Source organism: Chroococcidiopsis sp. CCNUC1, from assembly GCF_023546805.1.
Lineage (GTDB): Bacteria > Cyanobacteriota > Cyanobacteriia > Cyanobacteriales > Chroococcidiopsidaceae > Chroococcidiopsis > Chroococcidiopsis thermalis.
Genome location: NZ_CP097481.1, coordinates 1 through 57,671 on the forward strand (window position 1 = coordinate 1; position 57,671 = coordinate 57,671).

At 45.9% G+C, this 57,671-nt stretch carries 55 protein-coding genes and 1 pseudogene (1 of these 56 running past the window's edge); 12 read left to right on the forward strand and 44 right to left on the reverse strand.

Features of this window, described 5'->3' with window-relative positions:
- Positions 1–166: 166 nt before the first annotated feature.
- The 10 genes from M5J74_RS29395 to M5J74_RS29440 all read right to left on the reverse strand — a co-directional run bounded on the left by M5J74_RS29395 (position 167) and on the right by M5J74_RS29440 (position 15,830).
- The gene (locus M5J74_RS29395) at positions 167–5,212 is read right to left on the reverse strand and encodes a DEAD/DEAH box helicase (RefSeq protein WP_250017419.1); all 5,046 of its coding nucleotides are present in this window, start codon (positions 5,210–5,212) and stop codon (positions 167–169) included.
- Positions 5,213–5,343: 131 nt separating this feature from the next.
- Positions 5,344–6,090, reverse strand: a complete 747-nt coding sequence (locus tag M5J74_RS29400; protein WP_250017421.1) for a hypothetical protein — start codon at positions 6,088–6,090, stop codon at positions 5,344–5,346.
- A complete protein-coding gene (locus M5J74_RS29405; RefSeq protein ID WP_250017422.1) occupies positions 6,087–6,983 on the reverse strand; it encodes a hypothetical protein in 897 nt (298 codons plus the stop codon). The genes M5J74_RS29400 and M5J74_RS29405 overlap by 4 nt, the downstream gene beginning before the upstream one ends.
- 247 nt (positions 6,984–7,230) lie before the next feature.
- Positions 7,231–7,413, reverse strand: coding sequence for a hypothetical protein (locus M5J74_RS29410; protein ID WP_250017424.1), 183 nt, complete (start codon positions 7,411–7,413; stop codon positions 7,231–7,233).
- A gap of 51 nt (positions 7,414–7,464) precedes the next feature.
- Positions 7,465–8,247 carry an Rpn family recombination-promoting nuclease/putative transposase gene (locus M5J74_RS29415; RefSeq protein WP_250017426.1) on the reverse strand — a complete coding sequence of 261 codons (783 nt, stop codon included), beginning with the start codon at positions 8,245–8,247 and terminating at the stop codon, positions 7,465–7,467.
- 61 nt (positions 8,248–8,308) lie between these two features.
- Positions 8,309–8,674, reverse strand: coding sequence for a DUF2513 domain-containing protein (locus M5J74_RS29420; protein ID WP_250017427.1), 366 nt, complete (start codon positions 8,672–8,674; stop codon positions 8,309–8,311).
- Positions 8,675–8,744: 70 nt separating this feature from the next.
- On the reverse strand, positions 8,745–12,593 hold the full coding sequence (locus M5J74_RS29425; RefSeq protein ID WP_250017429.1) for an Eco57I restriction-modification methylase domain-containing protein: 3,849 nt from the start codon (positions 12,591–12,593) through the stop codon (positions 8,745–8,747).
- On the reverse strand, positions 12,590–15,436 hold the full coding sequence (locus tag M5J74_RS29430) for a helicase-related protein (protein WP_250017431.1): 2,847 nt from the start codon (positions 15,434–15,436) through the stop codon (positions 12,590–12,592). The genes M5J74_RS29425 and M5J74_RS29430 overlap by 4 nt, the downstream gene beginning before the upstream one ends.
- A complete protein-coding gene (locus M5J74_RS29435; RefSeq protein ID WP_250017433.1) occupies positions 15,436–15,576 on the reverse strand; it encodes a hypothetical protein in 141 nt (46 codons plus the stop codon). The genes M5J74_RS29430 and M5J74_RS29435 overlap by 1 nt, the downstream gene beginning before the upstream one ends.
- Positions 15,577–15,605: 29 nt before the next feature.
- Entirely contained in the window at positions 15,606–15,830 is a 225-nt protein-coding gene (locus M5J74_RS29440) for a DNA-binding transcriptional regulator (RefSeq protein WP_250017435.1), read from the reverse strand.
- A 615-nt stretch (positions 15,831–16,445) separates the two neighbouring features.
- Between M5J74_RS29440 and M5J74_RS29445 the strand changes: the two genes are divergently transcribed.
- From M5J74_RS29445 to M5J74_RS29465, 5 genes are all read left to right on the forward strand, one after another.
- Entirely contained in the window at positions 16,446–17,198 is a 753-nt protein-coding gene (locus M5J74_RS29445; RefSeq protein ID WP_250017437.1) for a Mut7-C RNAse domain-containing protein, read from the forward strand.
- Between the two features lie 120 nt (positions 17,199–17,318).
- The gene (locus tag M5J74_RS29450) at positions 17,319–17,909 is read left to right on the forward strand and encodes a hypothetical protein (protein ID WP_250017438.1); all 591 of its coding nucleotides are present in this window, start codon (positions 17,319–17,321) and stop codon (positions 17,907–17,909) included.
- Positions 17,910–18,024: 115 nt separating this feature from the next.
- Entirely contained in the window at positions 18,025–19,245 is a 1,221-nt protein-coding gene (locus M5J74_RS29455) for a SprT-like family protein (RefSeq protein ID WP_106216131.1), read from the forward strand.
- Positions 19,246–19,467: 222 nt separating this feature from the next.
- On the forward strand, positions 19,468–19,791 hold the full coding sequence (locus M5J74_RS29460; protein WP_250017440.1) for a metalloregulator ArsR/SmtB family transcription factor: 324 nt from the start codon (positions 19,468–19,470) through the stop codon (positions 19,789–19,791).
- 19 nt (positions 19,792–19,810) lie between these two features.
- A complete protein-coding gene (locus tag M5J74_RS29465; protein ID WP_250017442.1) occupies positions 19,811–20,290 on the forward strand; it encodes an SRPBCC domain-containing protein in 480 nt (159 codons plus the stop codon).
- A 30-nt stretch (positions 20,291–20,320) separates the two neighbouring features.
- On the opposite strand, the gene M5J74_RS29470 is transcribed toward M5J74_RS29465, so the two are convergent.
- The gene (locus M5J74_RS29470) at positions 20,321–20,464 is read right to left on the reverse strand and encodes a hypothetical protein (protein WP_250017444.1); all 144 of its coding nucleotides are present in this window, start codon (positions 20,462–20,464) and stop codon (positions 20,321–20,323) included.
- 300 nt (positions 20,465–20,764) lie between these two features.
- Here M5J74_RS29470 and M5J74_RS29475 point away from each other — a divergent pair, with 300 nt between their 5' ends.
- Together M5J74_RS29475 and M5J74_RS29480 are read left to right on the forward strand one after the other, a co-directional pair.
- The gene (locus tag M5J74_RS29475; protein WP_250017446.1) at positions 20,765–20,887 is read left to right on the forward strand and encodes a DUF2949 domain-containing protein; all 123 of its coding nucleotides are present in this window, start codon (positions 20,765–20,767) and stop codon (positions 20,885–20,887) included.
- A 73-nt stretch (positions 20,888–20,960) separates the two neighbouring features.
- Positions 20,961–21,328, forward strand: a pseudogene (locus M5J74_RS29480) (PadR family transcriptional regulator).
- A gap of 77 nt (positions 21,329–21,405) precedes the next feature.
- On the opposite strand, the gene M5J74_RS29485 reads toward M5J74_RS29480, so the two are convergent.
- Entirely contained in the window at positions 21,406–21,543 is a 138-nt protein-coding gene (locus tag M5J74_RS29485) for a hypothetical protein (RefSeq protein WP_250017448.1), read from the reverse strand.
- A 201-nt stretch (positions 21,544–21,744) separates the two neighbouring features.
- Between M5J74_RS29485 and M5J74_RS29490 the strand changes: the two genes are divergently transcribed.
- Positions 21,745–22,290, forward strand: coding sequence for a site-specific integrase (locus M5J74_RS29490; protein ID WP_250017450.1), 546 nt, complete (start codon positions 21,745–21,747; stop codon positions 22,288–22,290).
- 1 nt (position 22,291) lies between these two features.
- Here the strand turns inward: M5J74_RS29490 and M5J74_RS29495 are convergent, their stop codons facing one another.
- Positions 22,292–23,137 (reverse strand): tyrosine-type recombinase/integrase, encoded by an 846-nt coding sequence (locus tag M5J74_RS29495; protein WP_250017452.1) that lies wholly within the window; start codon positions 23,135–23,137, stop codon positions 22,292–22,294.
- 556 nt (positions 23,138–23,693) lie between these two features.
- On the reverse strand, positions 23,694–24,404 hold the full coding sequence (locus M5J74_RS29500) for a Uma2 family endonuclease (protein ID WP_250017454.1): 711 nt from the start codon (positions 24,402–24,404) through the stop codon (positions 23,694–23,696).
- Positions 24,405–24,531: 127 nt separating this feature from the next.
- Here M5J74_RS29500 and M5J74_RS29505 point away from each other — a divergent pair, with 127 nt between their 5' ends.
- Positions 24,532–25,935 carry a hypothetical protein gene (locus M5J74_RS29505; RefSeq protein WP_250017456.1) on the forward strand — a complete coding sequence of 468 codons (1,404 nt, stop codon included), beginning with the start codon at positions 24,532–24,534 and terminating at the stop codon, positions 25,933–25,935.
- A 76-nt stretch (positions 25,936–26,011) separates the two neighbouring features.
- Positions 26,012–27,247: an AAA family ATPase gene (locus M5J74_RS29510; RefSeq protein WP_250017458.1), complete on the forward strand. Its 1,236-nt coding sequence runs from the start codon at positions 26,012–26,014 to the stop codon at positions 27,245–27,247.
- Positions 27,248–27,270: 23 nt separating this feature from the next.
- On the opposite strand, the gene M5J74_RS29515 is transcribed toward M5J74_RS29510, so the two are convergent.
- The 3 genes from M5J74_RS29515 to M5J74_RS29525 all read right to left on the reverse strand — a co-directional run bounded on the left by M5J74_RS29515 (position 27,271) and on the right by M5J74_RS29525 (position 28,278).
- Entirely contained in the window at positions 27,271–27,480 is a 210-nt protein-coding gene (locus M5J74_RS29515) for a hypothetical protein (RefSeq protein ID WP_250017460.1), read from the reverse strand.
- Positions 27,481–27,632: 152 nt separating this feature from the next.
- On the reverse strand, positions 27,633–27,950 hold the full coding sequence (locus M5J74_RS29520; RefSeq protein WP_250017462.1) for a HigA family addiction module antitoxin: 318 nt from the start codon (positions 27,948–27,950) through the stop codon (positions 27,633–27,635).
- A gap of 34 nt (positions 27,951–27,984) precedes the next feature.
- Positions 27,985–28,278: a type II toxin-antitoxin system RelE/ParE family toxin gene (locus M5J74_RS29525; protein WP_250017464.1), complete on the reverse strand. Its 294-nt coding sequence runs from the start codon at positions 28,276–28,278 to the stop codon at positions 27,985–27,987.
- Between the two features lie 125 nt (positions 28,279–28,403).
- Between M5J74_RS29525 and M5J74_RS29530 the strand changes: the two genes are divergently transcribed.
- On the forward strand, positions 28,404–29,981 hold the full coding sequence (locus M5J74_RS29530) for a VWA domain-containing protein (RefSeq protein WP_250017466.1): 1,578 nt from the start codon (positions 28,404–28,406) through the stop codon (positions 29,979–29,981).
- A 71-nt stretch (positions 29,982–30,052) separates the two neighbouring features.
- Here M5J74_RS29530 and M5J74_RS29535 read toward each other — a convergent pair whose 3' ends face one another.
- From M5J74_RS29535 to M5J74_RS29655, 26 genes are all read right to left on the reverse strand, one after another.
- A complete protein-coding gene (locus M5J74_RS29535) occupies positions 30,053–30,817 on the reverse strand; it encodes a hypothetical protein (protein ID WP_250017468.1) in 765 nt (254 codons plus the stop codon).
- A 321-nt stretch (positions 30,818–31,138) separates the two neighbouring features.
- Positions 31,139–31,852 (reverse strand): nucleotidyl transferase AbiEii/AbiGii toxin family protein, encoded by a 714-nt coding sequence (locus M5J74_RS29540; protein WP_250017470.1) that lies wholly within the window; start codon positions 31,850–31,852, stop codon positions 31,139–31,141.
- Between the two features lie 122 nt (positions 31,853–31,974).
- On the reverse strand, positions 31,975–33,066 hold the full coding sequence (locus M5J74_RS29545; protein ID WP_250017471.1) for a type IV toxin-antitoxin system AbiEi family antitoxin: 1,092 nt from the start codon (positions 33,064–33,066) through the stop codon (positions 31,975–31,977).
- An 83-nt stretch (positions 33,067–33,149) separates the two neighbouring features.
- Positions 33,150–33,284 (reverse strand): hypothetical protein, encoded by a 135-nt coding sequence (locus M5J74_RS32995; RefSeq protein ID WP_256498804.1) that lies wholly within the window; start codon positions 33,282–33,284, stop codon positions 33,150–33,152.
- 108 nt (positions 33,285–33,392) lie between these two features.
- Positions 33,393–33,545: a hypothetical protein gene (locus M5J74_RS29550; RefSeq protein ID WP_250017472.1), complete on the reverse strand. Its 153-nt coding sequence runs from the start codon at positions 33,543–33,545 to the stop codon at positions 33,393–33,395.
- On the reverse strand, positions 33,535–33,765 hold the full coding sequence (locus M5J74_RS29555; protein WP_250017473.1) for a hypothetical protein: 231 nt from the start codon (positions 33,763–33,765) through the stop codon (positions 33,535–33,537). Before M5J74_RS29555 ends, M5J74_RS29550 begins: the two co-directional genes overlap by 11 nt.
- A gap of 96 nt (positions 33,766–33,861) precedes the next feature.
- On the reverse strand, positions 33,862–34,662 hold the full coding sequence (locus M5J74_RS29560) for a prokaryotic E2 ligase family D protein (protein ID WP_250017474.1): 801 nt from the start codon (positions 34,660–34,662) through the stop codon (positions 33,862–33,864).
- A complete protein-coding gene (locus M5J74_RS29565; protein ID WP_250017475.1) occupies positions 34,659–35,423 on the reverse strand; it encodes a hypothetical protein in 765 nt (254 codons plus the stop codon). The genes M5J74_RS29560 and M5J74_RS29565 overlap by 4 nt, the downstream gene beginning before the upstream one ends.
- 44 nt (positions 35,424–35,467) lie before the next feature.
- On the reverse strand, positions 35,468–35,905 hold the full coding sequence (locus tag M5J74_RS29570; protein WP_250017476.1) for a hypothetical protein: 438 nt from the start codon (positions 35,903–35,905) through the stop codon (positions 35,468–35,470).
- Positions 35,906–35,912: 7 nt separating this feature from the next.
- A complete protein-coding gene (locus M5J74_RS29575; protein WP_250017477.1) occupies positions 35,913–36,455 on the reverse strand; it encodes a hypothetical protein in 543 nt (180 codons plus the stop codon).
- Positions 36,452–37,456, reverse strand: a complete 1,005-nt coding sequence (locus M5J74_RS29580) for a bifunctional DNA primase/polymerase (RefSeq protein ID WP_250017479.1) — start codon at positions 37,454–37,456, stop codon at positions 36,452–36,454. The genes M5J74_RS29575 and M5J74_RS29580 overlap by 4 nt, the downstream gene beginning before the upstream one ends.
- 150 nt (positions 37,457–37,606) lie before the next feature.
- Positions 37,607–37,780 (reverse strand): hypothetical protein, encoded by a 174-nt coding sequence (locus M5J74_RS29585; RefSeq protein ID WP_250017481.1) that lies wholly within the window; start codon positions 37,778–37,780, stop codon positions 37,607–37,609.
- Between the two features lie 191 nt (positions 37,781–37,971).
- Positions 37,972–40,269 carry a hypothetical protein gene (locus M5J74_RS29590; RefSeq protein ID WP_250017483.1) on the reverse strand — a complete coding sequence of 766 codons (2,298 nt, stop codon included), beginning with the start codon at positions 40,267–40,269 and terminating at the stop codon, positions 37,972–37,974.
- Positions 40,242–40,535 (reverse strand): hypothetical protein, encoded by a 294-nt coding sequence (locus M5J74_RS29595; protein ID WP_250017485.1) that lies wholly within the window; start codon positions 40,533–40,535, stop codon positions 40,242–40,244. The genes M5J74_RS29590 and M5J74_RS29595 overlap by 28 nt, the downstream gene beginning before the upstream one ends.
- 36 nt (positions 40,536–40,571) lie before the next feature.
- Positions 40,572–42,317: a type IV secretory system conjugative DNA transfer family protein gene (locus tag M5J74_RS29600; protein ID WP_250017486.1), complete on the reverse strand. Its 1,746-nt coding sequence runs from the start codon at positions 42,315–42,317 to the stop codon at positions 40,572–40,574.
- Positions 42,318–42,374: 57 nt separating this feature from the next.
- Positions 42,375–43,697, reverse strand: a complete 1,323-nt coding sequence (locus M5J74_RS29605; protein WP_250017488.1) for a hypothetical protein — start codon at positions 43,695–43,697, stop codon at positions 42,375–42,377.
- 3 nt (positions 43,698–43,700) lie between these two features.
- Entirely contained in the window at positions 43,701–44,591 is an 891-nt protein-coding gene (locus tag M5J74_RS29610; RefSeq protein WP_250017490.1) for a hypothetical protein, read from the reverse strand.
- A gap of 51 nt (positions 44,592–44,642) precedes the next feature.
- A complete protein-coding gene (locus tag M5J74_RS29615) occupies positions 44,643–46,247 on the reverse strand; it encodes a TrbI/VirB10 family protein (protein ID WP_250017492.1) in 1,605 nt (534 codons plus the stop codon).
- Positions 46,248–46,284: 37 nt separating this feature from the next.
- Entirely contained in the window at positions 46,285–47,085 is an 801-nt protein-coding gene (locus tag M5J74_RS29620) for a hypothetical protein (RefSeq protein ID WP_250017493.1), read from the reverse strand.
- A gap of 57 nt (positions 47,086–47,142) precedes the next feature.
- Complete coding sequence (locus tag M5J74_RS29625) at positions 47,143–48,312, reverse strand: hypothetical protein (protein ID WP_250017495.1); 1,170 nt, start codon at positions 48,310–48,312, stop codon at positions 47,143–47,145.
- Positions 48,313–48,407: 95 nt separating this feature from the next.
- On the reverse strand, positions 48,408–49,172 hold the full coding sequence (locus tag M5J74_RS29630) for a hypothetical protein (RefSeq protein ID WP_250017497.1): 765 nt from the start codon (positions 49,170–49,172) through the stop codon (positions 48,408–48,410).
- Positions 49,173–49,231: 59 nt separating this feature from the next.
- Entirely contained in the window at positions 49,232–52,111 is a 2,880-nt protein-coding gene (locus tag M5J74_RS29635) for a hypothetical protein (protein WP_250017498.1), read from the reverse strand.
- Positions 52,112–52,162: 51 nt separating this feature from the next.
- Positions 52,163–52,504: a hypothetical protein gene (locus M5J74_RS29640; protein WP_250017500.1), complete on the reverse strand. Its 342-nt coding sequence runs from the start codon at positions 52,502–52,504 to the stop codon at positions 52,163–52,165.
- A 223-nt stretch (positions 52,505–52,727) separates the two neighbouring features.
- Positions 52,728–53,354 carry a hypothetical protein gene (locus tag M5J74_RS29645; RefSeq protein WP_250017502.1) on the reverse strand — a complete coding sequence of 209 codons (627 nt, stop codon included), beginning with the start codon at positions 53,352–53,354 and terminating at the stop codon, positions 52,728–52,730.
- Positions 53,355–53,651: 297 nt separating this feature from the next.
- Complete coding sequence (locus M5J74_RS29650; protein ID WP_250017504.1) at positions 53,652–55,040, reverse strand: alpha-amylase family glycosyl hydrolase; 1,389 nt, start codon at positions 55,038–55,040, stop codon at positions 53,652–53,654.
- A gap of 162 nt (positions 55,041–55,202) precedes the next feature.
- Positions 55,203–55,475, reverse strand: coding sequence for a hypothetical protein (locus tag M5J74_RS29655; RefSeq protein ID WP_250017506.1), 273 nt, complete (start codon positions 55,473–55,475; stop codon positions 55,203–55,205).
- A gap of 247 nt (positions 55,476–55,722) precedes the next feature.
- Between M5J74_RS29655 and M5J74_RS29660 the strand changes: the two genes are divergently transcribed.
- Positions 55,723–56,649, forward strand: a complete 927-nt coding sequence (locus M5J74_RS29660; protein WP_250017507.1) for a S1/P1 nuclease — start codon at positions 55,723–55,725, stop codon at positions 56,647–56,649.
- Between the two features lie 148 nt (positions 56,650–56,797).
- On the opposite strand, the gene M5J74_RS29665 is transcribed toward M5J74_RS29660, so the two are convergent.
- On the reverse strand, positions 56,798–57,671 hold the 3' portion of the coding sequence (locus M5J74_RS29665; RefSeq protein WP_250017509.1) for a lipase family protein. The gene runs 11 nt beyond the window's last position; the window shows 874 of its 885 coding nt (coding positions 12–885); the start codon falls outside the window, past its right edge; its stop codon occupies positions 56,798–56,800.

Sequence of the window (57,671 nt, forward strand, 5' to 3'; positions counted from 1 at the left end):
ACTTTCATTTATTGATGCGATCTTGTAGGAATGAGCGTTTGTTACTCTCAACGACACAAGCTCAACCAGCTCAAGCTACTATACATCCGTCAAATTGGCAAAGAATTCTTTAAAACTAACAATAATTATTTAATGGACAAATCTAGGTTTAATTCAAAGCTTTAATTCAAAGCAAGGAAGCTAAACGCTCTAACTGAGATTGCCACGCTTCGTTGTAACGAAATGTGAGAACAAAGTAGCCGCATTCTTCGAGGCGATCGCGTTTGATTCGGTCTTGCTGTTGTTGCTGTGGATAGTCGTGGGCTGAACCATCGCAGAAAATTGCCACCATAGCTTCTCGATAGACAAAATCTGGTTTGGAATTGGCTTGAGAAATAAATTCTTGAGCGGCATCCGGTAGTTTTAGCCCTCTTCGATAAATTTCTGCCAGGACAATTCGCTCGAACTCGGAGTTAGGATCGGTCTGCTGTAGCAATTGCTGATATTGCACTTCACGAGAACTGCCTGCGGCGTGACGGCTAATAGTACTACCACTAAGCTGTTGAAGCCAACTACGAATTAAGTGACGGTCTAGTAGCGGATGGTCGAATTGGTTGCGGTAGGATAACAAGCATTGATAGCAGGCTTTGGTACAGCTTTGCTTCTCTTGTAGGAAGTGGCAAATATCTAACGCAGCATTGGCAAGTCGCTTGAAAGCATCAGGGTCTTCAAGAATTTGGGAAAGAACGCCTGCACCTCCTTCTGCTGCTTCCCAGAACAATAAATGCCGTCCTTGACCTAAGCGAACGGATGCCAGTTCATCTGCTTCGAGCTTATACACTGCCCCAATAGCTCTTTCTAAAGCAAACTGGAAGGTAGCGAGAAATGCTTCGGCGTTGCTAGCAGGAATGCTAACAGGCTCGACTACCAAGATGTTACAAGTATCGTCCACCATTAAGTTGACTTCTGTTTGCAGATTTTCTTGTGTCGTGTCATTACCGCGATCTCCCCATACTCCTGTTGCTGCGTCGAGCTTAAATCCCCGTTCTTGTCGCTCGCGCTTCAAGCCGCGATTGATTCGTCGGATTTTTGCGGTTTCACCATAGGTTAACCGCAATAACGGCGTTGAGTTGGCTGCCAATACTGTTGCCGTTTCTTGTTTTTGTGGCGCGTAGCGGAAGTAGGTGGTGACGTTGTAACCGTACTTGAGTCGTTCTTCTTCATCGCAGGTGATGCGCTCGCGCCTGCGGGCGATCGCGGTGTCTAAATCCAGTACGCGGTTGAGTTTAGCAGGGTTGCCTAAGCTATCGGCAACAATTTTGACACCGCAGTGTTCGCAAGTGTCGCGCAGCGAATCATCGCCTTCGTGGAAGTAGCCGCAGGCAGGACAAACGCTGACGCGGACGTATTTATCTTCAATGCCAGCAGCAGGGACTCGCATTTTGGCAATCTGGAATTTGGAGCCTTCGTAGTAAACGACATTACTGGGAGCAAACTCGCGGATGGCAACGACGCGAGGGCGAGAGATAAATCTGCCCCTGTCGCCAGCAGGAATATAAGCTCGGACTGGGAGGCGAGGAAAGTTGTATCCTGGCAGAAAACCTTCAGCCGCAAAGTAACGGTAAGGATAAAACTCTAATTCAGTTTGGCTCTTTCCAGAACCCACCTGCCCGACTAATAAATCGATTTGTCTGCGGGCTTCTCGTTCCTGTATCTCGGCTAGCTTTCGCTCGTCTTGAGTCACGCTACCTCTAGCAGCACGATCGATTGATTGCCGCGCCTCGTCGCGTTGCGCGATCGCATCGCTGTAGAGTCTGCGCCACCGTTCGCACTTGCGATCGAATGTAGATAGAGCATTTTCGATTGTTAAGCGCAACCATTCTTGGGAATACCAGGAAGCTTGCTCTAGATCCCCACGGCAGAAGGTATCGACCAGGATTTTTCCAGCAGCTTGGAGGCATCGTTCCCGAACGTCAACTGCTAGTGTCAGCTGCGAACGTACAGTATCTTTTAGCGGATATCCTGCTAAACCCAGATCGAGAATTTGATTCATCGATTCTCCCAAATCCTGTCCTGTATGGGCTAACCAAACAGAATAAATGTGGGATTGAATCAAATCTTGGTTGCCGAGTTCCAGTTTAGGGGGCGCTACTACTCCTGCCACCATTTGTTCTGGGCGTTGGAAGAAATACTGGTCGTGCCCGCTACCTACAGAAGCATAGGTCATCACCAGTGCTTCCTGTCCGCTGCGTCCTGCCCGACCGCTGCGCTGGGCGTAGTTGGCAGGAGTCGGCGGCACATTCCTGAGATGGACGGCATTGAGATCGGAGATATCGATGCCTAACTCCATTGTGGGAGAGCAAAACAAAGATGCTAATTGCCCAGTGCGAAACTTCTCTTCCCGCTCCTGACGGTCTTCGTTGCTGACCTGTCCCGTATGCTCGCGCCCTTCCAAGCTGTGAAGTTGCTGGGCGTTGCCCTGATAAAAATCTTGGAAAAACTGATTGACTTCAATTTGCGAGTCTTCGCTGCCCTGAAGCCGCTTCGATACCAGCGGGTCGGCAGGAATCTTGTCAACTGTTCGAGCTTGCCAGATCGTGCAGTCAATGCGTAGCTGCACCTGCGTCCCTTCAATTTTGAGATAGCCTGCCGTGCCTAAAGTATTGACTAATGCTTGGATTAGCAAATTATACTCTGGCTCGGATAATGGTTGTTGCAGGTGGGTCCAGGTGGCAGTCGAACGCAGGAAGCGACCGATTTTACTACGAGAGGTAAGTTTGACTTTGACTTGCTCCGAGCCACCGCTAGCCGTAGAAGCCCAGGTCGCTGTATGCAGGCGCTCGTCAGGATCGAACTTCCAGGGATCGGCGATCGCCTGTGCCACTTCCCGCTTCAGTTGGTCTAGGCGATCGCTTTGCAGTAATGCGGCATCGAGCGCCAGTTCTTTGCGGAGATGATCGAGTACGGCTTTAGTGACAGCTAATCTTTGTGCTGGCGTAGCTTGGAGTAAGATTGAGTGAGGATACATTTGCCACAGTTGCGGATCTTCGCAAGTTGCCTCCAGTTCCTCGTACTCGATTGTCAATAAACCGCATTGTTCCAGATTTGGTTGGACGATCCGCCATCCCCGTCGCAGATCTTCGTAAAGGCGGTATTCAACTAACTCGCAAAAAATTCGCTTGTTGCGCTTCTTGCCAGCGCCATACTCGGCAGGTTGGATAGCATAGCTGGACTGGTCTAAATTCATCTGCTTGACGACTTCGCTAGCCAGATTACTGTGCGTGAGCCTTTGATTGGTTTGGAGGGCTTTATTCAATGCTGCCCGCAGAAAGCTGGTCTGGACGAAATCGTTGAAATGTCCGGCTTGCAAAGAAGCATCCTGACGATTATCCGTAAAGCTGAGAATTTTGGCAGCTTCCGGTTTGATAGCGGGACTGGATTTTAAGCGATTTACTGTAGAAAGACAGATGAGAGTTGTGGCAGTGCTGCGACCTTCGCTACTGAGTCGAGAAAGCTTGGTAAATTCGTGCTTTTTCCTGTCATGTACCACACCGCAATTGGGACAGAAAAGAAAGGGCTTGGGGACAAACCAACAACTCGTGCCTGACAATAAAGAATTAGTCACTTTACCGTTGGCAAGGACTTGGAGTTTTTGGGGAATGTGCGTGACATATTCCTTTTTCGCAACGCGACCCCGCTTTTTCGTGTCGTTAAACCAGCTATCGGGGAGGCGGTCTTCGTCGCCAGTATTCCAAAGTCCAGGTTCGTCTAGGGTAAGGTAGCCTTCATCGATCTCAGCATCGCTGGTGTCGAGGGCGATCGCCAGTTGAGGAGCGATCGCGTAGTTGTCTTTGTCGTAGCGCACCACGTAGTAGTCATGTCCGCACTCGCGGCAGAAGACGAGGGGATAGAGCAGGCGATCGTTGGTAGTCGCGTACTGCCCTTCCAGCGTCAAAAAGCGTTGTTCGCGCGACTCGATTGTGGCGTAGACGCTGCCCCCTTGGGAGATAAATTGATGCAGGCGAAAGGCAAGTCCTTTGGTTTTGCTGCCCCAAAGAAACATCTGCTTGAGAGTTTCGCGGCAGGTATCGACTGGAATTTGGATTTGAGCAGACAGTTGCTCGGCTCCGGTAGCAAGGGAAATTGGCGTGCGGCGCACTAAATGCCCTTGCTCTTCGGCTAGCCCAAAATTCATTTCAATCCAGGCACTTAGGGGATGGGATTTAAAAGCAGCTAGCGATCGCTCAGAGAAAGGAGGCAAGCCTGCGATAATGCTACGGTGGAGTTCTTCCGTACTGGGGACGGAATGTTTGATGGAACGCTCCAGAGTTTCATCAATTACGTTTTCCGCTCTGACTTCCACGCCAAACAATTTACTAGCTACCCCAGCTACAGTTTGACGGCGATTCTCCCGACTGCCTTCGGTAGACATGGTGGCGCTAGTACCGATACACAAAAGCTCTTGACCGCAGCGTTGGCGCAGTTTGCGAATTAAGATAGCAACATCAGCCCCTTGTCTGCCTCGGTAGGTGTGCAGTTCGTCTAATATCAAGAATTTCAGTTCGGGGGAGGCTACCAACTTATTTTCGTGAGTGCGGGAGAGCATTAACTCCAGCATCACGTAGTTCGTGAGCAGGATTTGGGGCGGATTGTTTTGAATTTCAACTTTTTGCGCTAGGCTTTCTTGTCCGGTGTATTTCTCGACGCGAATGTGGCTGTTGGGAACTTGACTTAAGAATTTGTCAAACTCTTCTTTTTGGGAGTTAATCAGGGCATTCATGGGGTAAACCAAAATTGCCCGTACTCCTTTGATTTCGGGATGGCGCAGCAGGTCATCGAAAATTGGCACTACATACGTCATGCTTTTGCCAGAACCCGTGCCTGTGGTGAGAACGTATGGTTCTTGGCGTTGGGCGGCGAGAAATGCTTGTTCTTGGTGGTAGTGGAAGATGTAGGGTTGACCGTTTCTGGAGAAGTAGCGATCGCATTCGCGATGAAGTACCTCCCTTTGCACCAGTTTAGTCACAGTAGCACCCGATCTATAGGATGGATTGAGTTGCACCAGTGGATCGCGCCATAGTTCGCCCCGTTCGAGTTCCTGGTCTACAAATGCTGCTACTTGTGGATCGCGAATTTTGAGGAAGCTTTCGATATAGCGACGGTAATCTGCAATTACTTCATCCCGCAAATTGAAAATATCTAGGGCAGCTTGAAGGTTGGGGGCATCTGACATAAAGAACTGCTTTGCAAAAATAGTTTTGCGATGAGCGCGATCGCGCTTTGTTCTTGTCTTAAGATGCCCAGTTTAGCTATCTAGATCGCAAACCTTACAGATGCCCCGCTACGTTGCTTGAAAAGTTATCTCTAAACTTTGGTCAATTTCCTACGTCTGCTTTTGACAATTTCTGGAATAAATTGATTCTTAGATTCCTGTCCCTCGAAGCCAAGCCGAGTGTAGACGTTTCCGCCTACTCCTGGGATGACCTCGCCTTCAAGAGTACGCTCGTCATCTTTAGCAAAATAAAAGAACTGAAATTTATCGTAAATTGATTGATCAAAGTTGCTTTTCAGTTTCTCCTCTGCTTGAAAATACATAACTGGAGCCACAATAAAAATTTTCCCTGGTTCAATTGTTTGAATTAAATCGGCAATATTTGTCTTAACTACGCAAGCACCAGAGATAATAGATTTGACAATAATTAGATAGTTAACTGTTTGATTTACAGGTTCTTGATATTTTTTAATAATTGGAGCAACTTTTAAATCTTCAATTTCAAAAGGGGAAAAGCGGTGATTCCAAAAACACGCAAATGCCACTTTTGGCAAATGTTTTTCCAGTGGGATGAGCATACCTTTAGCTAAGAAATCTGCATCTTCAACCGTGCAAGCAAGATATACATTACCTTGAGTATCACCGGACACTTGCTTTCCGACGCAAGGCGACAGGAACGCAGTTTCCTGACTAATTTGAGATAGGACTGCACTACCAAGAAGAGTACCGAGCTTGGTCATAGTGTCTTGATAAAGAGCTAGTGAGGTCTGCTTATCGGCTATGGTATCGAGTAAAGCCTGAATGCTTCGATCTACAAGGTTTGAATAGGTTCTTGTCATATTAAGAAACTCTCAAGTTCATCAAAGCAGGTAGGTTGCTGTCTTTTAACAATTTCCTGAAAACGCCCAAACTGCTTCGTGTCAACACTGTAAGGCAAAGTACCCCGATCGAGTCCGTTTTTATACTCCCAATCTAGAAACCCCTTGGTCAAATTATATTGGAAATCTTCGATTTTACTCAAAATGTTTTCAACTTCAGGGTCTAGCTGCCACTCTTGACTGAAAGAACGGATGAACGAAGGTGATGATTCTTGAGCTTTTCTTAATATATCAACGATGGAGACGTTGGACTTATCGCTAGAAACCCATGCTCCCAGTAGTACTGTTGCGACGCATTCAATCTTATCTGGTGCAGGATTGTCAAAGGCGCATAGATACTCTATAGCCTGTTGAAAGGCTTTTTCTTTCTGAATTACTCTAACTAAGTTAGAATCATACGGAAAATAAACTACTGTACTGTACTCACTAATAGTAGTAAGTATATTTGCTTCCAAGCTAGTTTTTAGCTTGGCATTGGAAACTACTAAATTAATCTCTGACTCTCTTGAGATAGACTGGTTTAGCTCGTATTGCTTGTTAAAGTCATCGAAAATTGATTTCAGCCCTGCGCCCCAAGCAACATTTGGACTATTCTTCATCTGATAGTGGCGTAGAGGCGTTTCATCTTGACAATCGATGATAAGATCGTCTACGAATGCTAAAATTTGGCTTGAACAGCGTATATCTTTGTTGTTCTCAATGACAATTTGTGACAAGAGTGCTATTTGATATATAGCAAAAAAATTCTCGTAGGTGTTACCTTTGGCGCTACTAATTCCACCTCGATTTTTATTTGTCAAATAGGAAACAACTTCTTCATCAAACAGCACCCTGATTTGCTCAAGCTCGTACATTCGCTATTTAGATAGAATGATATTTATTCAAATATCTTATCTCAGGTTCCCAGCTTAATTAGCGATCGCTAAATATTTTCTGAGATTTTTTGGGCAATAAGTTATTATACGAAGCATCGCCACTTAAGAGGCGTAGACGGCGATCGCTAGCAGTATTCATTTTGGTTATTTTATTTGAATGAAACTTGTTTTGTGAATCTCTATTAATCATATGTCATTACTACGTATTACGAGAAACAAGAGAGTTTTATTGCTCCCGTACTATTTTTCTTATTTCTTCTACATCTAACTCTAGTACGTCTGCAATTTCTTGAATGCTAAGTCCTTTTTGCAGTAGTTTCGGCACTAGTTTAACTTTAGCCCTCAACTCTCCTTCTTCTGCGGCTTCTTGATAAACCTTGGTTCCTCTTATAAAGTTTACGTTCAACATAGCTACAATTCCTTCTTTGTGGTCAATATTTGGGAACGAAACGATAGAGGATTACTGCTCTCGTGCTATTTTTCTTACTTCTTCTATATCTATCTCTAGTATCTCTGCAATTTCTTGAATACTAAATCCTTTTCGCACTAGTTTCGATACTACTTCAACGTCTCTTTCTAATCTGCCTTCTTGTTTAGCTTCTTGATAAACTCTAGTTTCTTTCAATAAGTTTATATTTAACATAGCTTCAATTTCCTCTCTACTCATATTAGGGAACTTGTAGACAACGATTGTCTCTATAAATTCTATAACTTTTTGCTGAATTAGGGGATCTGTCAACTCTTCTCTGGCGCGGTTAACAAGCTGTTTGGCTAGTTCTCCGGTTCTTTGCTGGCTTGCTACGACTAGACGCACAATTTTTATACCTAGAGTCTCTTCTGTTGCTTCTTCAACTTCGTTTAGGTAGAAGCGTCGTAGATGTGGTTCTACCAAAGCGCGATAACGTGGGGGAAGCGTAGCTTCATTGCTGCGGCGATCGTAGATAACAACTGCATACCAGTCTGAATTGAGAGGTTTATATTGACTGAAATAAAGAAAAATACCTGTAAACAATCTGTCATAAAATTCTTCGTCTTTATAAAACTGAGTTTCGACGAAGTAAAGTGGCTGATTGAAAAACTCTTGGCGAGTTGAAAATACTCCGTCTAAGCGCAAGCTTGTTTGTTTAAGTTCTGGGGCAGTGAATTCATAAGCGTTAGAGTTGATATTAGGTTGTCCAATGAGTTCAAAGAAAATGTTAGGTATTTCTTTAAATATCTCATAAAAGATTGAGTCAGTTTTCATGACATGATTATCAACATCTAATCGAGTGATATTTTACTATAATGATTTTATCATCTAGATATTAAGGTAAATCAAAATGATTCTTCATTAAGCTAGATAAAAGCTGGCTCAAAACTGCAACAGTAATTGCTCCACCTTTTTCTTGTACTATTGTCATAGCTTTATTCCACAATGCTTCATTTCGTGCAGCGTCTAAAAAATCATGACCTGCCGAAGTAAGGCTCCTTGGAATTGCTTGTGGACTTGTACTACTCAAGTTCGTGCATCTGATACCTTCAATTAAACCAGCTTGTATCATGAGATAAGAGTGATAGTGAATCTGCTCTTGGGCATAACCCTCTATTAACATATTTGTAGGTGCATAACCAGATTCCTGACTTTCTATTTCAATCAGTATTTTTTTTACTAATTCCATGTCACGCTTCATACGTTATGTCTCCTAAATATTCATATCTATAATTTGCTGCCATTAACTATCAACAATTAACCATCAACAATCAACCAAACATTCTGTCCCACGCTTCTAGCACTAATCTTTGAGTGCGATATTCACCGAATTGTTTGATTTCGTTGTTCTTCAATACGCGAAAAGTTTCGCTGGGGAAGTCGGAACCGTAGACATCAGCAGGGTCGAGAATATAACGGAGTTCGTCGCGGGTGAGTCCGTAGAGTTTGGCATAATATGCGTCTAATTCTGCTCTTAATAACGCCCGTCTTTCGCTATTCCAAATAAAGGGTTCGCCGTCATATCCCATATCTTGGGCGAAGGGTTGCATATCCCAGGCGGTATAGACGAGTTCGAGAACGCGGCTGCTGATAAATTCGATATCTTCTTGGGTGTATGCTTCTGGGGGTATGATAGGAAGTTGTTTGACAATAAAGTAACTGAAGTCTGTAGCCCCTATCTTTTGTCTAGTTACAAAGTCGAATATGAGTGAGTTTAAGTTAGCTAAGAAGCAAGTAACTAACAAGCTATATTTGGTATCTATTAAAATAATTGGTGCTTTATGACCGACCGCTAATTTAGGTAGCAAGCTAAAAATAGCAGTGCGTTCATCAGTAGAACGGCAAATACTTCTAAAAGACAGCAACCACTTTTTTCTCCACTTATCGCCTAATCGATTTTCTACTTCGTTACGATTAACCCAGTAACGCGGTTGAACAGTAAAAGACCGATCGCACTTTTCCACATCTGTCAAATCGCGAGTATCACCACTGTTAGTATAAGTTGCCCAACGGTGATCGAACTGGTGAAACATCTTTGCTTCGTAGAGAGGAACTAAATCATCACCAGCTTCATTCCTAAACAACCCGCTATCATTTGCCATGTCAAACATACGCATAAATGAACCACCCCAAGGGTTGCTACCTGTTTGCTCATTTTCTAAAACAGGTACGCGCTGATAGATCTTCTTGGTTAATTCAGCATCACTACGAGTACGAAAAACAGGACAAGTCAGAGTATTAGGATTTAGTAAGGCAATATCTTGAGGTGAAAGCTGAAACAAACGCGATTGATTTTCTATCTGCCTAGGTTGAGTGAGAAAGAAAGAAAAGTTACTTTGTTCGATCGGCTTTCCATTGATAGCTAGTAGCGAAAATTTATAGCTGCGATGTACAGCAGAAAAAATTGCTTCTCGATTCTCAAAATCATACAGACTTGCTAAAGCCTGCTTTTGCGTCAAATCTCCAAAAAACTTTTTACAAGTGTCATCTGTGGCAATTCCTGTAGGAACAATAACGCCAACTCTGCCATCAGGAGAAATCAACTTTCTAGTTGTTTCAGCAAATACAGCATAAGTATTGATATCACCTACAGCAGTTAAGGGAAATCTCATTGACTCGCGGATAAACTTACTTTGCGCCTCAGCATCATGTTTCGCCTCTTCAAATGCTTGCGCTAAATCTAGGTTTTTCTTCGGCAATTCCTTGATTAACTTCTCCCGCGCAGCCTTATTCTCAGCATTCGCAATCTCAGCATTGCGAGAAGCAAAAAACTCTTTTTCCTGTAACTTAATCCGTTCCCAAGGTGGATTTCCTAATACGCAGTCAAATCCACCTACTTCAAATACTTCTGGAAATTCTAAACACCAGTGGAAGAAGTGTTTCTCTTGAGCTAGCTTATTCGCCGCTTCTACTACCTTCTGTGTAGATGTATTCCCCCGTAATAGCTGAGTCAATGCTGCTGTTGTCGGTAACAATTGCAGATTTTGTTCAGTCAATGGCATAAAAAATGCAGTCGTCCACAGGTTACAGGCGGAATAGTCGCGCCACCAACCTCGATCTTGACGACTTTGTTGATACTGGACTTGCTTTTGCCTGACATCACCTGTTGTAAATTCTGCGATCGCCCCTACTTCTTTAGCTGCTTGAGCATACAGCGATCTATCCTGTTCTAGATTGCCCTCAAAATCTAAAGATAATTGCCCTTGTAGATCTGTCTCGCGTTGCTTTTTATTCTCTTTCTTCCAACGGCTAGCTAATTGTTTGTCATCGCCAGTCACGGGTTTAAATGCCTCATCGGGGATACCCTCATCCAGACAAGCTAAATCCAGCACTCCCACCAAGGAATTACCGCACTTAATCCGATGATCGAGAAAATTTAGCGGTAAGCCACGATTAAAACCCTCAATCCACAAAGCAACTTTGCACAAATCGACTGCTAACGGATTCAAGTCAACTCCATAGATGCAGTTTTGCACGATATCCCGTATAGCTTTGCGTAACGGTTCTACCCCTGGTTGTGCTTCCCCCGTCCTGGCGATCGCCAACTCCTTGCCAATCCGCCGTGCTGCGGCTAAAAGGAAATGTCCCGAACCGCAAGCCGGATCGCACACCTTGAGGCTGAGTAATGCTGCTTCCTTTTCTGACTCAGTTTTCGCCTCTTTCAACTTCTCCTCAATGACAGGTTCCAAAGCACTCTTAATCAACTGCCCTACGAGTTCTGGTGGCGTGTAGTAAGAACCAGTGGTTTTGCGATCGCTCCCCGTCACCAACTGAAATTCATAAATTGAGTGTCGTTGTAGAACTTGAGGATGAAAATCGAGCAAACTTTCATAAACGCTGCCCAACTCCTCCACATCCAGCGCCGCATAATTCACCCGCCTTGAAAGCTGTCCCTTTTGTTCGTACAGGGATAGCTGCCGAATTGCCAACAATAGTTCGTGATTGTCGATCGCATACTCATCCAAATGCTTGAGTGTTTTCGAGCCAAACAAGTCACCATTCAAGGGCGAAAGCCCCAACACTTCCCCCCGCCAGTTCTCGTCAAATAACCGAAATGTTACCCGCAACCCTTGCCATAAATCTTGGAAACCTTCACGCCGATAGCTGGGGCGTTCTGCCAAATTCCGCAAGCGCGTGACGCTGTAATATTCTAAATAAATACGTGCTTTCTCTGGATCTTCGTCCGTTAGTAACAAATTTCGTGCTTCTGCTACCATCAAGAACAGCAGGCGGTAAATCAGCAATAGCAATTGGCGATAGTAAACGGTGTCAGCTAGTTCTCCCGACTCAAAGGATTGCCGTAACTGCCCGTTATTTGGATGTTGTAGAAAACCAGTACCCAGCAATACCAAAGCTTTTTCTACACCATCACGCAGGCGATCGCGTACCCGTCCCCCCTGCTGAATCGCTTCTTGGTGGTAGTATTCCAGCAAGCACGCATCGGCATCGTCCGCTCCCTGCGGCAGTCGGGAGCGGTGGAAGAGACGGTAGAATAAGCCAAACTCGGCAAAGTTCTCGCCATTGAGAATTTGTTCTAGGTCAAACTCAATGAAAGTGAGGCGAGTCATTAACGAGGAATCGCGCAACAACCGCCACTGCAATCCATTGGTGACAATCCCCCACAAATGCTCGGTGCGATTGAGGTATTCTTGCATCAGGGCGTGTGCCGAAAGTCTCGGCGTACCGCTAGGCGGGCGCTGTTCTAACTTGACCCGACAGCCAACGACATGAATCGGCGGTTTATCCTCGCCTACATCGGTGCGGTGGGAGAGGGCATAAGTTTGCCCGTCTATGACTTCAGCTTTGGCTGTATAAACTGGTTCGTAACCCAAACTGCGTAATAGCGGTACTACCCACTGTTCGCGGGTCACAGTCGTTGCCAAGTCCCGCTCCGGCAATCTCGCCACTGCCCGTTGAAATGCCGCCCAATATGCCTTGGCATCGCCCCAGGCGATCGCGATTTCATCTGCCAGTTTGTCAGCTTTAGTTAAGCCAAAGTCTTCAGATGTCTGTCCTTTATGCTCTTTGGTATTGCCAGCTATCAAATCTGCTGTTAGATCTGGGGCAATTAAGTTGCCCTCAATTTGCACTCCTGTTAGTGCCCCTGCGACTGCACTCATCTGTTTACCTTCCGCTGTCCTGGCTGTAAAATCAAAATTCCTAAAATATCCATCGGCAGTTGGGGCTTGACTCGCACCTGCCCTTCCTTGGTAATGCTTCTGACGCGACGGTGTGATTGGGAAAGAGCGTGCGATCGCCGTTCGGCAATCTGCCGTAACTCCTCAGCGAGATCCCCAATTCGCTCTAAGAATTGGGCGATTTCCAGACGCTTTCTGCCAATTGGCAAGTCGTTGACAGGTTCGGCTTGCTGTAGCAGTTCTCTTGCTGTTTCATCTGGCAGCCATAGGGCATTGGCGGGCGAGCCAGTAAATCCTGCCACAAGACACTCTTCTGCCAGTAAACTTTCGTGTTGGGGAGTCTCTAGCAGATGTCGCAGTCGCAGTAATAAGAGAATCGTGCGCTTATCAACCGCATCAGTCACGGTAAAACCACACCGAGCAGCAGTAGGATTGTCAGCATTGTCTAGCGCCTCTTCCAACAAGTACCGCGCTAATCCTTCCACTAGTGGGTGGTTGCGGCCGATATACTCTACTCCTTCCGGTACGGGTGTTGTAAAGGAAATCGTTCGCTGTTTGTCGCCTAAGACTGCTTTCAGGCATTGCGGTGGCGACGATAGCAACCAGCCTTGCTTCTTTTTGATGAGAGAACTGTTTAACCGCTCGCAAGCAGACCGGACAAATCTTTCCACGTCACGTTCGTCACCTAAGATTTGGTCGGACTCGACTAACTCTTGCTCGACTTCAGCTGGTTTAATCGCCCGTTGAGCAAAACGAGTTCGGCTGGTCTTTTCCCGTTCCACTGCCCTGTCCCAGGATTGATGCACCTGATTGAGGGGAGTTTCTTCTGTCTCCAACAATTCAAGTAGTGATAGCTGCTTAACTTCGGGAGCGCGTTCAAATAGTGACTTAAATACTGCTTCCGTCACCGTGGCGCTATCCATCGGTACGGGTACGGTAATGCCCAACGTCTTGTGGATTTGCACCGCCTTACGAATCAACACCTCCAGCACTGCACCATCCACTGGGTTATCTTGACCGTAGAGCAAGTAGCTTTTGACAACTGAGATCGTTTGTCCGTAACGGTCAATGCGTCCCTCTCGTTGCTCTAAGCGATTTGGGTTCCAGGGTAAGTCGTAATGTAAAACCGCACTAAAATGTTCCTGGAGGTTGATCCCTTCACTCAAACAGTCGGTAGCCACCATCACCCGTTGGGGATAAGATTGCAGATCGGCTAACTTGTTTTCGCGTACGTCTTCGGACAATTCCCCAGTAATTGCCAGGACGCGGATGTTACTGCCTCGCCTCTCCAGCTTTGAAGCCAGCGCCCCTGCCACGTAGTTAGCCGTAGCAATGTAGCGACACCAAATAATTGGACTGAATCCCTCCTTCAGTAGTGATTCGACCGTAGCGATCGCAGAGTGCAATTTGGCATCTTTTTCTCCTTGCAGTTTTTCAGCCTGCTGGACGAAGGCTCTTAACTTCCGTCGCTGGGAGTCGCCATAGGATTGCTGTCCCTGTTCCACGACGATCGTTGGTGCTGCATCAGTGGCTTGCTCTTGTTCTGTAGGGTCGTAGACGTAAGCCCCCAGCAGGTCTTCATCAATATCACTAACTAATTCGCCCACATCTCCTTCTTTGCTTGCTTGCCGCGTCAGTGTAGCGATCGCAGCGGCGGGAGAAGACATGATGCAGCGAATCAAAGCCAAAGCCGACCAATACCGCCCTCGTCGCTGGGCATAGCTGAGTCGGTCATCTGCTGTCTTGACTAGCCCGCGAGCAAAGTTATAAACCTCTTCAAATAGATGGCGGTATTCTTTGGAGAGTCGATAGGGTAACTCTAATGATTCTCGTTCGGGAAACGGCGTTTCGTTACCCAACCACGATTTCACGTCAGCACGACGGCGCTGGACGAAATGACTGGCGAGTTGGATGCGCTGTGCTTCGCTGAGGCGATCGAGATCGAACTGTTCAAACTCTGGTTCGAGCAGACCCAGAATAGATAAAAATGAAGCTTCAATACCACTATGAGGTGTAGCTGTCAGCAACACCAAATGCCGCTCTGTCTTTGCCGCCACTTGCTGCACTAACTGGTGGCGTTGCTGAACTGAGGTATCCCCAGAATTACCGCGAGCGCAAGTATGGGCTTCATCTACAATTACCAAGTCAGGACAGTGGGTGAGGAAACTGGCACGGCGACGTTCCGACTTAGCGTAGTCGAGGCTGACGATGATGTGGCGGTAATACTCGAAAATGTGGCGATCGCCCGATGGCAGTCCTCGTTCCAATTTTGAAACCGTACCAGAACGAATAACGACGGCATCAATTTGAAACTTCTGTTGCAACTCCCGCTGCCACTGGTCGCATAGTTGGGGCGGACACAAAATTGCTAGGCGTTTAACTTCACCGCGATCGAGTAGTTCGCGGGCAATCAGTCCAGCTTCAATCGTTTTCCCAATGCCTACGTCATCAGCAACCAGCAGCCGCACCGTGGATAGACGCAGTGCCATCAGTAGCGGTACGAGTTGGTAGGGGCGCGGTCGAACGGATAATCGCCCCAAACAGCGAAACGGTCCTGCTCCACTGCGTAAACTAAGCCGTGCGGCATCCATCAGCAGTTGGATAGCTGCGTGGTCTTGAATGGCTTCGGGTTGGGGTAAAGGAAATTGGGCTGGAGCGATCGCTTCTATTTCTATATCTAGCGATTGGTAGATGCCACAAATGAGATCTTCATTACCACTTAAAGGACGCAGGCGAATAATATCTGTGCGATCGGAAGGTAGCACGACCCAGGAGCGATCGCGACAAGTAACTATAGAACCTGGTGTGGGATTTAGTTTTTCCATCAACGTGTCCTTTGGGCGCGATTCGCTTGCGTTCCTGTCAATAAGGCACGCAGATATTCCTCGATCGAAGCCATATGCCACCAACCCCTGATTTCTAAAAGTGTTTGGTTAGTAAGTGGCGATCGCCGCAAAAGTGCCATTAGACGAAAGTCACTGTTTCATTTGAAAACTAATTAGCTAAATACTTAGTCAACAATTCCTCGCCGCGATCTCCCATTTGTTCTATGCATTGCCAAATCTGCTGCCGCGCTAGTGGTAAAGGTTCGCTACGCCCGTTCTCCCAACGGTTAATCGAACCGCAGGTAACTCCCAAATGGGCGGCAAACTGTTCTTGTGTCAGCCCGATCGACAACCGTAATTCGCGAACGAGCTGACCGATTTGTGGCTGATTCATTACTAAGGGTCTTTTGACTGACATCTGACTTCTTAACTCCAGTTCGGGCGCTATATGGGCTAACACTTGTCGCATCACATCCCACATCGTATTTGCTGTAGAGATTTAGCGTAACCAGAGAAAATAACGATCTTGGGTCAGCAACGAGCTATAGTAATTAGATGGAGTTCGACAAATGATTAGCTTTCCTTATTCAAAAGATTTACCGAAGGCAATAGCTAATTTATTTGCGATCGGTCAGTCTTTTTAGCACTGCTTGCATAAAAACTTCATTTAGTAGAAATGACTTGCGTAAATTCCGCAAATATATAATAAGTATGGATGAGTAATGGTAGTTTTAAATATTCTCCGTATACTGACATTGTGCAGCTTCTATTGACTGGGCAAAGCAACGCGAACAGCAATTTTGGGTAGCGAAAACTCGTTTGCGAGTGAGGCAAGTGCAGATAAATTTGACCTCAAGCAGTATGTTCAGATCGCTAGTGAAGGCTTAGAATATCACAGGTTTCTATTACGTGAGGTTATGACCTGAGCCAATGAAGAGCGAAGTAGGAAAGAGCTTGGGAAAGGCAGTCGTTATCTTGCCTTCCGTTGAGTAAACCCAACCAGATGCTGATGGAGCGAGTTTATTTTCAATTTCATGCCGAACTAAATGACTTTTTGCCTCCAGTGAAAAGACGGGTTTGGTTTGTGCATCAATTGCTGGAAAAGGCAGCCGTCAAAGACGCGATCGAAGCTTTGGGCATACCGCATCCAGAAGTTGACTTAATTTTAGTCAACGGTGAATCGGTTGATTTTTCATATTTAATTGGCGATGGCGATCGCGTTAGCGTTTATCCTATTTCAGTAAGAGTTGAGGCAAGTCCTCCCTCTCGCGTGCGACCACCACAACTAGCACAGATCCAGTTTGTCCTAGATATCCATTTGGGCAAACTTGCCACTTACCTGCGTTTGTTAGGTTTCGACACCTTGTATCAAAATGACTACGAGGATGAAGAGTTAGCTAAAATCTCTAGCCGCGAAAACCGAATTTTATTAACCAAAGATCGGGGATTGTTGAAGCGCAGTATCGTCATTTACGGTTACTGCGTGCGGGAACAAGACTCGTTTAAGCAAGTAGTGGAAGTCTTGCGGCGCTTCGATTTATTTAACGCGATCGCCCCTTTACAAAGATGTTTGCGCTGCAATGGTTTGTTGCAATCGGTGACGAAAACAGAAATCGGCGATCGCCTCCCACCGAAAACGAGAGAATTTTACGATGAATTCTCAGTTTGTCAGGATTGCGCTCAAATTTACTGGCAAGGCGCGCACTTTAGCCGCATCCAAAATTTCATCAAACGGATTCAAACGAGTATGACTAAAATCTGATAGTTGCTAAATGACCCAATTCACTGCTTGACATAGAATACAGCCTTTGGCAATCGAACAAGCGACCGACAAAGCGCGTGCGTCTAGTGGCAGAATGAAAAGCATTAGACTTGAAGATCGATGAATATGCCTTTTAACATCCGTCAGCTAGATAATCTCTCCTACGATGATGTTGAACCGATCCTCGACAACTACATCAATGGCGCGATCGAACAATTTGTCAACTCTCCTGAAGGAGAAGCCCACCTCAAGAATTACCCAGAAGGTGGCGGTTGGATTGGCACCTTCATTGAAATGGGCTACAACTACGGCGAGACGACGCTGCCCAAAATGACGAAAGGGGACGTACAAACCCTGATGGAATATACTCTGCCGCGCAAAGTCACCATTTTCGATCCAACTGAAGCCGAAGATGCCATTCCCGAACTGGTTGCCTTCTGGCAGTTTCTCCAACGGGAATACAACCTTCGCAGCGCCAAGGCGATCGTCAAATATCTGGAATCGCTGGCATCCCAATTTCCCAACATGATGAGCGATCCCTCCAAAGGTGGTATTGCCAAAGCATTTATGATGATGGGTCATCATGCTGGATTTGATATGACCACTCCCGAAGGCATTGGGGCATTTCAACAACAGTACAACGCCAGCCTCAAATCCGATCCTCCTGACCTGACTACCAATGCGCTGAAAAATTTGATTCAGGGGGATTAGCTTTGCCGGACTCCGAGCGACCGACTCCATCCCCGTCCAAACCGAAAAGAATGGGAATGCAAAAGACTCCACCCGCGAAAAAGACTCCGCGCAAGAGAACTAGCCGTAAGAAGAAATGACGCTCCGAATTCGTGGAGTCGTCAAAGCGGCTCAAAAGGCACAAGATAGCTTAAATAATGGCATCTCTTCCCAGGAGGTTGCTGCTTTTAAAGCATTTGTCACTAGCTCGCTTGAAGAGATCGAGCAATTATGCGATCGAGGGCGGATGACACCAGAGCAATTGCCAAGTAGATCGCGTTTGGCTTACTCCTTTCTCAAAGGGATCGATTTGGATAATTTACCCGTTTTAGAAAGTTGTATTGCCTCTCCAAAAAAAGCGCCCATTCCTCTCAAGAACATTAAAGTACGGCAACGAAGTATTTTGCAGCAACTCTCATACCTAGCTGCCAGTTCCACCCCAAAAACTGGTTCATTCCAAAAGCTGCTTGACTCTTTAACACACGCTGTTGCAGAAATTGAAAACATTTGCCTCCAACAACAGGCAACACCAGCCGACTTAAGTAGCTCCTCTGGCTCGATTTATGTTTGGATGAAGTTTTTGAGCGATCGATCCCATCTACAATTGCACCTTCAGGCGACTCGTTCTACCCGGCAAATTGCTCAAGCAGTTTCTCGAAAGCATTGTCAGGAGTTAGGAAATGTAACAGTTGAGGTGACGTACCAGGCAGGATTGTACAAATACAGGCGGCAAGGAAACGTTGCTACTCTCACCATTAGCGAAGGATTTATCCATGCCAACGGGGAAGTTTTGACAGCACTGGTGACAGACGCATTGCTGGGCAAGAGCCAAGAGCGATCGCGGCTCGTCAAAGATTTTGCTAATTCGCCAGAATACAGTCAAGTGCTACTGGAGTTGGACTCTTTTGCCTGTGAGAATCGAGACAAAGCTCAAGGCAAGTGCTACGACTTGGAAGAGTTATTTGATCGACTCAATCGCGAGTATTTCGCTTCAAGTTTGGTCAAACCACGCTTAAGTTGGACTCGATTAAACACTTACCGCAAGTTTGGCTACTATCATCCAGCCAAAGACCGAGTAGCGATCAGCTCAACTCTGGATGATGCACGGATTCCCCAGTTTGTGGCTGAGTTTGTCTTGTATCACGAACTTCTACACAAATATCATGGAGCAAAAATGGTCAATGGCAGACGTATGGTTCACACTCGTGAGTTTCGACTCGACGAGCAGCAATTTAAGTTTTATCAAGAGGCTTCTAGATGGCTGGAAAAGTTGGCTTGGAACCAATCCCAGGTTTTTGAGCTAGAGCAATGGCTGTAAGTTATCCAGCTTGGGTTGCATCAAAAGCTTGAGACACAGTCGTTTAACGTTGCTGGTGAAACTTAGGGCAACAGTAAAATTCTCCTCATTCTATGTCGCTGCATCAGTGCCGCTGTATACCTATAGTGATATTGCCACTTTAATAACCAACATCTTTAATAACCAACATCCACTGCTGGGAATACTTGACAGGGCATTTATTGCGGGCTATCATTCAACCATATGGTTGAATCAACTGCGACTCTCGATCTGATTTTTGCAGCTCTCGCCGATGCGACACGCAGAGACATCCTGAAGCGTGTATCGAGCGGAAAACACACCATTAGCGAATTAGCCCGCTCGTATGCCATGTCTTTAGCAGCGGTGGCGAAGCACGTCAGCGTGCTTGAGAAAGCCGGACTCGTGACTAAGTGTCGAAGTGGCAAGGAGAAAGTGATTCGGATTGAACCAAAGGCGATCGAAATAGCCGCAGCGCATCTGAGCAAGTACGAACAAGTCTGGGCTGCCCGCTTCGATGCCTTGGAAAAATTATTAGAAGAAAATTGACAAGTAGGAACATAACTGTATGGCAGTTCTAAAAGTAACAGTCCCAGAAAATTCACAAAATATCTTGGGCATCGTCACGATCGATGCTTCATTAGAAAAAGTATTCGAGGCGTATGTCAAAGAGGAACTCTTCGCTCAATGGTGGTGTCGCGGTAATCCGATGAAAGTGTATCGCTTTGATTGTAGAGACGGCGGCAGCTGGCATATCGCCGAGCGATCGTCAGATGGTAACGAATATGAATTTACTGGCTGTTTTCACGAAGTCGCTAAAAATCGACGGATCGTGCAGACATTTGAATTTTTGGGGATGCCAGAACGCGGACACGTCATGCTGGAAAAAGCCGAGTTTGTAGCGATTAACGATCGGACAACTGAGATTCGGACGCACAGCACCGCTATGAACCAAGAAGACCGTGATGGCATGGTGGCAAGCGGAATGGAAAGCGGCTGGCGGCAGTCCATTGAAGCTCTCGGCAAGCTTTTAGAATCAGAGAACTAACTTTCGCAAACCGATCGGTCGAAAGTCCGATTATGGATGGAAACAGCCGATTCCAAAAGAGCGAGCGTGGTGTCGCATCACAACCGCGCTGCACCGGAACGTAGCAATACGATCGGTTGAGTTGCAAAGGCGATCTGCCGCCGCTGCCAGAATGCCGTTAGGCTTGACCAGCATTCTCAGGACACGCGATCGTTCGCTCTTCCCAGCCAGAAATTAATCGCGTCTCGCTTGAGCACAAAACTTTAGCTTTGCGCTCAAAGAAAGCCATAGAGAGAATATTAATTAATGCTAAAAGAGCTACTCCAGCTAGCAAGTATCAGTTACCCTCTTGGCAGTTATCGCTCGTCAACTCTATGTCACCGACAATTGAAGCCCAATTGATTGAATTTCTACAACAGCAAATTGGAATTTCCGCTCCTTCAACTCTAGCTAGCACGGGTTCAAGCTCAAGCAACACATCTGTTACCAATCGTTTTGTGGCAAGAGAATTTGTTAAGTCTAGAACAACTAGAACAAGTATTCGATTGGTGGTCAACAGCCGCTCGTTCAACTACTACAAACGCTCTCGAAAAACCAACAACAGCAAGAATTAGTTAAGCAGCGAAGGTTGAGACAGCGTTTATAGTAGGAGCGACACGATTTATTTACTTGCTAGAAAAAATATTAGTTTATGACAATTGAGGAGATCTATCAGTTTTTTGCAGCCCAGCCACCGATTTATTTAAGCAGCGAACAGGCAGCTTGCTATCTGCTGTCAGTGTTGCTTATAGAGGAATCCTACGGAACCCAACTGATCCAGAAACTGGAAAGCGACTACCCCCGTATCGGCTGTCTGACACTGTCCTCTATGCCGCCTTGAATTTCTTGGAAACCGAAAGGGCGCTCGTTGCTCGTTGGCAGAAAGTGGAAGGACGCGGTCGTCCGAGGCGAATGTATCAAGTTAGCCAAGAGTGGCTTGAAGAAGCACAGAAACTAGCCGCTTTGTGGACGAATAGCGTTGCTCGAAAGCCTCAAATGTCTATGGCTGTTGCCGTTTGACAACAGAGCAACTCGCGAAGTGCGATCGCATCTCAAATATCTCAACTATTTGACGCAGCCAGCGAAATTCGCCCGCATCACGAAACAGCTACTAACTGATTACTCAGGAGGCGACCGCGCTTGAAAAACTTACCCCACAACCCACCACCACAAAACTCGTTACCACCCGTAACTCGTTGGGAACTAATTGACGCGATCTCCAAACTGTACGTCATTCGAGACGAGCCAACTCAATTGAGAAGAATTCTTAATAAATCCAGAAAACCTTGTTGCTAGTAGTTGCAAAAGTCCAACTCAAGCTGTCTCTCTGCTATAGTTTGAGCTGTTGATTTTGACTTGACGAAAAGCTCAAAACATCAAGTCACTCTTTGCCGTAGGATAGTAATTGTGAAGGAAATCTAAACTCAATCTCACCAGTGAAGATCAAAGGCAACGGACGCGCCAAGATACTAACTCAAGCTGAACTAGAACGCCTATTTACACGGGGCTTCCTCACCCCTAGAGACAAGCTACTATTCGCGATCGCGTATTATTGTGCCTGTCGCGTCAGTGAAGTGCTAGCGCTGACGGCGGAAGATTTAGCGGGTAGTGTGGTGACGCTGCGTAAGTCTACCACCAAGGGCAAGATTGCCACGCGCACTCTGCCTTCACACCCAAAGCTACAGGGATATTTAGCAGCTTACCACCCGCCATCTGGTCTATTGTTTCCAGGACGGAGCAAGGACAAACCGCTCACCAGGGCAGCTGCCGATTTGATTCTCAGAGCTGCTTGCCAGCGGGCGAGGATTAGGGGTGCTTCAACTCATTCATTCCGCCGCACGGCACTCACGAGCATGAGCAACGCTAACGTGCCGATCCGCGTAATTCAGGAAATATCAGGGCATAAATCGCTCACAGCTCTCCAGCGCTATCTAAAGGTGAAGCCAGACCAGGTAGAGTCGGCGATCTCGTTGTTAATTTAGTTTACCCACCAGCACTTGAAGTAGAAGCAGAAGTGGATGAGGCGGATGTTGTGGCTAGATCTTTTCGGAAAAGTTGGCTCTGCCAACTCTTAGGAGCGAGCCAGTAGTCGTAGGTCAGACAATCTCGGTCAGGAAATAGCAAGAAAGCGCCCAGGAGGTAATCGATCAAATTGTCGTAGCTCTGGATGCGGGTGAAAGATTGCAGCTGTGTTAGTACCGTCAAGAATGCTTGTGACCTTGCCTCTCCTATCGCCCTCATCTCCCGTTCTTGCTGCTTGGAGAACTTGACTTTCGTGCCGTGCCAATTCCACAGCAAGCAGCACTGCTGTAGCGATAGATGAAGCGGTTGCAGTAGCAATACGGCACGATAATATAGCCCAGAGCGCCTCAGCATATAGGGATGAATTGGGAAGGGAAGATTGGCAGTCTCGCCTGCTAGTGCAATTATATAGTGTAGCGAGCGCTGATTCAGGCGCGATCGCCGTTCTGTGGCGAATAACCAATCGCATCGACGCTCTTGTGCTAGGTGTTGTAGCAATTCCATTTCAGGAACACACAGAGGTTGAAGATTGACTTGTTTGTGCAGGCGAGCCCCACTTTTGAGTTCGCGGTTGCGGATGATGTAGAGCGTTTTTCTGGTCAAGTCTAGGTCAGACCAACGCAGCCAACATAGTTCGGATGGCTGTAAGCATTGGCAGAACAGCAATAAGGCGATCGCCTTGTTCCTGGTGGGGTAGCGAGTCCGCTCCATCGCCGCGATGACGGCATCGACTTCATGCAGGTAGAGGAATTCTCGTTCGCGGTACTTGACAAATGCAGTTTTGAGCGGTGGAGATGTCCTGGGCATGGAATAGAACAGAATAAATTTTTCGGCAAAGTCCGCGCTTTAATTATGCCATGCCCTAAAGTATTGAACCTAAAGTATTGGAGACGTAGAGGCTGTAAACGAATAAAAAAGTTGGAAAATATGTAAAAAAGTTAGAAAATAAATAAAAAAGTTGGAAAATATCTCAGCAAGGGTAGATCTGCAAGTAACCCTTGCTAAGGTTTGATTATGGCGCTTGGGTAGAAGAGACTGGACGCAAGCGATCGCGCCTGAGCTAAAGAATGGAGGCGTTGGTTGGATCGAACGCAGTAATAGGGAGAATTATCAGCCCTCGATTCTGGTACTTTGGTTAAATTTGAGTCAAATTTTCCAACTTTATTATCTAAAAATTATCTAAAACTTGACTGAAAATCTCCAAATTTTCTAGTCATTTTCCGCTCTTTTTTTTCTGTGCTTGCTACTGTGCCACGTAAGAATAAGGATTCCGTGTCCCCAAATTTTCTTACTTTTTTATTTGTTTACAAAAGTAGTATTGAAGACGTAGAGGCGATCGTTTAAAGATACAACAAAGCTAGCTTTATTGAGATTGCGAGCGAATCCACTGGCGCACAGCACGAACCACACCAATGTCATCTTCGGTGGCAGCGAGTTGGAGAAATTGCTGCAATAAGGTTCCAGAGATTGCGGGAAAGGTAGGGCTAAACTCGCACTCGACATAACGATTGTCTTGTAGTTGATAGATTGTCACCCCCTGACGCTCGGTGTAGCGCCAAACTTCAGGAATGGACAGCTGCAGGTAGATCCCGAAACGACGGCGCGAGGAACTCGTGATATCTACCTCAATTGCTAAATCTGGTGGGGGATCGGTATTGAGATCGATCCGACGACGACCAAGAATGCGTTCGAGGTTTTGAATATAGAAACAGGAATCCGGTTCGACTCCCTGTACCATTTCTTCTCGATTTAGTGTAGTAGAGCCATAGCCGCGCAGCCTTTGGTTGAATTCCTCAGCTAGGGTGCGGACGATCGCTTCCAGGATGCGACTGATGAACTCGTGTAGTTGGGATGGCATAATAATCTCCAAAACCCCTTGGCTGTATGCCAGACGAGCCGAACGGTGTTCGCCCAAGTCTATGAGAATGGCTTGATAGGTCTGCCATGTAATGCCGTCGAGAACAACATATTGTGTTTGCTGATGGGATGGCTCTTGTAGTGTTTGCACCATACAATCTATTCCTAAAGCAACACTCACACTCAAAGGGAAAGGAGATTGCCCTAATTCACCCATAAGTGTTGAGAGTTCGATTGTTTTAATTTTATATTCTAACTGGAAAATGAAATTGATGTTCTATTTAGAATTAGAATATTAATAACTAGAAATTTGCCAAATTCCAAAAGCGAACCATAGACATCCTATGCCATTAGTTGACCAGCAGCTCATAGCCCAACTCGTGCAAGAGCGCTCCCAAACTCAGATGAGTGGAACGCAACCGCCTAGTGCAGCAAATCCTCGTGTAGGACAGCAACATGAGTGGTCGCATCTGGAAAAAGAGCCGATCTATTTACTCAAGCTGACAGTCAAAGTGGGAGTGCAATCGCTGAAGTTAGACGGATCTCATTTAGGGATTGGGGATGACGTACTGAGATTGTTGGAGAGTGCGGCAAAGGGTGGCTATGCCGCCAAGATCAACCACCGCCTCAAAGATGCTGCTACCAAACTCCAAGCACGGCAGAAAATCATCTACAACCGCTACACCCTTTTGAGCGAACCGTTCCGCTTCGTCCACGAATCGGCATTGCCCGATGCCCTAGAAGCAATTGAAGGGATGATGGCAGAAGCTGATTCTTTGCGGCAAGGAATTTTAGCAACATACGAATCAGAATATGCTGGTTTCTTGTCGTGGGTGGAGCAAGTACTACAAGCCGCAACATTAGAACCAAAAGCAATTGAGCTGGCGCTGCGGCAGTATGCTGGTGCTTATCCTACTAAGGAGGAACTGCAAATAAATTCATTGCAGGTTCTAGTGGAAGGACCGATAAAAATTCCTTCCCTGCTAGAGCGTTCGGAGCGCGAAGCAGAAGTGCAAAGGCAGCAGGCAGAGGCAGAGGTAGCTGCTGTCGAACGCCAAAAACTCAAGTTAATCGAGCGATCGCAGGAGACATTACAGCAGACTTTAATTTCAACTTTATATGACGCGCAAATCAGAAGTCGGGACGAAGCGGACGCAAAGCTAGCGCAATTGCTAGAGAGCTTCAATTTGTCGGGAGCGGATGCGACATCGAGAACGGGACAGAAGTGGGACACCTTAATTGCTCGCTTGCAAGTATTAATGCAATACGATCGCGATTTAGAGCCGATTGTGGAGAGGGCGAGGCAGTTGGGGCAGCTCTACCTGAGCGACAATCCCGACTTAGATCGAGTACAGCAACACTTAGAAGACTTCCGAGCCATGCTGAAGCAGCGCGTGCAGCAGAAAAACTCGACTGGGGAGGGACTTGCCAACCTAACGAAGGCGTTGGCACTGGATGCAGGTTACTCCGAGTTATTGAGGCAACTAGACGCGATCGCACAGCAGCCAGATCCGGAGCAGTTACGGCAACTCAAGGGTAAGTTAGCATCGATGGAGAATTTATTTAAATTCCGTACCAAAGACTTACTCAAGCGCTGGGAGATTGCTGAGGCAGCCGTGCGCCAGTCCTTGGGATTAGAAGCAACAGCCAAAACAAAGGATCTCGTTACTGCTCCAGATGCCGTCGATAGCGACGAGTGCGAGCGTGACTCGACCGCTCGACCTTACGACCCAGAGGCAGGATTTTAGGAAAACTCACCTTCTAGTTAGAATACAGAACTCAGATTCTAGTTAGAAAACGAAATTAAATCATCATGATTAAATCATGGCAATCGCTAAAAACACCAAAAAGTTAGCTGCTCAAATCCCCAACAATGCCCCATCTGGCTCTGCTTTAGAGCGGTTGCAGCAATTACGGCGAGAGTTGAATCAGATTTTCTTGGAGCGTTCTACTGTTATTGATGGAGTGCTAGCCGTACTGCTAACAGGTGGAAACGTGGTTTTATTTGGTCCGCCTGGTTGTGCTAAAAGCTGGATGTTGCAACAGTTGTGCGGGGCAATTGAAGAAGCTGTATTCTTCGATCGCCTCCTGCAACCGACCATCACTCCTGACGAGTTACTAGGGCAACTGTCACTGCGAGCATTACAGCAGCAAGACGAGTTAATTCGCAACACTAAGCGGCGATTGCCCGAAGCACACATTGCTTTTTTAGATGAAGTGTTTCGCGGTAACTCCACTAGTCTCAACGCTCTATTGCGGTTGATGAACGAGCGAGTCTTCGAGAATCCAGAACCGCAGCCAGTCCCACTACTGTTCTTGTGCGGTGCTGCCAATAACGTTCCCACTGATGGAGACTTGGATGCGTTTGTCGATCGCTTCGTCTATCGCCCTTGGTTGCAGTACGTCCGCAAATTGGGTTCCAAACGGGAATTAATTCACCGCGCCAGATCTAACATCAAACCAGAGGTGAAGGTGCGCCTGAGTTTGGCAGAAATTAAAACTTTGCAGCAGCAAGCAGCGATCGTACCTTTTTCCGACGAACTGGCAGAAGATTTAATTAAATGTCAACTGGCGCTGGATCGGGAAGGATTTTTCATTAGCGATCGCAAGTTACAACAGCTAGTGAAGTTGCTGCAAGCTCACGCACTGGTGCAGGGCGACGAGCAAGTGTACCCAGAATCTTTTCATGAATTACTACCAGACTGCCTGTGGCAAAGAGATCCCAAAGAACGGCAGAAGATCGGTCAAGTTTTGAATGCCTGCATTCCCGATCTCGATCGACAAGCTGTCTCTTGGTACGATGCGGCAAAGGAAGAGGTCGGCACTGTAGTGAGGGCAGCCAGAGAATACGATCTGCGTCCGAGTAATACAACCGAACAAAAATTGATCGAAGCGGCTGATAATGCTGCAAGTCGCTTGGAGGATATTGCTCGCAAGATTGAGAAGTTAATCGCCGATAACAAGAATCGTAATGCCCGACGAGCGCAGAGAATACTGACTGATATTCGCGAGGATTTGCTGGTAGAAGTTGGCGGTTACAAAAACAAAGTTTATCAGTAGTTAAATGAGTTGAATGGTAGCTTCTATTCGCTATGTGACTCAATTGCTTGTTCGGGATAAAGTTGCTCATCATTTGTTACTTTGTACCACCAGTAACCGTCACTGGAGTCGTCCAGATCGAACCAGCGACGCACAATGTGAGTTGAGCGTTCTTCACCATTCCCGTAGAGAATAACTGACTGATACAGCTGAAATTTTGGGGAGCGGACTTGCATTTTTTCTGTGCTATCCATTAAATGAATCCTTTAAAAATGAGGCAGGCTTGAAACCCAATGATTTATCTGTGGGACGTTCGAGATGGTCGAATGAAGCCTGCCTCATTTTTTCAGGAAACGTCTCATCCCGCATCGAGTTACTGGAAATCTTCTACATCAGACTTATTACTTTAAGCACTTATTTCTTCTCGCCCTGCAAAGGTGACGATCGCATTTATCTCCTCTTCTTCTTCTTTGAGTGTTTGGTATAGTTGCCAATTTTGTTGCAGATTCAGCCAAAACTCTGGACTGTTGCCAAAGAATTTCGACAGCCGTAGTGCCGTACTTGGCGTTATGCCACGCTTGCCATTCACCAACTCGTTGACTCGCTGGTAAGGAACGTGGATGTTATTAGCTAAATCCTGCTGAGTCAGTCCGAGTGGCTCTAGAAAATCTAGCAGCAAGATTTCTCCTGGGTGTGTGGGAGGGCGATATTTAGGGATTTTCATCTATTGTTACCTCAACTACAAATATTAACGAGCGTTAATGATGGTCAACAATTTCAACCAAATCTGCTCCCTGTTCCAACCAGACAAAACAAATTCGATACTGGTCGTTGATGCGAATGCTGTGTTGACCTGCTCGCTCACCTTGCAGGGCTTCTAACCTGTTTCCTGGTGGCACTCTCAGATCGTTCAAAGATGTGGCGGCATTCAGTTGGTCTAACTTTCTCCTAGCAACAGACCAAAGATTAATCGGGCAAAGTTTTCGAGCGTCTCTTGAATCCTCGCCGTCAAAAATGTCTTCCGTTGCTCGATCTTTGAATGAAACAATCATCAGCGCGATCGCTTAGTAATAACATAATAACACGGATATTATGCTATTTTTAGCGAAAAGTGACCGAGGCGCGATCGCGACTTGCCAGTTTTGGTATTGTTGATGCTTAATAGATTTTAAATCCTATGCTGTATGACTTTGAGCCACTCGTGTATCGAGTTGCGAGCATCTCCAAACTCTTTTGGCAGGAATATCTTAACTATTTTGAAGATGCTCGAACAATGGTGAAAGTAGGAACTAGCAAGCTGTTTGCCTTTCCCAGTTTTACCTTGGAAGTTTTTCATCGACTTTACTACGAGAGCGAACCAGAGGAGCTAGACCCGCCACCACCCGAAAGTGCTTGGGCAATTTTATTGCATCGGGAGTTTCAACAGCTCATCGGCTTTGACGAGCTGGTGGAGCAGTGTCAAGGCAACCAACTAGCAGCAGGACTGGCAACGGTAGAGTATTGCCATCAAGTGTACGATCGACTGCCACCACCCATACCCCAATTTCCCAATCCGCAACAGTATCGGGATTTGATTAAACAACTGAAGCATCAGCCTGAAGTTCCACCATCTGGAGTATTTGAGCATCTTCTCTCTGTCACTCCTACCGAATCTTCAACTGGTTTGCCACTACCCAAAACCCGACAGCAACGGGAACGATCTCTGTGGTTGAGGCAGTTGATAGAAGATAGTGGCGATTGCTCTCCAGAACTGATCCAACTCCTACAACAGAAAGGAAAACAAGCTGTATGGCAGGCTCAACAATATGCAGCTAGTCTCGATGAAACACAAGTCAGGCAAATGCTCAGAGCAGCCCTAAACGCTGCCCATGAAAAATTGAGCGAAGCATCTGGGTGGTTGGAGATGCTGGGCTTGAGCTGGGGAAATGAAATTGGTGGAGAACTGCGTGTTTCTCCTGCTGAAAAAATGGCGCTAGCTCAGAAGATCGCTCTTAATGCCAAGCTCAAGCAGATCGCTGTCGTTGCCGGACGTTTGCAACAGACTGCCCAGCGTAAGCGTCGCAGCCAAGCTCTAAATGCTTTTGGGGAAATAACAACGATCGAGTTAGGAGATAACTTGTCGCGGTTGTTGCCGAGTGAACTACAAAAACTCTCCGCTCCCGATCTGTTTCCTCTGTTTGCGCTATTGTATTACGATCGCTCCCTACTGCAATACAAGACGAGAGGGAAGGAGAAGCAATGTAAAGGACCGTTGGTGGCGTGCTTGGATTCCTCTGGTTCGATGGATGGATTGCCTGACATTTGGGCAAAAGCAGTAACGGCAGTGTTAGGACAAATTGCCCGCCGAGAGAGACGGCACTTGCGAGTCATCCACTTTGCAACTAGAGTTTGTCGAGTTGATGATTTTCCACCCCACCACCATGACTTCTCGCGACTGCTGGAGTCGATGCTAGCTTTTTACAATGGTGGCGGCACTGCTTGGGAGCCAGCTTTATTATCTGCTACCGAATGTATTGAGCAGCAACAACAGTTCAAAGGAGCAGATATTGTCATGATTACAGACGGCAAGTGCGACGTGAAACGGGAATTTTTAGAGCAGTTAAAAGTCAAGAAGCAACAGCGAGAATTTAGTATTTATGGAGTCTTAATTGGTGGTGCGAGCGATCGGCAGATGAAACAGTTTTGCGATCGCATCTGGATTGTTAAAGATCTTGTGAGCGATGAGGTGGCAATTGAGGAGCTGTTCTTGCTGTAACCTATAGCTCAATAGTCACCGCGTACTACATATAATGTTAATCTTCCCCTCTCCTCAAATCCAATCAATTTTTAGCTTTGCTTTTTCCCTCTAGCTCCCCGTGATGTCGGACTGCGCCTTGTTGCACCACCAGAAGATTTGCGCCTAGTAGAAGCAGTGGTAGAAGATCTGCGTTTGGCTGGTGGTTGGGCAGTAGTTTCTAACTCTGGTTCGTCGGTTCGCTCTTCGGATATGGGTGAGGGTGTTTGAGGTGATGCTTTGGGCGGCGATTTTTGTTTTGTGGTTGATTTGGGAGAAGTTTTGTGCTGGTTGGCTGAGGTTGAAGTCTTGGAAGTGGATTTTGCTGAGGTAGATTCGAGTTTTGGTGTTGCAACTTCTTCTGGCTGTTTCTTGGCTTGGCGCTGTGTCGTTGTCTTGGTAGTTGATTTGCGCTCTTGGGGTGTCCGAGCAGAAGATTTGCGTTTCGCTTTTGATTCGGGAGCAGAAGCGGTGTTGAGAGCTGGTGTTTCTGGTAGTGATGTTTCAGATGTGTGGAATTCTATTTCTACAGTCACTACACCTTTTGTTTGTGCAGTGACGATCGCAACTACCATTTCTTTTTGCCGATCGTGCTGCTCGAATTCGGTTTCGAGGTTGGGTAGTCCTATTTGTCTAGACAGTCGAGGAATTTGATTCGATTTCAAAAACCTCGCCTCCATTTGTGCTACCTCCCCAGTTGGGTAGTAGTTGACTACCAATACCCCTGCTCCTTGAGACTCAACCATTTCTCGGTAATATTTGCCCAAGCTAGGTAGATCGGCACTGATTAACTGCTTTAACTGTTGCGACTCATCCATCAAAAAATCGGCTCAACACCAGAAAATATTTCTACATCTACAATACTGTGGAATTTATTCAAGTAGTAAATTGGCAAAGCAAGGTGGGAACTGCCAAGGATGGGGGAAGGAAGTTACCTGCGGATGGCTGGTCGAACGAGAATATGACCTGGTAGAGCAACAGCCGCGCTCGTAGAGGAGCAATTGAGATTTACCAAATGCCAAATATAAGCTTTGCCTTTAGCGGACAAGTAACTTGGGACGAAGAATAACTATTGCGGTACGCAGCATGAATCGATACTAAACTAATCAGGTTGTATTTATTGGAATAACTTGACTGAATTAGGAGCTTAATAAATGATTGATTCCATACTGAAGAGCCTGAAAACGACTTACAAGTTGCTCAAATTCCTCATCCCAATCATCTCTATCTGAAATTTTAGAGATAAATTGAGGAAAATAGCGATTTTGCTGTTCTATCAGCCGCAGCAAAATCTCTCGAATTTTTTCCAAAGTTCGCTCTTGAAAAATCGCTTGTATATCTCGTCCTAAAAGTGTAGGAGCAGCGATCTCAAATTCAAGTTTGCTTGCTTGTATTTCAGTATATAATTCTTCAATAACCCGCTCGTCATCTTCATAGTTCCGAAGAACGTGAACGATATCTGCCAAATCTTTATCTTCTCCTCGTTCATGCCATGCTAGAATTTTCAGACCAACAAGAGCAGGATAGCCTAAAACTCGAATTTCGATCTCCTCAACTTTCTCAATCCGAGCATTCGAGAATGCTTCCTGCAATCCCAGAACGCTCATCCGATCGCCGTCTGACCAAGTAATTTCTTGCCGATCGCCGCTGATGTCCCCAAAGGGAATTATGTCTACTTCTAACCCTGTACCTAAGTGAATAAATTTGTGAACCACATTCGTCTTCCGAAATCGTGCAGTTTTACTTGCGGTCATTTGAGTTACAAGGGTTTCATAGCGTGACCAATTATCCACTTTTACAGCCAAATCCCAATCTCTTGTTGCTCGTCCCTGACCGTATTGACTATCAAACATAAGTATTCTTGCCCTAGCCCCAATTAAGAGCATCGGAACATCCAGGCTATCTACAACCGCCTTCAGATCTGCCAGTATCTTTCTAGTTTCCAGGTCAACTCGAGCATCCGATCCAGCCATATCTAAAATGCCTCAGCTGCATTTTGTAGCTGAATCAGGTACTGATTGAAGAGGCGATTGCTCGTTTCTCGCACCCGCTCATCGGTTGCTAGAGCCATCATCTCGGCATGAATCAGGAGGGGATCGGCAAGCATTGGCACTGGACTGTTATCCCAGGCATTACGGGTACCAAACTGTCGCACAAAAGTAATAGTTCCTTGTCGCTCGGGCTTAAGCCTCAGTTTTAGTTGTAAAGAAATAGGGTTTTGGTCTTCTGGCAAGTGCAGGGTAGCTCCAATTGGATGTAAATAATCAGTGGCGATCGCTCCTCCCAATTCGCCGCCAATTAAATACCCTTCGTCTTTTGCATGATGAACGATCTCATCTACAATCTCGGAGAACTGCCTCCCTGTAAGTGGTGTATAGGTTCCCAACAGCAGTTTAGGGCGAAGGCTTTCCTTGTAGCCGAGTTCCCACCGCTCCAGTAGTTGTATGTAGTTTGCGATCCAATAATTATCGCCAGGTTGCCGCTGTAAATATTTGAGTTGACACAATCGATTGAGTAGAAATTTAACGGTTTTTAGAGAAATACCTGCGGCTTCAGCAAGCTGATTAAACAAAGGTTTTGGAATTTTGGGAGATTTTATTTGCAACAGCACATACATCAGTTGCAGTGTACTTGTTGTAATTTCGAGCGACTCTGTGGATGCTTCTATGGCTGATGGAGTGCTGGAAGTTAGTAGATACAGCGCTGGACTGTTTAAATAGCAGTTACCTGTTGCATCGATAAATTCAATGTTTTCTTGAATCAGACGCTTAGTAACTGATTTGGATAGCTTCTCTGTAATCAACAGAGTCCTATAATAACTAGTCAACCTCTGTTTCAATACGTTTAGGTAGTCAAGGACAAATGTAATTGTTTCACTCGTGACATTTGATTTGATTTCAATGACGTAAGTAACAGAACCTTGAGGACTATGAATCGCAATCTGTCCATCTGCTACAATATTACTGGCAATGTAAGGCATTTCCTCCACTTCAGTTTCTACTTTCAAGTGAGGCAATGCTTTAAGCTGAGCCAGACACTTTTGTAACAGTGGGTGTTTGGGTTGCATAGAGTAGCTGCATTCCAGGTAACTCAATTCTACTAGACCTCTTCAAAAAAAAGAAAAATAGAACGTGCTTGTCTTTCATCTGCTTAAATACACGAGGGGCGATCGCTCGATACTTCCTCTCCCTGTTCTTCGCACCAGGATGAATACCTGTTGAGTGCATCGCGGCTCTGTTTTCGCAACAGCACTAGTCGCGGCTCGTTTGTCTTCGTGTCTGCCACGAATCAACCTGTCAACAAATGCACTTGCACTACGTTGAGGCTGACAACATCTCCCGCCCGCAAGCCGTGGCTCAAGATGTGGAGTAAAGCTAGATCTCGCTGTTGTGTCTAGCCCACCAGATACTCAACCGCCGCCCAGAGTCGCTCTACTTGCTCGGCTGTTAAACTTTGAGCAGGGGGTAGAGGGATCTTCTCTAGATTGACACTAGCAATTGAATTAATAGCAAGTATGTCAAGATAAGTCACACTTTTATCTTTCATACCGACGAGTATACATAGCATCACTCGCTTTCGCTACCAACGATTTCTTTGTCGTGGGTGTTTCTAAATAGATACGATCGCCCTCAATTCGCAGCAGCCTCCAAGTACAACCTTGTTTTGCCCAAGCTAGATGTATTTGCTTACCAATAAAATTAGCAAGTTGTTCTTTGGGAATTGGTAGCATTACCAATTGTGCTTTTTGTTGCTGGTGTCGTTTCATAACTAAATTACCTCCAATTAAAATAATTCCCTCCTACTAGTGGTAGGAGGGTAAAAAATACTCAGTGCAACCATTACTGTGTTAAATGCCAACAGCTTAGAGAAGGTTTCGGATAATATCGTTTGGCGTTTTTTTATTCCAGCTAGAAATGGGAACGAGATCGCTGGCAGGATACCGTTTGGCTTTTTTATCGTGCAGCAGTATGAGTTGATTGCGGATGTCTTCTGGAAATTGTTTTGATTTGTGACTGACAGCATCACTGTTGAACGGGCTGCTCCAGAATAAATTCCAGATTTCAACAACGTTTTGTGAATTGCACTGAGGTACTAAATTGTTGCCAAAGCAGATACTTCCTTCTCCCATAACATTGGGCAGGGGAGCTGCATACAAATTGCCTGCTGGGTCGAACGAGCTACCTTTCATTGCCCAAATATAGTAAGTTCTGCCAATTCCTACGAATAGTAAGGCAGGCAAAGGAAAGACGAGTTGCAGGGAATGGTTAGCTGTATTTTGGAGCAGGATGTTGTATTTCTGCGGTGGGAAATAAAGCAGAATCCATTCACCATTTTTACCTTTACCCCATCTGACAATATGATTTGACAACCATCCTGAATCGATAGCTGGCGTGCTGAATGCAGCAGCGACAGCTTCAGGCGAAACTGGTTTGTATTCAACACCATCTTGAGCTTTGCTAACGAAGATGTACTGCCCGCGTAAAATGAGCAAATGTCCTAGAATTTCGTCATCTGGAACGGTATGGGCGATGGTGCGAGCGATCGCCATAGCTGATAGCTGCGGTAGTTGCAGCACAGTTGGAGTTGTAGATCCCGTTGTCTTAGTTGAATTGTGGGTTCCTACTTCTGAAGTAGCTATTGAGATTTCTGATGCTTGAATCATGGTTTTGATGAAGTAGCGCAATTCCAAAGTTCAAAGGCGGCTTTTCTATGGACAACATCACTCTCAATCCATTCACCCAGTGCTGCGGCGTTGTCCCAATAGTTGTTGGCAATCTTCCATTGCTCGGCTAGAAATATGATATTTTCATAAGTCCAAGGCAAACTTTCGCAGACTTCGGTGCTGACATCGCACCAGATGCAGCCAGTGCTTTTATCAATCAGGGCGATCGCATCGGATAAATAGCAAAGAGGATGCGGTTGTTCGGCACACAGTTGTTGGAACCACTCTAGATCGATTGTGTCGGCTGGAGCTAAGCGTTCGGGAGTAAAACCAAACTTTTGTTCCCAGACTTCTAAGTCATAACCCATTCCGAGCAGCGAGAGTAAGAATTGGTCGCAGTCTTCTAAATCTTCTAAATCTTCGTACCACCAATCGTTAGTTTTAGGTAGTATTGGTATTTCGTACTCTCTTGAGGTAGTAGTTTCAAATTCCTCCCATAATTCTATGGCAAAAAGTTGTTCGTTGACTAAGTGCAAAAATTCGATTTCTTTGTCGCAGTAAACGCTATCAAACGTGCGTCGATCTAGTGGAATTTCAGATGCTTCCCACTCTTGAGGAAAAACCTTTTGGTAGAGATGGAGAAGTTGAGTTTTACAAGCTAAATCTTGCAGGTATTCGAGAGCATCGGTAAGAGTTACTGGCGTGCGGTATCGCAGAATTTGTTGGCTAAAAGATGACAGCGATGCTGATACTACGTGCATATACGATGAATGTTATGCAGCCAAACAATGGCTGCACGTTTAATTTAGATGAGTTTTGGCATAATTCGGGCAGGGGTAGCAGGGGCGCGACACAAATCTAAATTCGCTCTGGCGATCGCCACTTCCCATTTTTGACCGTTAGTATATGCTGCTTCAATCTGCGGTTGTAAAGCAATCAAAGCAGTTATATCTAAATCTTTTTGCAGTTTTAATTGTTCGATCTGCCAAACTAGCGACAAAGCCGGATTGAGCTGCGGTGGTGCAGCGCCAAGTTCCTGGCAAACAGCTGCGACAGAACCTTTAGTTCCGGCACGTTTGAGCATTTGAATGCGTACCGTGTCGCCCTGAGTTTGACGTTGAATTTCAGCATTTGCTAGCTGGGGCATATATGCGGCAATGGTGGTGCGGAGAACATCATCGTTGGCTGCAATGGTTTCATCTAGAGGAGTTTCTTGACCTTCGATTACCAAGACGTATTTCATAGAATTACTAAAACAATTTGAGTTGATTTAGGTCAGACGATCGCGCCACAGGCGCTTGGGGTAAGTCCGGTACGACAACTTGACGAGTCGGAACTTGTTTTGGCTGAGGTTGTTGGCGCGATGAAGAGCGAGCTTGCATCTGCGGCAAATTTTCTTTCAGCTTTTCGATCGCTTGCACGAGTGGTAAACTGCTTGCTTCCAAGGCGCTGAGAGTCGAACCGAACAACAGAGGTGGTTCGTCAGCAATGCCAACTGCTATCAGTAGCTTCCTCTCATTTTCATGCAGCGGTAGTATCTGCAAGTTGACGACGATGGTAGTTCTGTCAAAGTCAAACTTGTCTTGTACGGAGGATTCAGGTTCGGTTGTTTTCGTGTCGGTTTTGCTCGATGGAGTGGAAGCAATGGTGTTTGGGCTGCTAGAGGGTGCAATGCCATCGCTAGGTTCTTCGTCGTCATCGTCCAAATCCAATTGAGCTAATTCTTCAGTATCGTCAGCGGTAGAATGGGGAGAACTGCCAGTGGATTGCTTGTTATGAGTAGGTGCAGTCATGATAAGTAGGCTAATCTGTATAGAGTTTTAATGGTGATGCCAAATTTGTTGAAGGTTTTCCACTTGTATTGGCATTCACCAGGTTTGTATTTGGGGGAGAGTTGGCTCCATTGCTCCCAACTAGGTAGTAGGGTAGGACTAACGCTATGCAGTGCCATTCCAACATAAAGCCAGGTGTCATAACTATCGGCAAATTTGGGATGGATGACTTCCAGCAGAATCAGTGCTTGCTCGATGTTGCCGTCGATACCTGGGTAGAGGTGAGCGTACCTATCAGTAACGCAATGCTGGCGAATGCTCGTACTGTTTCGAGCATAGTGTCTAGTTTTCTCGGCACTAACGAGCATTTTGCCAATAATCCAGTCTGGAGCATTGGCAATTTCAACTTCGCTCGGACTGCAACCTGGAAGCCACTGATAGCAATATCCTTGAGGATGTCCAGAAGGTGGGAGTACGGAAGATAGATTTTTCCCTCTCAACTCCAAACATTCTCGTTCTCTAGTATAAATGCGCCTGGACTTGAGATTTTCTGGAAGGAAGGAGAGATGCAAGGGTATACGGTAGAGATATTGCGCTCTATGAGGGCGACCTGACGTGAAAGCAACCGTATTTGGTAAGTAAGCAAGGGCAGCATTTTTAATTTCATCGGGTGAAAAGTTAGCGAATTTGGAGTTTTTATTGTTTTCATTTGAGAAGTTAGAAGTTAGGACTTGTTTATACGCACTGATGCCATCGCAATCGACAGCAATTATGAATTCGCGAGCGTTAGCACCGCAGATCAATGCAACACCTGTAGGCGATACTTGGGTGAAGCCTTCTCTTCGGTCGAGTACCCGAACCTTACCTGTAGAAGCAAGTTCCGATTGCAACTGTTTGGGAGTAAACGGTCGTTGTTCCCAGCGATAGCCTAAAGGTCTTTTCCAGTGCGTAGGTACGAGATGCCAGTGTGTTGGCAGGATTTCCAGGGTAGAAATAACGACATCAATAGCTTTTGCATTCATATTTCAAATGCAATTTTATGCACTGCAAATATGGCACAGCCATTTTCGTTGACTGCAATAGATGCTTCACTATTTAATAACTGTAAGCTGAATACATCTTAAGTAGCTATCTGTGGCGATCGCAGCCGAAAATGTATATTGTATTCTTACCTAATAAGATATGTATGGGGTTACAGCAGTTAAGTTTAAAGCTACTTTACTTAGTTTTAGATCGTCTTCATGGTATATGCTACCAACTTCTTCAGTTGTTTGATAGCAACCCACAGTCAGCACAATAGCAATTAAAGCTAATAATACAGTTCGACCGAGGTAATTTAATAACATATATTTAACAAAGTATGAGTTTTCTCTATACCCTTTTTAGGGTAAAGTTATTTTTCGCTAATAATTTTTATATATCAAGGAAAAATTGAACCTTCTAGGCTTAAGTTGAAGTAACTACTAAGTTTTACAAATACTATAAAAGCGTTATCGCTATTATAGTAGCAGATTAACACTCTAGTCAAAAGCAAGTGCTATAGTGATAAATCTCTACTTTTAGAAGCAACACCATTAGTGCGATCTGCTACTTTAGAATCCAGATAAATTTCACTTTTAGGAGTATAGGTTTGTTGAATAACTTGTTGGCGCTGCTGTTGTAGGTCTTTCATAATCTGTTTTAAGGGAATCAAGTCAATACTTTTCTCAGCTTTTGACTCCGATTCAACTACCTTAGCAGCCACAATCTTAAAATACATCTCTCGCTGCTCTGCAATAGAGAGCTTACCATTATTTACTCGAATCTTCTCATTCATCTCGTCGTTTCCTTGCATCATGATACCAGAGTTAAGTTGTTTATTTGATTGAAGATGATTCCATTCTTGGGCTAGGAAAGGATGAAGAGTCAGGGCAAGATCGCCAATACCTTTTATTTCCTGGTTTTCGTTTAATTGTTGAGACCGAGCGGTAGATATACTGTTAATGTTAGTACTATTAAATAGCTGCTCCAGATCGAACAACTGTGCTTTTTGAGCCATCAGCTTAATATAATTAATATCTGACTCAGAAATATTCATTTTGGTAATTTCTTGAGAAATTCCTTCAGCTCTTTTTTCAAGCTGAAATTCAACCAGTTCTTGCCGATCGCCATTAACTGTAGTTTTATATAAAGATAAACTCGCTTTGTTATGCTCTGGGTCGCGGCGGCGAACAATCGTTAATTCACCCACAGTCAGTTTATCTGTTTTTGCCTTTTGTAGAATCCCATTCAGCGTTCCAAGCAATTCAACTTGTTTGAAACTTTCTAAAGTCGCGAGCGTTCCCGCAGGTGCGAGGGAACCTAGAGTATTAGCCACATCTCTGAGGTCGGATGTAGAGAGCGATCGCAGTGTTTTCCTGTCTGCCAAGCGTTCTGCTACCATCACAAATTCCTGCCGTTCTGCTGGTAGCATCTCCTTCGATCGCCCAGTAATTTTAGGCGTGCCATTTCGCTCTAGTTTAAATTCCATCAAAGGCTGTTTGAAACCTTGTAATTCGTCTTGGCGGCGATGAATCGCAAACTTTTCACCTTGTTTGATAATTGCAAAGGCATCGCTACGATACAACAGCGAACCATCAGTTTGAATTTGTCCGTATCGTTTTAGTAGTGCCGCAGCTGTCTTAGCAATCTTTTTATTCTCAGATGCAAGGCGCTGGCGCTCTAATTTTTGACTGAGAATTTTATAAATAGGAATGTGGAGCTGACGCACCCATTGTTTAGTCCCAGTTTGGATTTTTGGACTGTCGAGTACTTGCTTGTAAGTATATTCAACAGCAGTTTTAGGTGTAACTGAATTTTGATTTTGCGCTTGGCTTGCTTGCCGTGGCTGACTGGAAACGGTATTTTTTGCTGTAACGCTATCTTGGCTTACTTCTGTAGATTTAACTCGCTCCGAGTTGCGGTCTACTACTAAATTTGAAGCAAGCTCCTCTAGTTGCTGTTGATAATTTTTAATCGTGGCAGCACTTTGGAGAAATACGTTAGCTATCCGCTCGTCAATAGATGCTAAATCTTTCACTGTTTCTCCTAACCGAGGTGAGCTTTCACTAGCAGCTATACTTTTACTCAATTGAGTTAGCTCTTCCGCCTTCTGGCTGCGTGTTGCCATTAATTTAACTGCTAACACTAAATTACTTTCTAGTTCTTGTTTAAGCGACAATAAATCCTGACTATCGAGTTGTTCGGCAGCTGGAGGATTGCTTTGGAATGACGTACCTTCCGGTCGATCTTCTAATGAAAAAACTGCCCCAGCAGCAACCAGCGGCTGCTGGACGTTGGAAGTGCAGTCAGTCAATGCAGTCAATTCTTCTGGTGTCAGAAGTTGGGTAGCTAGATTCGTCTTGCAATTTCCCGTTTCGTCTTGGCTGTAGAGGATAACTTCTTTGCCAGATTCAGTCGTGCCAACAATTTGCAGACACGGTTGGCGATCGTCGGTTTGACTGAGGCGATCGGTCACGTCTGTTGCTAACCGTTGGGAAATAGCCTGTAATTGAAATTCAGTTGGCGCTTCTGCTCGATATCGATCCGCCACAGAATCTAATTTCTCCCACTTCCAAGCATCGGGCAGATCCCGATCGCGGGAAAGAACGTAAGTATCGCTGCCAATATCCGCGCGAACGCGAGCGAGTTTTTCTGGTTGTTCTTCTCGATCTTCTCTCAGTTTATCAAAGATAAGTTTGATAATTTCTGCGATCGAGTTGGTTATTTCTCTACCCATAGAGTAGAGCGTCTCTACAGATTTATCTGTAATTCTCGTGTAATAATGCCCTAATTCTGTGGCGCGTTCGTCGTACATGGTAGTGTAGGTAATCTATCTAGAAGGACGGTATTTTTGTATTGAACGAAGACAAGCTGCCGATCGAAGCGGATGACAATCAGCGATGGTTTAGCACCACCTGCTATGAGGGTGGCGCAATAGATATTGTCTGGGCGATCGCGGTTGTAGTAGTAGACGAGAATGGAATCGAAGTAGTGGGTTTCGATGCTGGGAGGAAATTGGTGAGACCAACGGGATAGCTTCTGATACTTTTCGATTTCTCGCTCTAATGGAAGATCGATCATTTGAAATACACTGGGCAGGGAATTGGTAGAGTTGTGTCAAAATAAACCTTGAAGATTTACTAGGGGTTGATTTTTGGTTGGTTGGGATTGCTGAGGAATAGGAAAGCGTTTGTTCACTTCAGCCATTCTGCTCTCCAAATCTTCTTGACTGGGGCATTTTTGAGTACTTCTTTTTGCAAATCTCATTCTCAACTTGTGCCACGAACTTTGATTTAGTTCTTCCCAAGACTCGATGGTTTTGGGAATTTTAATTTTTTTCAGTATAGGTACGGAACCTTCTTTTTTATTGCTGTAGGCTGGGTTAATCAACACGCATTTACCTTGCGGTAGCTTGAGGAATTGTGCTGATTCAAATAATTTGCGCGTCTTTTCTTGGTTGCTAATAGAAGTACTTGTCTTGCCCCCACCACTGGTACGCGATTTCTGTTTGTATTTAATCTCTTCCTCGCCTAAATAGGCTGAGAATTGGCGGGCTGATTCTTCTTCACCAGGGTTGAAGACAAATTTAGTACCGCAAGCACCAAGGATGGTTTTGGCAATTTCTTTGCTATAGATTTTTTCCAGCTGACCCATATTCTGCCAACCTAAAATACCGCAAAAACCTTCAGAGCGCGACTCGTTGAGCCATCTATATAAATCGGGTAAATAAATTGAGGGTAACTCGTCTAGGGCGACAACCAAGGGGTCTTCGCGCCTTTTGGCAATACTGCGCGATATTACCATGTGCAGAATGCTAGTCATGAGAGGACTGACAGCGTCTCGACGTTCTCGGTCGAGTCCGAAGATAATCATCTGCTGGCGCTTCACTTCCAGGGGTAGGGTAGTCTTACCGACAAAACATCCGAGAGTGTTTTTAGCCATGAAGCGAGTGAACATCAACGATGCCGTACCCGCAATTCCAGCTACAGTTTTCTCCGAATCAGCAGACGAGAATAATTGACCGAAGGCAATCTTGATCCACGGATTCAAATTAGCTGATTTCAATCGCTCTACCATCTTTTCGCTAGATAAAATGGCAGCAGCAGTCATGATATCTGCGTAGCTTTGGTTGGGATTATCTTTACTTTCAAATTCTTTAGCCAGCATCAGAATTGCTTGCGTTAACTGATCGCCAGCCGGACCAAAAAAAGCATCTTCATTAGTATTCCCAGCTAGCCTAAAGTTTTTATTGATCACCGTAGCTAGCTGTCTTGCAGTTTCGGCATCGCTACTATCTCGGAGAAAATCAATCGGGTTGCAGACTTCTGATTCGGGAAAACCTGGAGCAAAAATATGTACGTCATACCCCTTTTTTCTAGCATAACTAGCTATTTTAGCTAGCGAAGGATACTTAAAATCATAAATAACAATACCAAACTCTTGCTCGATCGCGGCATAAATCATCGGCAGAATAGCACTTGCCGTCTTACCGCTACCAGGTCCACCAATTGCTGCCGTTCCCCGCTGGATATCTGGTATATACAGATTGTTTCGGTCTAATTTGTTCGCGCCAATCCATAAAGCTGCACTGTCACATCGCGGTTGTTTTATCTGTTTTACAGCTATTTTTTTTGCATTTGCTATTTCAGCATTACTACCCCAATAGCTACTAGCTAGCTTTTTCTTATTGCCCTTATCTAGCACTTGTAATGCTACCAGTGTCAAAATTCCCCCAGCTAATATCAATCCTTGAGTAGAGAGGAAAGGCGAGATTAGCTTATCGGTATATTCGTTAACTGCGCGAGCAGAATTATCGCTTACTTTAACTTCCTTAACAAAGCTTCTGTTAACTTCTTGGGTCATATTCTTGAAAAGATATCTTGAAAAAAATGCCTTACCTTTAATTGCTCGCAGCGACTATCACCGAGGAACGCTGAGGGGGCGACCCAACAAAATAGCATCCATTTCTTTGTAATTGAGGAACTGAACCGGACCGATGCCATAGGGACTACAACCGAGGTCGGGTATGCCGCGCTTGCAGATGCGGAAGAACATAGCAGTTGTAATGCTGCCGTTCCCTTCATTGACATTCCATACTACTTGCTTGAAGCTCTTGCCGAAGGGGTGGCGACCAGTCGGTTCTCTACGATCGAAGAGATTGCCCAAAACTCCGAAACCACCCCTAACTTTTTGGTTCTTTCCAGAGATCCATTGCGCTCCAGTCAACTCGCCACTGCCTGCCAATTCAATGTGGGCGCATTTAGACTCGCAGGATACGTTAAACCCAGAGCGATCGCTACCCGAAATCGATCTATGGCGATCGCTTTCTAGCGTCCCCAGTGGCAGGTCAACTTTACCAACAGCAGTAAGATCTGCGGCAGGGATGCCAGGGAAACTACCAAATGGCAGGAGTGCTAAACCAGGCACTTTGCTAATGATATTATTTTGCCAATTAGCAAACTTTTGCAGCGCCGCATCTGTCAACCCTGGAATATCTGTTAGTTTGTAATTGCCCAGATTGATATATTTACCCAACTCTATATTCCTTAGTACTGGGTAGGTTTCGAGCAGGCTGGCGATCGTTTGGTTGTCCAGGGCATAGGAGCGAGCGAGTTTGGCAACTAGATCGCGAATCGGCGGCACGTCTGCCACTTGCAACTTGCCTAAGCCAGGGATTGCTTTAGTTAAGTCTGCAATTGTCTGCCACTTGGTTAGCTCCAAGCTATCGAGCTTGAGCGTTTTTAAGTTCGCGCCTGTCATGCTAGCAATATTGCGGACAGTTAGCTTTTCAATGCCAAACTCAGATGCTTCAAAGTCACCCAATTCCATCACGTCGGCAACGCTCTGTCCGGCTTGCCAAACCCGTCTAGCCTTCATGCCCCGACTTTTGATGTTGGGCAATTCAGTTCCACCCGCTTCAGAAAACACTATGTTTTTGAACGTAATATTGTCCCAGTCGGGTACTGGGACTCCGCTATAGTAGCGAGTCGGAAAAGAAGAATTGCTCGGATTGGCGTTAGTAACTACGATCGCCTCCTCTGGCGTAGCAGCTCCAGCTTTGAGGGCGTGCAGGGCGATGGCGGCGATAAATCCCAGAGTCAGTAAATATCGATCTCTTTTACCGTGCGATCTGGTGTAGCTAGTTGTAGGTTGTTTGGCAGTTATATTTGTGTCTGAATCTGCGGTCGGGACGGGAGTAGTGACGAGGCTCGAACAGTTGGAGTCGTTATACGCTTTTTCCATAATTTACCTTCCGTAAGAATTGACGACAGTTGGTTTGTTAGTTGCTGAGGTGGATCTAGCAGGCACGGTTGGGGTAGGAGTTACAGTTGGCGCTCTACGTACAGTAGATGGGGTAGAGAAAGTAGCGTTGTTAGGAGGCAACATGGCAGGAAAACGCTTGCCTCCCAGTTGCATCAGCTTTTCTACTAACTGCATCGATACTCCGGCATTTGCCGCAGCCGCGTTCGCGTCCGCACCGGATTGGAGTTCGCCTACAAGGTGAGTCAGTCTTTGCCACAGAGTTCCCTGCGCGTCGATCCACTGATTGGACAGTGCCACCTGCATTCCCCTAGTTACCCATTGAGCATCGGCAGCGGCGTAGGGATTCGGTCTGGGCTTGCTTTCATCTGACAGCGGCTCTAAATCGTTTTCGATCGAGATTTCGCTGTATTCGGGAGCGCCAGTACCAGGTACGAGTCGAAAGTGATAGCTTTTTTTCTGACCGTTGGATTCGGTAATCACAGTCAAGTGTTCGCCATAGGGTGCGTTTGGCAATCCTGGAATCGTGACTCCATCGATCGCGCTGATGTGAATCAGTCCCGCCCCTGGATTTTCGCAGTCCCTGCCCAGTCCTGATAAACAGCCATCAACATCGATGATAAATCTGGACTTTTTGCTGCGATCTAGCCAAGCCCTTCTGATGACTTCCCCTGTCTCGAAGAAGGATATGGATACCCCATGACCAGGCCATGCTTTAACTGTTTGTAGTCGTGCTTGCCTGCCCGTTACCAAACTGGCTTTGAGCGAGCGCACCGTACTGATGGGGGCAGAGTAAGCTGGGGAAGGCGCTAAATTCGCTATGGCGATCGCGCCTATGGTGGTGAGGAGAAAAGAAGAAAAGATAATAGGTTTCACAACAGGTCTCTTGTAATTGACAAGGCGATACGGGTAATTTTGGATGAAGGCTCACAGCTTCAGCGAGCGATCGACTTCAACGACAATTTTGGTGTTTTGCGGGATATACCAAATATCGGGACGCTGGGCAATTTCATCGGTAGCTTTTTGAGTGCGGCTGCTAATCGAATCGGCAAGTTGACCGAAAGCACCCTGTAGAAACGCACCCGTCATCGAGCGACGCTTGTGCGTGCGGCGAGTGCGGGTACCACCAAAGGGCAAGTCGTCTACCACTTCTTCATCGGGTTGGTTCACGATCTCGCCAATACTGGCTAGACCTGCAACTGCACCTAGCGTCAGATCGAACCCAGCCATCTCCTTACCTTTGTTCTGCATTTTTTTGGCAATTAGCGGACTGCTATTCTTACCCGATATGCCGATCGCACCACCAGGAACGGGATACTCGGTTTCGTCTTTGAGAATAGCAGTCACTTCGGCATGAACTTGGGAAGCACTATCTACAGAAGTCATGGCGATCGCTACAAGCGTGCCAGCGGGAATGCCGATTTCACCCGTGTTAGCCATCAGCGGTTCGTCCAGGCGGGCAACAAATCTGCGTTTACTACCACTGGAACGATCGTCGCGTTGTTGGGAAAGGAAAAGTGGAGTTACAAGGGTAGCACTAGCATGAGAACCGATCGTTAGGTATTGCGGTTGCTTGCCTGATAGAATTTGTGCTTCTTCTGGGAGGTAGTCGTAACTAGCTAGCGTTGCGTTAGGTGTGGCAGCAAGGGTAAGGGGGCGATCGCCAGCGTTTGAGGCAGTAGCTTTCCTTGCAGTAGGTGAGAGTGACGGCTGCCATCTCGGTTTGAGTTGTTCGATCGCGTCGGGACTGCTGCTGTCCGACTCGAAGGAGGAATCGCCATCATTTTGCGTTGATTTGAGTTCTGGGACGTTATTTTCTGTTTCGGCTGCTGTAGCGCGGGCTGGATCTAAATAGGGCAGCGAACGATCGCTACCACCAGTACTAGAATTACTACCATCGGCAAGACTAGCACTGGCATATTTGTCACCGTACTCGATCTTACCGATAGAGCCAATACTGCGTAAGCGTTCTAATTCGGCAAACGGGTCTTTAGGCGCTGCTGGTGCGATTGCGATTCGAGGCGCAGGCATTGTTGCTGGCGAAGCAACAGGTCGCGGGGCGGGTGGTACTGCTTGTCTGACGACAACAGTACGGGGTGGTGCTGGTGTAGCTGCTGGTTTGGGCGAGGTTTCTACTTTGTCAGCTGGTGGTTTGCCCAAAGCAGCCAACTCTTCTTTTTGTTTAGCCAGTGCGAGTTTGGCATAGATATCGCCGTCGCTGTTTTTCGACTCTACAGTGTTATCTTGAGGTATGATTGCTGTTTTGGCAATAATCGGTTCGCTACTACCGTTCATTACGTTGTTGAGGCTGAAGTAAACTACGAGAAAACCGACACCAAAAACACCGCCAATCGTACCCAGACGAGAGAAGGGTGACGTGACAAAGGAATGCTGAGTCCGTACTTGGGCGGGATCTTCTATTTCCAGGTCTTCATCTTCTAAATCTTCATCGAAGTTATCTACAGAAGAGGCAGAATTTGAGGAGTTGCTGTCATCTTCTAGCGGTAAAAGTTCGTCTATTGCTTGTGTCATAAACTGATTTTTGATAATGCGGGGATCTCGGTGAAAATTATTTTGTGTTGGCTACTTTTTCTGGCGGCTTGCCCAGCCCGAAGTCATAGATTTCGACAATTTCCAACCCCGATTTGCGGGCGTTGTAAATAGTCTTTGCTAAGTCGGTCGTATCTGGCGGCGATTGGGGAGAATGGATTTTTTGCACGACGATGGTTTTGTTGAAAGCCATACCCTTACCAGCATTGTCGCGGCGAGAGAACGTGACCAGCGTGGCGATCGCGTCAACTTCCCACTTATCCTCGCTAATCTTGCGCGGTTCGGAAAAGTAGCGAGGCACCAACGCCACTTGAGCGTTGCCGTTAAATAAGCCAGGGGGCACGTACTCGGTCAGCTTTCTGAGAAAACTAGCGCGAAAGTCATGTTTTTCAGATAGGGCAAAGGCTGCGTCTCTAGCTTTAGTAGGGATTTTCACCAAACCTTTGTTTTTGACTTCGACATTCACCCCTTCGTCTTTTTTTGTCACGACCTCGCCATTTTCAGTGGACTGGATCAATCCGTCCCAATTAAACAGCTTCACCATGCTGTCAGAGACAAACTTTTCGATCGTGTTGTTGGTATATTGATTCGGACCGAGGGGCTGAGCGGGAATTGTCGTACCGTCTTGAAGCTGTACGAGCGTCATGCCTTTGGTATAGCGGTTGAGATTCATAGCAGCGCCGAGGTTGGCGAGCTGTACTACCAACGAGATGCTGCTGATGGCAGTTAAGGTGACAACGACAACTCCAACTGAGTTAGGGATCGATTTACCGTAGCTGAGCAGTTGAGGAACCTGTTTTTTTTCTTTCGTGGATGTCATACGAGCGATACTTACTTTCTTGTTTGACTCTTGTTTGACTTTGAATTTTTAATTTCCTTAAGAGCGCCTACCGAAACGGGAAGCAGCCGCAGCCGTTGCTATCTTTGCTCCCGATGTCACTCCAGCCGTCCCTGCCGTCATCGCACCACTAGCCACCCATTCAACTCCTTTCGTCAGTGCGTTCAGGACAGCCATGCCGCCGCCAGCAGCCATTGCACTTGCCAGCAGCGGCGATATGATACTGATAAACAGAAGAAAAATCATTGGTTGGTTTGCTTGCGCGGTGCTAATCAACTGAGCGCAAAGTCCGAGCATGATGTGGAAGCAAAACTTTGCCATGCCTACGGCGAAGAATCCTGCCAGCCAAGCAACGATTGGTTTTTGACCGTAGGGTGTCAGCGAAGCTCCAACCGCCATCGGTGCGAGCAAGGCAACAATAATCCAGCAGATTTCAACCCCCCACTGGTAAGCGTTATTGATGGCAAGCAACCAAGTGGCGGACAAACCAGTCACGGCGGAGCCAACCGTCTCCATTGCAAAATTACCGACCGTGTTGGCGAGATTGCCGCCAGTGGCACCATCTACTGCACCTGCCAGTGGATTTGTCAGCGCGATCGCCGCACCAATCGCTCTGAGCGATCTGAAGAACCAGTCATTCTCGTTAGCATTTTGCTCGCTGGGAAACAGTTGTGGCGCGTATGCCTCTAGTTCTTCTCTTGCTTGCACCAAGCAATCGTTAACTTGTTGGGGCGTACCTCCCCTTTCATTACAGCGTTGAATCGCATTGCCAACCATTCGGCGCAGTTGAATGTCGCCCATCGCTCGGCTGAAGGCAACGTCCAAGTCTGCACCCCTTGCCGCATTTCCTAACATGATTTGATCGATATGATTCATGTAGTTACGCAGCGCCAGCGTACCGTTGGCAAGCAGGTAGCCGTTACCGAAAAGCAAACAGATGACGATGATGGGCCAAAGATAGCTGGCAAGAGCTGGTTGGTAGTCGTCATTCATCCAGTTTCGAGCGAACTGAACCATAAATAGGGCAAGCATGGCAAGCGCAAACGCGAAACCGACGATACACAAAGAGCGATATAAGCCGCCGTTAATTGTTTCGTTCCACAACTCGTCGAAACTCTCAGCTACCAGTAATGCCCCTCCCTGCGCGGCTTCGAGTACGTCTTGACCGAAGTTAGGGTCTACTTGAAGTAACAAATAACGAAAAACCATATAGTTGTATAGCTTGAATAGTTAAAAAATTTCTCGCTCGTTTGCTATCTCTGCGTGCAGAGATAGCTGTAAGCATGGCATCGGGATAAGATCCGCTAGTTGCTTTGTGATGCAGAGTCAGGAGTCGTAGCGCGGAGGCGAGTCCAGCCTCCAATTGATATTTGGGTTGCCAGTTCGCCATCCATCGCTAGACTTTGACGGCGGCGATCGCTGGCTCCGTTCTCGGCTATTTGTTCCAACATCAAGTTAGTGTTAGCTGCATCCTGGCGGGCTTGCAACTCGTCGGTACGAGATTGTCCGAGCATCGATACAACTTGAGCGTTTTGAGCGGCGATCGCTTTGAGGATGTTTTGCGAAGCATCCATTTCTTGGGCATTATCGCCGAGACTTTTAGCTTCATCCACAGTTTTTTGAGTCGATTCAATTTCCTTGTTGGTACGAGCTTGACCTTCTTCGCCCAAAACGCTGGCAACAGATGCACGGACAGTTTGGCGTTCGAGTTGACGACCAGCTTCAATCGCGCCGACAACCGTGTTACTTTCCATTGGCGTTCCTTTGGTTTTCAGCTTTTCACGCAGTTTTTCTGCACCGCTCACTGGGTCGGGAACGTTCATCTCGCCAATTGACTCGTCAATCGCTGACTTGGCATCTTGTTTCAATCCACCCCAGTCTGCTTCAATCTGTTGGCTCAGTTCGTTCTTTAACTCGTCAAAGTAACCTTTGAATTCATCCAATATGTCGTTGAAGAAATCACTAATATTCAGCGACAGAGCGTAACTTGGCGTTGACTGTAGCAGGATGCCAAATACCAGCATGGCTCCGATTAACTGTATTTTTCTTGGCTTGAGTTTAGATTTCATGTAGCTGAACGTGTAGGTGTAAGCGCGGTTTTTATCTACCGGTTGGTTATAAATATTTGCTAAACCCTCATTCTTTGAGGTTCAAAATCTGGAGATTCTTCCGGTAACTTCGCTTTTCTAAAAGAGACTATACTATTAGCAATTGCTAATAGCTCTATCGCTTCATCTGTTAGTTGTTCGCCGCGAATCATCTTGACATAAGTTTCCGAAAAGCGCACGATACCGAGCATGGGATCGTGGCGATATTTGTTGAGGTACAGACCGCGCAATTCTTGTTCGTCTGGATTGTTAGCAACAGTAGCAAGCAAGCAGTGTGGCGGATAGTAACGACAGAATGTGAGTTTGCCATTGTCGTCGAGCAACCATTGCGAATAAATGCTTTCCTTTTTAGGAAAGAATGCTTCCGTACAGTTGCGAGAAATAATTTCGTAAGGATACTTGAAACGCTCGACAAACGGATCTACAGCACTCGATTGAATCCGACCGATCAAGCGCGTCGTCAAGTTAGCAAAGATTTTAGCTGCGGACTTGCTCTTGTAGATACTTTCTGGTTCTTGTGCCGATAGGATGACGCGAATTCCGGCTTTGGCTCCGTTGGCGCACAACCGACCGATCAGTTCGGCGATCGCTTCAAACTCAAATAGAATTGGTGCTTCATCTAGAAAGAAAATGGAAACCTTGGACGAAAGAGCGCGGCGCAACGCAGCAGCGTAGGCACTGAGGGCGAGGATTGCCGCATCCTCTTCGCTGGAGAGCGATCGCAAGGCAAATACGAGCAACCTGGCATCCGTTCTGAAGCTGGAGGGGCGAGCGACCGACTGACCGACGCGCGAATTCAGCCAGAATTTTAACCGCAATCTGATCTGGTCTAAAGCCTCTAAAACTTCTTGACTATGAGTAGCGATCGTATCCAGCTTGAGATAACCAGGAGAGCAATAGTTATAAAAATCTTCCAGCGTTGGCGTGTCTTGCCATTCAGCAGTCCCGACTCCCCTTTCTATCGCTAACTTATAGCGTAACTTGAGATCGTCATCGTTGAAAAATGTTTCCAATGCTAAAGTTAATATGCTTTCAATATTAGAAATTCGAGTTGAATTAGTCCCAGTTGGTTTAGTGCCAAGTATCATTGTCATGAGTACGGATTTCAAAAATTCTTTGAAATCTGTCATTCTTTCTTTAATAGTTTCCCAGTCGTATCCTCTTAAATCCGGTAACTCAAATAAGTTATTCGACTCTTTAGTAATATCGAAATACGCACCATCATCGCCCAAATAGTGAGTGTAATCGGTGAGGGTAGAAGTGCCGTCGGGCTTAGGATAGTCGAGGGCGACGACGGGAGTTCCTCGTGCTAGAGCAGGAGTGAGAATTCCCGAAACAGCCACGGATTTACCGGAGCGAGTCGTACCGAATACGGCAAGATTTTTGTGTTGTTTGTATAGATCGATGTGGACTGGCGTACCGCCTTCCTCAGCAATCAGTTCAAAGCCTTCTCGATCGCCAGTGGCAGTTTGCATCAAAGGCATCAAACCTGGTGCTTCGCAGGAGAAGTATGGCAAGCGACGGTTGAAAGGTCTTGTCAGTAATTTTTCCCAAACTATGGGAGTGCATTGCAACCACGTCTTCCAAGCGTATTCAACTTCTCGATTTACGACTGCCGGACGCAGAAAACAAGTTGATAAGTAGCGGCAGGCATTGTCAAGCTGTTTTCTAGTCTTTCTATGTACTAGAAAAACTACTGCGGTGTGGATGGGAACGTTGCCCTTGTATATGGTTTCTTGTGCTTTGATCCCCTCCTCGATATTCATGTTAGATTTAACGTCAACCGAGTTGCTATCGGCAGACATTGCCGAAGCCGTGAGGGACTGTTTGGTAATGCGTTGTAAAGCAACTTTAGCTAGGCTTTGATTAGCCTTAGTCAGTTGGCAGATAACTTCAGTATTAGTGACTTTATCTTTAGCCAAAACCGACCATAAATAACGCAGTTGCGAGTATTCATCAACCCATCCACCTGGTTTTTCACTAAAGTTGAGAACACCGATATATTCGTCTTGAAGCTTAACCCAAGCGCGGTCTAGGTAAGGTATGGAGTTTTCGTTTTCTAGAAGATGATGGCGAATATGAAAGTCGCTCGTCTGAATTTCGCTCAGTTTTTCTTCATCGAGGTAAAGCGAGTTAGGAATCGGTGGTATTTGAGTCCGATTGAATTGCTGCCATAACACTTCCCAAATATTTTCGCCCGTGAAGGCGCGTAGGTTCAATCCCATCGTATTGCTGAGGATTTGTTCCCACAGTTGAAATCCGTTGGCGAAGCTATCGCGGAGAATATTTTCAACTCGTCCGGCGCGAAAACCGTGAATTTGTCCGGTAAATTGCTTCCAGCTGATTTGCAACCGCTCGATCGCTCTTTCGATCGCGTCGTAGTTGCGGCTTTCTTCTGATGCAGCCACAGTATAAGTACACCAGAGACGCAAAAACTTATTTTTCCGAATGCCTAGTTTAGTTAATTCCCGCGTCCGCAGGCGCTCGGAACGCATCAATAGTTGCAGCTGTTCTAAATTGCAGCCTTGCTCGATTTTCAATAATTCCTGCTGGCGGCGATCGTCGTCAGCGAACGAACCGACATGAATTGTCAGCGTTTCACCTTCAGGTAATTCTTTAAGTCCGCCTTCGATTCTTTCAAAAATCGGCAGAATTTGTTCTTGGGGTAAAGATGAATGAATTCCTTTAGCTTCAAAACAAAACTTGATTTGAATGTCTTCATTTTTCTTGAGGACGAGAGCGCCTATATTTTGGCGATCGGCTAGGGAAATATTCACAATCCCTGCTAAATGAACGATATCTTCAAAAGGAGTGAGATTTTTGACAACTCCTATTTGTTCGGGATCTAATGCTTGTCTGCCAACTTTGTTTTTTGATTTTGCTGTCTTCGTTGCTCTCATGATGTAAATATTATCGGTTTCAAAATGGTCTAACTTGTGTCGGTCAAGAGATTAGCGGCGGCGACGTAGATGCCTTTTTTTCTTGATTTTTCTACTCGTTGGCGTGCCTGTCAGCGAAGCGAACGATTTATAACCTTTTGTGACTCGCGGCGTGCCGATAAATTTACCGAAAAAATCTTTATTGGCGCTGACCGTCCACCATGTCGCCCAACCCCAGGCGATCGCGATTCCAGTTGCCAGCCATGATAGTTGTAGAAATCCCTTGACTGCCATGTACATAATTAAGGCGATCGCGCTCCAGGGTAGGATTTGGTCGGCGGGGAACGGACCGAGGCGGGGTTGCTGTCCTAAAACGCGGTTGACGCTGCGAAATTCGCGTTCTTGCTTGCTCATCTATGACTTGACTTTGTATGTTTTAAATATTGGGCGGGAAATTCTTTTTAGGAATGCTGCTACTGACATGCTTAACTGAAGAGAAGTGGAACCAGGAATGTCAAAATTTGAGAGAAACTTACCGTTGCGGGATCGGTTGCGGCGACGGTGTGGTTGAGATCTGGGAGCAGATTTTCACTGCTCCTTGTCAATCCCATCAGGCTTGTGCTTGGGTTGTCCGATCTTAAGCAGCACCACCGCCAGCACCACCTACTATGAGTCCAGCTAGAATATCTCCAATCACAACAGTCACGGCAACAATGATTGGCGTTCTGGCAAGGATCTGCCAGTCCTCGTCATTTCTAGCGGCTTGCACGATACGTACTAAAGCAATACCCAAGTAAATTAAAAATAACCCGCGCAGAATTGCAAAAATAAATCCAACGACTTGTGCGTTAATGCCAGGAAAGTAAGTGGTGTTTCTGAAAAACGTTTCTGCGTTGTTCATGAACTGGGCGCTGGCGGGTGCCGAAGCAAAATCTATGATAAAGATCGTAGAGACAACAAAAAATAAAATCGTATAAATGTTGATGCCGTATTTTCGCTGTAACTTTTCAAAATTGAGCAGCAGTGCATTAGCTTCTTTCGGTAGCATCAATACAATCGAAGTTAAAAACATCAAACTGGATAGAACCAGATTGTGAATGGAAATATCTACAATCATCAATCCACTAGCCACAGCCATGAGTGCTGCAATTGAACTCTTTTCTCGCCATGTTCTTTTACTGCGCTGCGATCTTAGTAGATAATTGCTGGCTTGTGTATAGCTAGATTCATTACTTTCGGACTCAAACTCGTAATGCGTTTTCATGCTGGAAATTGTCAGATAAATAGTTGTGGTGAAGTGAATTAGAAGAGCTAGACTTATCGAGCTTTCTGTTTAGAGATGCTTGATAACAATCATTTTGGCTTTTCCAATCGTCAACTACAGCTAATAAACTTCTGATTTTCCTTCGGATTTCTGCGTTGAGAAAAACTACGAAACGAGTTGATGCTGTTGTATATCTTTTATACGCATAAATGCCCAAACAAGCGCGATCGAGAATCAAAGATCGATCGCGCCCCGAGCGGTTCTACGGCTGCATTTGCAAGAGCGAAGAAACAAAAGCTAACTGTTTGTCTGACACCGCTGCCAAGGCTCGCGGATGAAGTAAAGGGCATCGCGTCTCTGAACTTCCATACCACCTCGATTCTGCGTTCCCCAGCGAGTGACAAATTTCTTGCCATTTTGACGACGTTGAACGGCAATCGTAAAGTGATTTCGCAGTTCTCGATAACATCCTTCTATGTTTGTCAGGGTTAAATCCAACGCTGGAATATCGAAGCTACCTGCTGCTTTATTCACCACAAAAAATCCTTCATTTCCTCTTTCCATCAACAAAACAGTTGAACTGTCAACGGCAGCTAAAGCGTTCTCTTTGACGTTGCCACCTGCTTTACCCCGTTGGCGCATAATTTGACGAAACTTCACGCCAGTTTTGATGTACGGCGCATCAGCATTATCCCAGTTGAGTATTAAGGGAGTGCCGCTTTCTCTTGCTAGTACGTAAGCTGTCGCCAGGTAGGAGTCAGAAGCATCGTCGTAGGGGTTAATCGCACTAGAATTAATCTCCCGAATCGTATCGTGATTTCTGCCAAAAGTGACGCTACGCGAGTCATCTACGGCGATAGGAATTCGTAGCGAGCGCAAATCTCCACTGCTAGTAAATGCTGCTTTCATAAAATTGTAAAGGATAAAGTCTGTCACAGCAGCAATCCATTTGTAATCGTCCGCACGGGTGTCGCTATCTGTAATTACCTCCAGATAATTCCAGGTCTTTCCTTTACTTGCGCGATTAATATAATCGACGTACTCTTTGACAATATCCCCTGGCATGTGCTTGGCAGCGTCAAATCGAAATCCATCGATTCCCAAATTGAGCAGTTTCTTTAAATGCGCTTTTTGAATTTTTTTCACATTGGCAGTAGATTTTAGATCGGGAAGTCCCCCCAACCAACAATTCAGTTCTGAATTTCTGTTGCCATCGCTATAGTTAATGTCACAGGGTTTCTTGCCAGGATTGCCTGGAACAGAATGAAAATCATCTTGAGTCAGACCTAGAAATTGAGTTAAATCTTCAAAATCGTCGCCACCACCTAAGTTAGCCATGTGGTTGAACACAACATCAGCAATGACTTTAATTTTGCATTTATGAGCTTGAGCGATTAGCTGTTGTAAATCTGCTTGAGATCCTTTTCCTTCAATAACGCCATAATCTACAGGTTGATATCGCGCCCACCATTCTTGGCTAGAATTAGATTTCTGTGCTGGAGCAATTTGGATGTGAGAGTATCCTTGGTCAGCAAGTTGGCAGACAAACTTTTTGACATCGTTATAGTTTTGATTAAAAGCATGAAAAATAGCAACGGGCTGTTCTGCTACTTGCGCTGAACCAGGCAAGTTAAAAGCTATTACCAGAGCGATCGCCAAGACAAAGGCAAACTTCCTGAAATGCATAGATTTCTCGAAAGCTGAATGCAGATAGGTTAAAAGCAATTTATTTACTGGGATAGTCGAGATTTTCAGTTAGTTTCTAGATATTTACTATTCTTTTTAAGAAAATCCTGTTGTAGAAAAAACTCATGTGCCAACTTGCAGGCAGCATAGTTGAGGCAAATTTTAATTTCCACAGGTCAATGTCCCTTCTTTAGTGCCGTCGGCTTTCGCTTGTACCTCCACCTTGGGTTGCTGTCCTGGGTAGCAGCGGACTAAAACTTTATCGCTACTACGAGTTAAGTACAAAACATAAACGGCTTGACCTTTTAACTTAGCTGGGACGAGTTGTGGCGGGGCAGGTGCAGTGGCGATCGCGGGCATTAAACTGGCAATGCCAAGAAACACAATTATCGCTCCCATTACCGATCCCCAGCAACGGCTTATAAATAGCAGCATCGGTCTAATACCTTAAGTCACAGTTTTGACTAGAGCTTTTTAATTTACCCGCTCACTCTAAAAGATAGTAACTTACTAAGAAGATAGACGAACAGCAGGGTTCATGTTGAGATTAGTTGCGAAAAGCCGCGCCGATCTCCCACAAATAGTAATTTAATCGAAGATTTTGGTATTCTCTTGGATTTGGAGCGAATTCTGATGCATGGATAGACTCGTTAAGTTTCCTAGTCCGAACATCATACGATCCTTGTCTGTTATCCTGACTCTAGTTATCTCGTTCCTTTTGCTGCTACCTAGTCCAGCTTATGCGTGGAATAGGTCGGGGCATATGGTCACAGGGGCGATCGCGTATAGCGAACTGCAACAAAACGATCCCCAAGCATTAGCTAATGCGATCGACCTTCTAAGGGAACACCCAGAGTACAACAGCAGGTGGTCGTCGCAACTTAGCCAAAACACGGATTCTACGCTCAACTCCGACCAGATTTTGTTTATGCTTGCAGCCCGTTGGTCGGATGATATACGCGGCAATGATAACTTCGACCGCCCCAGGTGGCACTACATTAACTTGCCATACAGACCAGAGGGGCAACCAGCTTCGGTTTCCGTCCGAGAACCAGATCCAGATAACATTATTAATGCTTTTCAAGAGAATCTCGCCCTAGTTCGCAGCGGTAATAGTGGCAGCGAGAGAGCTGTAGCACTGTGTTGGTTGTTTCACCTAACCGGAGACGTTCATCAACCCCTGCATACCTCCACGCTATTCACAACCGAATACCCCCAAGGAGATCGAGGCGGCACCCGCTTTTACATCCGCGCTAGAGAATCATCCAGCCCGATTAGTTTGCATCGGTTCTGGGACGATTTAATCCTGGGTTCGGAAAATGCTCGCACCGTCCGCAATCGCGCTACAGGGTTGCGCCTGAATCAAAACTATAGTCGCGACGCACTATCGGAGTTATCCGAACGGCAGTTTGACAATTGGGCTGAGTCGGAAAGTTTTGAACTGGCTAGGGTTGTTGCCTATCGCAATGGTAATCTTGCAGGCAGCCCCGATGAAGAGAATGCGCCAGTGTTGCCATCAGATTATGCTAGTAGCGCTCAGGCAGTGGGAGAGCGGCGGGCTGTACTGGCTGGATATCGACTATCCGACTTGCTTCAACAAGTTTTTTAGCCGTGCAGGTGTTGGATCTGCTGTGTTTGTAAATTGGAGCGCGTTGGATGTGGCGATCGCAGCCATTTGCTTAGCTTGCACGGCAGTTAACTCATTGCGTTCTGCTTCGGCTCAACCCTTCTCCAGATCGCATCCTTAGATCGATACCTCAAACAATAACACTAGCAATTTTCTGGGCAACATCTCTATTATCCCAATAGCGAGTATGGGAATCGAAGATTAAAAATCCTGTCTCAACAGGAACATCTTCTAATATTTGATTGTCATTTTCTGGATTGCGTTTAAACAGCTCTGCTAAAGGATAGGCAATTGCATCTTCACTATCCCAAAAGTTGTACCAAAACCGACCTTCACCCCGCACTGGGTTGTAGAGTTTTGCGAATGGTTCTCCCTCCATCCAGAGCGAACCCTTACGCATCATAAATAAGCCAATCGGAGATCCCATTGTAAAGAAATGGCAGAATTGTTCTCTCAGGCGTTTGATTTCCTCAGGTGAAAGCGTAATTTCCTCTAAATTTCTATCTTCTGGTCTGGCAACAGGATCGGGTTTCGGAATAAATGAGAAATCATCGGGTTTCTCAGGATGGAACAAGTGGAATAAATAATCGAAAGCGATCGCCGATCCCAGAGAATGGGCAATAATACTGTAAGTTGCGTCCTGCTCTAAGGGTTGCTTGAGATCTTTCCAGATTTGCTTCCAAACCGTGCGGCGAATAAAATTAACATCTTCTGACACATAAGCAACAACATCTCCCAGAAAGAAGTTGATGAAGCCACGAATACCACGCATGGGGTTAATGGGTTGCCTCTGTAGGTTAGGAAATGCGGCATCAAAAAGAGTATTGGCAGCCTTCTGAAGCGGGTCTACGTGCCAGTCTGTATAGATTCGACCAAACCTACGCTCGAACTCCTCTGTACCAATCCCTGATTTTTTGACGATCCGCTCCCACAGGTCATCGTAGCTGGAGAATGGGTTCTCATCGGGCTTGCGTTCGCCCATGCCATGAATGAAAATCAAATAG

What these genes read in the sequence shown, in the direction of transcription:
- M5J74_RS29420 (WP_250017427.1), bottom strand. Translation starts at nt 8,674, where the DNA reads ATGAAGCGTGACATGGAATTAGTAAAAAAAATACTGATTGAAATAGAA.
- M5J74_RS29585 (WP_250017481.1), bottom strand. Translation starts at nt 37,780, where the DNA reads ATGTTATTAAATTACCTCGGTCGAACTGTATTATTAGCTTTAATTGCT.
- M5J74_RS29575 (WP_250017477.1), bottom strand. Translation starts at nt 36,455, where the DNA reads ATGACTGCACCTACTCATAACAAGCAATCCACTGGCAGTTCTCCCCAT.
- M5J74_RS29445 (WP_250017437.1), top strand. Translation starts at nt 16,446, where the DNA reads ATGGAGCGAGTTTATTTTCAATTTCATGCCGAACTAAATGACTTTTTG.
- M5J74_RS29520 (WP_250017462.1), bottom strand. Translation starts at nt 27,950, where the DNA reads ATGAAAATCCCTAAATATCGCCCTCCCACACACCCAGGAGAAATCTTG.
- M5J74_RS29495 (WP_250017452.1), bottom strand. Translation starts at nt 23,137, where the DNA reads ATGCCCAGGACATCTCCACCGCTCAAAACTGCATTTGTCAAGTACCGC.
- M5J74_RS29625 (WP_250017495.1), bottom strand. Translation starts at nt 48,312, where the DNA reads ATGGTTTTTCGTTATTTGTTACTTCAAGTAGACCCTAACTTCGGTCAA.
- M5J74_RS29405 (WP_250017422.1), bottom strand. Translation starts at nt 6,983, where the DNA reads ATGTACGAGCTTGAGCAAATCAGGGTGCTGTTTGATGAAGAAGTTGTT.
- M5J74_RS29530 (WP_250017466.1), top strand. Translation starts at nt 28,404, where the DNA reads ATGCTGTATGACTTTGAGCCACTCGTGTATCGAGTTGCGAGCATCTCC.
- M5J74_RS29440 (WP_250017435.1), bottom strand. Translation starts at nt 15,830, where the DNA reads ATGAATCAGCCACAAATCGGTCAGCTCGTTCGCGAATTACGGTTGTCG.
- M5J74_RS29555 (WP_250017473.1), bottom strand. Translation starts at nt 33,765, where the DNA reads ATGAAACGACACCAGCAACAAAAAGCACAATTGGTAATGCTACCAATT.
- M5J74_RS29535 (WP_250017468.1), bottom strand. Translation starts at nt 30,817, where the DNA reads ATGGATGAGTCGCAACAGTTAAAGCAGTTAATCAGTGCCGATCTACCT.
- M5J74_RS29655 (WP_250017506.1), bottom strand. Translation starts at nt 55,475, where the DNA reads ATGCTGCTATTTATAAGCCGTTGCTGGGGATCGGTAATGGGAGCGATA.
- M5J74_RS29430 (WP_250017431.1), bottom strand. Translation starts at nt 15,436, where the DNA reads ATGGAAAAACTAAATCCCACACCAGGTTCTATAGTTACTTGTCGCGAT.
- M5J74_RS29510 (WP_250017458.1), top strand. Translation starts at nt 26,012, where the DNA reads ATGGCAATCGCTAAAAACACCAAAAAGTTAGCTGCTCAAATCCCCAAC.
- M5J74_RS29615 (WP_250017492.1), bottom strand. Translation starts at nt 46,247, where the DNA reads ATGACACAAGCAATAGACGAACTTTTACCGCTAGAAGATGACAGCAAC.
- M5J74_RS29645 (WP_250017502.1), bottom strand. Translation starts at nt 53,354, where the DNA reads ATGAAAACGCATTACGAGTTTGAGTCCGAAAGTAATGAATCTAGCTAT.
- M5J74_RS29465 (WP_250017442.1), top strand. Translation starts at nt 19,811, where the DNA reads ATGGCAGTTCTAAAAGTAACAGTCCCAGAAAATTCACAAAATATCTTG.
- M5J74_RS29500 (WP_250017454.1), bottom strand. Translation starts at nt 24,404, where the DNA reads ATGGGTGAATTAGGGCAATCTCCTTTCCCTTTGAGTGTGAGTGTTGCT.
- M5J74_RS29550 (WP_250017472.1), bottom strand. Translation starts at nt 33,545, where the DNA reads ATGAAAGATAAAAGTGTGACTTATCTTGACATACTTGCTATTAATTCA.
- M5J74_RS29640 (WP_250017500.1), bottom strand. Translation starts at nt 52,504, where the DNA reads ATGAGCAAGCAAGAACGCGAATTTCGCAGCGTCAACCGCGTTTTAGGA.
- M5J74_RS29600 (WP_250017486.1), bottom strand. Translation starts at nt 42,317, where the DNA reads ATGACCCAAGAAGTTAACAGAAGCTTTGTTAAGGAAGTTAAAGTAAGC.
- M5J74_RS29470 (WP_250017444.1), bottom strand. Translation starts at nt 20,464, where the DNA reads ATGCTGGTCAAGCCTAACGGCATTCTGGCAGCGGCGGCAGATCGCCTT.
- M5J74_RS29410 (WP_250017424.1), bottom strand. Translation starts at nt 7,413, where the DNA reads ATGTTGAACGTAAACTTTATAAGAGGAACCAAGGTTTATCAAGAAGCC.
- M5J74_RS29425 (WP_250017429.1), bottom strand. Translation starts at nt 12,593, where the DNA reads ATGAGTGCAGTCGCAGGGGCACTAACAGGAGTGCAAATTGAGGGCAAC.
- M5J74_RS29515 (WP_250017460.1), bottom strand. Translation starts at nt 27,480, where the DNA reads ATGGATAGCACAGAAAAAATGCAAGTCCGCTCCCCAAAATTTCAGCTG.
- M5J74_RS29620 (WP_250017493.1), bottom strand. Translation starts at nt 47,085, where the DNA reads ATGACATCCACGAAAGAAAAAAAACAGGTTCCTCAACTGCTCAGCTAC.
- M5J74_RS29415 (WP_250017426.1), bottom strand. Translation starts at nt 8,247, where the DNA reads ATGAAAACTGACTCAATCTTTTATGAGATATTTAAAGAAATACCTAAC.
- M5J74_RS29505 (WP_250017456.1), top strand. Translation starts at nt 24,532, where the DNA reads ATGCCATTAGTTGACCAGCAGCTCATAGCCCAACTCGTGCAAGAGCGC.
- M5J74_RS29435 (WP_250017433.1), bottom strand. Translation starts at nt 15,576, where the DNA reads ATGGCACTTTTGCGGCGATCGCCACTTACTAACCAAACACTTTTAGAA.
- M5J74_RS29540 (WP_250017470.1), bottom strand. Translation starts at nt 31,852, where the DNA reads ATGTTTGATAGTCAATACGGTCAGGGACGAGCAACAAGAGATTGGGAT.
- M5J74_RS29485 (WP_250017448.1), bottom strand. Translation starts at nt 21,543, where the DNA reads ATGACGTACAGTTTGGAGATCGCGTCAATTAGTTCCCAACGAGTTACG.
- M5J74_RS29580 (WP_250017479.1), bottom strand. Translation starts at nt 37,456, where the DNA reads ATGAATGCAAAAGCTATTGATGTCGTTATTTCTACCCTGGAAATCCTG.
- M5J74_RS29525 (WP_250017464.1), bottom strand. Translation starts at nt 28,278, where the DNA reads ATGATTGTTTCATTCAAAGATCGAGCAACGGAAGACATTTTTGACGGC.
- M5J74_RS29565 (WP_250017475.1), bottom strand. Translation starts at nt 35,423, where the DNA reads ATGCACGTAGTATCAGCATCGCTGTCATCTTTTAGCCAACAAATTCTG.
- M5J74_RS29400 (WP_250017421.1), bottom strand. Translation starts at nt 6,090, where the DNA reads ATGACAAGAACCTATTCAAACCTTGTAGATCGAAGCATTCAGGCTTTA.
- M5J74_RS29570 (WP_250017476.1), bottom strand. Translation starts at nt 35,905, where the DNA reads ATGAAATACGTCTTGGTAATCGAAGGTCAAGAAACTCCTCTAGATGAA.
- M5J74_RS29450 (WP_250017438.1), top strand. Translation starts at nt 17,319, where the DNA reads ATGAATATGCCTTTTAACATCCGTCAGCTAGATAATCTCTCCTACGAT.
- M5J74_RS29560 (WP_250017474.1), bottom strand. Translation starts at nt 34,662, where the DNA reads ATGATTCAAGCATCAGAAATCTCAATAGCTACTTCAGAAGTAGGAACC.
- M5J74_RS29460 (WP_250017440.1), top strand. Translation starts at nt 19,468, where the DNA reads ATGGTTGAATCAACTGCGACTCTCGATCTGATTTTTGCAGCTCTCGCC.
- M5J74_RS29545 (WP_250017471.1), bottom strand. Translation starts at nt 33,066, where the DNA reads ATGCAACCCAAACACCCACTGTTACAAAAGTGTCTGGCTCAGCTTAAA.
- M5J74_RS29605 (WP_250017488.1), bottom strand. Translation starts at nt 43,697, where the DNA reads ATGGAAAAAGCGTATAACGACTCCAACTGTTCGAGCCTCGTCACTACT.
- M5J74_RS29650 (WP_250017504.1), bottom strand. Translation starts at nt 55,040, where the DNA reads ATGCATTTCAGGAAGTTTGCCTTTGTCTTGGCGATCGCTCTGGTAATA.
- M5J74_RS29635 (WP_250017498.1), bottom strand. Translation starts at nt 52,111, where the DNA reads ATGAGAGCAACGAAGACAGCAAAATCAAAAAACAAAGTTGGCAGACAA.
- M5J74_RS29595 (WP_250017485.1), bottom strand. Translation starts at nt 40,535, where the DNA reads ATGATCGATCTTCCATTAGAGCGAGAAATCGAAAAGTATCAGAAGCTA.
- M5J74_RS29590 (WP_250017483.1), bottom strand. Translation starts at nt 40,269, where the DNA reads ATGTACGACGAACGCGCCACAGAATTAGGGCATTATTACACGAGAATT.
- M5J74_RS29395 (WP_250017419.1), bottom strand. Translation starts at nt 5,212, where the DNA reads ATGTCAGATGCCCCCAACCTTCAAGCTGCCCTAGATATTTTCAATTTG.
- M5J74_RS29455 (WP_106216131.1), top strand. Translation starts at nt 18,025, where the DNA reads ATGACGCTCCGAATTCGTGGAGTCGTCAAAGCGGCTCAAAAGGCACAA.
- M5J74_RS29630 (WP_250017497.1), bottom strand. Translation starts at nt 49,172, where the DNA reads ATGAAATCTAAACTCAAGCCAAGAAAAATACAGTTAATCGGAGCCATG.